This is a genomic window from Paraflavitalea sp. CAU 1676, from assembly GCF_029223285.1.
Taxonomy (GTDB): domain Bacteria; phylum Bacteroidota; class Bacteroidia; order Chitinophagales; family Chitinophagaceae; genus Paraflavitalea.
The window spans coordinates 749,730-807,400 of the sequence record NZ_JARHUJ010000001.1 but is presented as its reverse complement, the minus strand read 5'-3'; the positions used below and the strand labels follow the sequence as shown (position 1 = coordinate 807,400).

Below are 57,671 nucleotides of genomic sequence, written 5' to 3'. Positions count from 1 at the left end.
GCTGGGAGCCAAGCTCGCCGAAAAATATGGTGAGAACCCCGCCGTAGTGAACGCCATCGGCGCCCACCACGACGAAATGGAAATGCAATACGTGATCTCCCCCATCGTACAGGCCTGCGATGCCATCAGCGGCGCCCGTCCCGGTGCCCGTCGTGAGATCATGCAACAATACTTACAGCGTATCAAGGACCTCGAGAACCTGGCGTTGTCGTACAATGGAGTTGAAAAAGCCTACGCTATCCAGGCAGGTCGCGAACTGCGTGTAATTGTTGAAGCTGAAAAGGTTACCGATTCAGATTCCGATAAACTGTCGTTCGAGATTGCCCAGAAGATACAGACCGAAATGACATTTCCCGGCCAGATTAAGGTAACCGTGATCCGGGAAAAACGCTCTGTAAACGTGGCCAGATAAATAAATTCGGTAGAAATAGCCGAAAATTGAAATAAACAGTTACCTTTGCCCTCCTTAAAATTTGAAGATCATGAACGCAGCAGTTCAATTCGTACACGAGCAACTGACCGGTAGTAAAGAGTTCCCGAAGTTTAAAGCGGGTGACAACATTACCGTAAACTATAAGATTATTGAAGGTGGTAAAGAGCGTATCCAGGGTTTCCGTGGTGATGTAATCAAGCGTCAGGGTACTGGTGGTACTGCTACTTTCACCGTTCGCAAGATTTCTGACGGAGTAGGTGTTGAAAGGACTTTCCCCTTCTTCTCTCCCAACATCGAGTCTATTGAACTGAACAAGGTAGGTCGTGTTCGTCGCGCCAAGCTGTTCTTCCAACGTAAGCGTAGCGGTAAAAGCGCTCGTATCAAGGAAAAACGTATGGCTGTCGCTGCACAAGGCTAAACTTCAGCTCGTTACAAGATATACGGAGCGGAACCTTCGGGTTCCGCTTTTTTATGCCCCTGCTGGCCCTAATCGGCTCCGGCAGCTCGTAGTTATCATATTATAAGGCAGGCCATCCCTGCCCCCCCCTTCTGTGTGTACCCGGCCATATGCCTGATTACCCACGATCCCGGTGCCTGGCCCTGTAGAGCTCCATCGCTCGCACGCCTGGCTTTCGCCGCCTTCTCTGGCGCTCCTTACCATTCTCCGGGCCTACCTGCCCCGCTCCCCTTCGTCTTCCAAAAACCTCGCCCCCCCCACCACACCTTCCCTCCTGTAAATCGGTCCGCAAACACTGCCCCATGCTTCCCCCGTTCGCTCCCCGGCCTTTTTCCATCGCCAACCCTGCTACCCCCAGCCCCTTTTTCTTCGCCTTTCATTATGTCCTTCTTCGCTCCTTCTTCGGTATTCTTTTAGGAAAGTGCGCTTTAACACCGAATCAAACACGAACAAATCCCGACCGAGGACCCTATCAGTCCCGGTCCAGGAAAGTTCATGGTAAAGCGCAGCACCAGATGATTCCATTGCGTGTGGCTGGGCTCCCTATACCCCACCAGCACCTGCTCACATTTCTCCAGGACTGCGGCTATATATTATAAAAAGGTGAGCAATCATTCTCCGTGCAACCGTTTGTTCTTCCGGTCATTACAACAGATTCGCCGGAATGCCCCTACCCACTTATGTTCTACGCCTCCCCTACTTTGTTAACCGCAAGTGAAATACCTTATTTGGGTAGTAATTGCAGGTAATTTGTGCTGTGCATTATGCGTTTTACCTATGAAAAGATGTAATTTCGTACTTCATTCAAAAATTAAAGAGTACCATGCTTGTAGCTAACAATTTACTGATGATCTCGATGCCTGGTGGTATGGAGTGGGTGCTGATCGTTCTGGCTGTACTGATCCTGTTCGGTGGCCGTAAGATCCCTGAATTCATGAGGGGTATCGGTAAAGGTATCCGCGAATTCAACGATGCCAAGAGCAATGTGAAGAAAGAGATTGAAGACGGCATGAACGAGAAGGACAAAAAAGCGCCTACTACTCCCGCTCAATAATTCATCTTCCATAAAGGGGATACCAAACCGATTTGTTCTCTCAAAGCCGGCACGAGGATTTGTTTACCTACCAGTCAATAACCCATTACCATGCTGATCTGCTTTCTGGCGCTACCACTTGCGTAGCCGCAGTACAGCATTATTTGAAAAATATTGATCAGAAACGCCATCTGAATGCATACCTCCAGGTCTACGACGTGGAGGCTTTGCAGTTGGCAGCTAAACTGGATGCACAACGTGCAGCCGGCAAGCCGTTGGGTAAACTCCATGGAGTAGTGATCGCCCTCAAGGATGTGATCTGCTACAAAGACCATCCCGTCTCTGCCGCTTCGAAGATCCTCGGCAACTTCACCTCGATCTATAGTGCAACCGCCGTAGAACGTCTCCTCGCCGAAGAGGCCATTATAATAGGTAATACCAACTGCGATGAGTTTGCGATGGGTTCCACCAACGAAAACTCTGCACACGGTAGCGTACTCAACGCCATCGACGAAAGCCGGGTACCCGGTGGTTCATCCGGTGGCGCCGCCGTTGCTGTACAAGCCGCCCTTTGTATGGTGAGCCTGGGCAGCGATACTGGTGGATCGGTACGCCAGCCGGCCGACTTTTGTGGTATAGTGGGCCTCAAACCCACCTATGGCCGCATCTCCCGGTTTGGCCTCATTGCCTATGCCTCCTCCTTCGACCAGATCGGTATTTTCGCCAACAACGTGCCCGACGTGGCCCGCACACTCGAAACAATCGCCGGTCCCGACGAATTCGACAGCACCGTGGCAACTGAAGAAGTACCGGCCTACTCTGCTGCAATCGATTCAAAACCAACGTCTTTACGGATCGCTTATTTCAAAGAAGCCCTGGAAAGCCCGGCACTCGATGAAGAAATAAGGACCAATATCTTCGGTCTGATCGATAAGCTCCGCGCCGACGGACATACCGTAGAAGCAGTCGATTTTGAGTATTTAGACTACATCGTACCCACCTATTACGTCCTGACCACCGCCGAAGCTTCCTCCAACTTATCGCGCTTCGATGGGGTAAAATATGGCTACCGGACACCCGATGTGGAAAAAAAAGACCTCTCCTTAACAGATTTTTATAAGACCAGCCGATCTGACGGGTTTGGCTGGGAAGTCAAGCGCCGGATCATGCTTGGCACCTTCGTACTGAGCGCGGGGTATTACGATGCCTATTTTACGAAGGCCCAGCAAGTAAGACAACTATTGGTCGAAAAGACGAATATGGTATTCAACCAGTTCGACGCGCTCATCCTGCCCACCGCTCCCACCACCGCCTTCCAGCTGGGCGAAAAAATGGACGATCCCATCGCCATGTACCTGGCTGACATTTTTACAGTTTTTTCCAACCTGACCGGCATTCCCGGTATCTCAATCCCGCTTTTTTGGCACAGTAATGGCATGCCTTATGGTCTGCAGATTATGACGAACCGATTCCGCGAATTATATTTGCTCCAGCTATCCCAACAGTGGATGCTGCAGTACAGGTTCGCCGGATAACATGAAAGGCCCAAATCTCGACTCCCCGGCGTCATCTTCTGCTCAACCTTTTTCTTCTATCCTATCAAAGACGATCCTTTACCTATTTAAAACATCATCCGTTTAATCCATACCTGAGAGTCGGCATTGTTGTGCTAAAAAAACGATGATGAAAAGAAAGCTATTTTATGCCAGCGTTTTAAGTCTGGTGTGGTTACTCATGGCGTTTGATACCGGAGGAAAGAAAAAAACCTCTAACCAAAAGCCTGCAGCCAAATCAACACAAGCCCGTAAACTAAAGGCAACCATCGTGTTGAATGACACGATTCAGTCTCCCGCTAAGTCAGATTCTCTGGCCGATCCGGGTTTTACCTCACTGTTCGAAGCTAATTCGACTGTAAGGCTGAACCCACGCGCCATCAGTTTCGTACAGGACTATATGGAGAAGAACACAGAAGACCTGATGGAGATCAAGGATTGGGGTCGCCCGTACTTTACCATGATGGAGAACATCCTGGGTCAGTATGGCCTTCCCACCGAGCTGAAATACCTGGCCGTAATTGAATCCAGACTTAAACGTTCAGCTGTTTCCTGGGCAGGCGCCGTAGGCCCCTGGCAGTTGATGCCGGCTACCGCCCGCATCCTGGGTCTTAAAGTAAACCGTACCTACGACGAGCGTAAGGACTATTACAAGAGTACGCACGCCGCCGCCAAGTACCTGAAAGATCTGTATACCGAGTTTGGTGACTGGTTACTGGTCATCGCTGCCTACAACGGTGGCCCCGGCAACGTATACAGTGCTATCCGCAAAAGCGGAAGCCGCAACTTCTGGAACCTGCAGTATTACCTGCCGGCCGAATCCAGGACGCACGTAAAGAAGTTCATTGGAACGCATTATATCTTTGAAGGTCAGGGAAGTGTAACCACACTCACCAAGGCCGAAGCCAAAGAACAAATGGGTGTTACCGCCACGTACCTGCTCCGCAGGGACCTGAGCGCATCTGAACTTACCAATACAAAGAGTGTAACCGTATCCGGTAAGTACCATTCAGCGGTGATCGCCCGTCACATTTCTATGGATCAAAATACCTTCAACAGGTATAATCCCGACTTCGACAAGAAAATGGCCAGTGCCGATAATGCCTACGAACTCAAGCTTCCTTCCGATAAGATGGAAGTGTTCCAGGCCAATAAGTACGCTATCCTGAACGAATCAGTTCAAATGTTGCTCAGCGGTGCAACCGTAGCAGCCAAAGAAGTAAAGTAAACAGCTTCAGTATATGGGGTGGGCTATTTCTGAGAAAGTAGCCCACCCTTTTCATGTCAGAGAGTTAAAAGCTGGCGCCAGCAGCAGTTACCCACCCAGCACCCGCCGGATAGCGGCCGCCTTCAGCAGGCACTCTTCATATTCGCCCACCGGGTCGCTATAAAAAGTGATCCCAGAACCTACCTGGTAAGAAAGATATTGAGTTGCAGAATTATAGAGAATACTGCGGATCACCACATTGAAGTCGAAATTGCCTTCGGGCGTAATGTACCCCACCGAACCAGAAAACAGTCCCCGCCGGGTACGTTCATACTGCTCGATCAATTCCATTACCCTTCGTTTAGGTGCCCCGGTCATAGACCCCATCGGGAAAGTATCCCTGATGGCATCGATAAAATGCACATCCGGTCGCAGCATACCACTTACGGTAGAGATCATCTGATGCACCTGCGGAAAACTATAGATACCAAACAACTCGTCCACCTGCACACTCCCCTCTTCACATACCTTCGACAAGTCGTTGCGCACCAGGTCTACCACCATCACATTCTCCGAACGGTCTTTGGCACTATGAAACAACTGCTCCTTGTTCTCCTGATCAGATACCTGATTGGTAATGTCCCGCTGCCAGGTACCCTTGATCGGTTGCGAGAACAGACGCTGCCCCTGCTTATTGAGGTAACGCTCGGGGCTAGCACACATTAAATATTGATCACCCGATCTGTAAAAGGCTGCAAATGGATTGGGCGAAGCCTCGCACAAGGCATGATATACCTGCCAGGGATCGATGACCGCTGTTGCATAAAACTCCTGACAAAAATTGATCTCATAGCAATCACCACGGAGAATATGCTGCTGCAGATCTTTGATCACCTGTAGGTATTCATCGCGCGTAAACCGCGGCTGAACAGAGAAACCTCCGCCCTTTTTAACCTGGTCTTCCGCTGGCATCTCCATGATGGCCTCGAAAATACTTTCGGCATCGTCCTGCAACGTACCGATCATCAACTCAGTTTCTCCGAGTTGCAGGATCACTGCTGGCACATAAAAGAACAGGTCGGGAAAGCCAATACCATCGGGGTGATTACTGGTCAAAGGCTCCAGCTCATTCTTGAGGTCATAAGCAAGGTGACCAAAGAGCCAATCTTTGTGGAGCTCATAGAAACTACGTAGAAGGGAGAAAGCATTGTCGCCGGTTGTTGCCTGTAACGTGTGTGTCGCGCCGGCTGCCAGCAAACATTCATAACGATGGAGAGCGGAAGGATAATGCTGGTTATCTAAGAAACAACAAATGTTGAACCGGTTGCACCAGTTCAACATTTGCAATTTTGTTTGCTGAAAATCTTTTATCGGGAATGATGTAAAACCTCTGCTCACTATTGCAGTAGCGCCTCATCAACGCGTTGATTAAAAATCATCCTCCTCATCGTCAAAACCACGATCGTTGAAGAGATCCATGTCTTTGAATTCATCATCGATGCCAAGATCGTCATCATCTTTGGCACTTTTCTTACCTGCACCAGTACTACCACCGCCTGAACCAGCTTTCTTGGTCTTCGACTTAGGTAAATCAAATTCTTCGAAGTCAGGATCCCACTCCTCGTCTTCCTCTACCTTATCCCAATCATCTACTTCGTCGTCTTCGACGTCGTCATCATCATCGTCATCCTCCTCGTCTCCTTTCTTGGAAGCAGTCTTACTTCCTTTCTTGGAGGCTTTGGGTGTTGTTTCGGTATCATCATCCTCAAGGTCTTCATCATCCTCATCCTCTTCTTTCTTAGATTTTGGCGAGGCTTTTTTAGGAGTTTCCTTAGAAGACTTTGGTGCAGGACTGCCGCCGGTCTTTTTTTCTTTGTCAGATTTTGCTGCCATTGTCTGGTAAGATTATGCTGTAAATTTCAGCGAAGTTTTCAATTCGCCAAACTTTTTTATTAAAAAAATTTACTCGTAAAAACAGCCCACTGAGCACTCATAATAAAACCATAATTTTTAATCTCCGCAAGGGGCTGCAACTACGATCGGGCACCGGTTCTATTGGATATTCAGTAAGATACATTCCCTTCCGAAAGAAACAAATATTTCAACAGAAATACTATATTTCTATCAATTGATCCCGGCCTGGTCCATTGGAAATATAGGCCACGTTCACACCGAGATATTCATTGATGAAGGCAACATACTGCTTCATTACCTCAGGCAGTTCAGCAGCTGTTTTCAGCTTGGAAGTATCCTGCTTCCAGCCTTTGAAGGCCTTCAGCTCTGGCTCGATATTCACTTTGGTCATCTGGAATGGAACCTGCCTGGTCTTTTGTCCATTAACTACGTAGGAAGTACACACCTGCAGGTCTTCAAAGGCATCCAATACATCGGCCTTTGTCATTACCAGCTTGGTTACACCGTTTACCATGCAGGCAAAGTTCAGGGCCACCAGGTCGATCCAGCCACAACGGCGGGGACGTCCTGTGGTAGCGCCAAATTCGTTACCGATCTTACGCAGCTCTTCGCCGGTAGCGTCGTGCAGTTCGGTAGGGAACGGGCCACTGCCCACGCGGGTACAGTATGCCTTCGTTACACCGATCACGTCGCGGATCTTCTGTGGTGCTACACCCAAACCGGTACAAACACCAGCAGAAATGGTATTGGAAGAAGTTACAAAGGGGAAGGTGCCGAAATCAACATCCAGCATACTGCCCTGTGCACCTTCAGCCAGCACTTTTTTGCCCTGGCTTATCTTGTCATTTATAAAGTATTCGCCATTAACGATCTTGAACTGGCGCATGAATTCGATGGCATCAAAGAACTCTTCTTCCCAGGCCGAAATATCCTCATGGAAGTTCATGCTGTCGAGCAGCTTCTGGTGCTTCAAACGCAGCTTGATATACTGTGTAGTAAAGCTCTTATCGAGCAGGTCTCCCACACGCAGACCATTACGGCCGGTTTTATCCATATAGGCAGGTCCGATCCCTTTCAGGGTAGATCCGATCTTCTCATTGCCTTTCTGCAGTTCAGAAGCCTTGTCCAGCGCTCTGTGCGTAGGAAGGATCAGGTGCGTTCTTTCGGAAATATAGAGATTCTTGCGAAAGTCAACGCCAAAAGATTGCACGATATCGCACTCCCTCCGTAAGGTCACCGCATCCAGCACCACACCATTACCGATGAGGTTGGTGGTATTCTCATGGAATATGCCGGAAGGGATTTGATGCAGAACTACTTTCTTGTCGTTAACATACAGGGTATGACCTGCATTTGGACCTCCCTGGAACCGGGCTATAACATCGTAGGAAGGAGCAAAATAATCCACAATTTTCCCTTTGCCTTCGTCGCCCCATTGAAGACCTAATAAAACATCAACCATCTATCTGAGTATTTGTATGATTTGCTGAATCCGCTAAGAAACGGGAGGGCAAAAATAGGCGAATGTGGCAAAAACGGGAAATAAAAAACCTGACAGGTTATTGCCGGTTTTTGCTTATCTGCGTGTACCGGCAATCCTGTCAGGCGTTTAATTACCAATAAATTACATTTCCGTTAAAGGCAGCGGGAATTTCTCCCACACATCATCCCCTGCCCTGTCGAGCGGCAACTGGTTCAAGCGGTTGTAACGACGCATGTCCACCCAGCGATGCCCTTCAAAGAACAGCGAAAACCGGCGCTGGTTCAGCATTTCCGTGGTCAGGGCAGCCAGCGTTATACCACCGGCATAAGGTGGCAGGTTATGCCCCGTCCGGATACGGTTCAGCGCAACAATACCATCGGGAAATTGAGTTAGGTTGATCTTTGCCTCCGCATAGATCAGGATCAACTCTTCATTACGGATGATTGGCATGGACGCCGTACTGGACGTATATACCCACACATCGCGGTTACTGGTGAGATTATCCAGAGACGCAGCCGACGTCCTCAAAGTAGCTTTTGCGATCCGGTCGTCGCCCGGGGTAATATCAATTGAATAAGAGGGATGCGCCAGCCTGATCTCCCCATTTTGATTCTGTGGAAAGAACGTCAGATTCAGCTGATCATTGGGCCCCGTGGAATAGATATGATCCGCTCCTGCATTGAAAGGCCCATTCAGGTTGAAAAACGATTCGTTGAGTGCTGTCAATGCCGCCGCCCATTGCTGCCGGTACACTGCCACCCTGGCTGCCAGAGCGCGGTTAAATTTGATAAATCCTGCCGGTTCATTGAAGCCCAGGGTAGTCTTGAACGCAAACACGGAACCAGTGAGGTCGGTTTTTGCCTCATCCAATAAACCCGCAATGGTAGTGAGCGCTTCCGGATACAACACCACCGGCCCAAGACTATCGGGATTTGCCACCTCGATGCGGATCCCGTTGTTTTGGGTCAGGTTCAGGTTAAGCAATAGCTCATACGCTTTGATAGTCTTGGCAAAACCCAGGTAACCCTTCTTTTCTTCCGGTTTCACCAGGGAAGAATTATTGGTAGCCTGGATCAATATATTACAATTCTTCACCACCCTGTAACGAGAATTCCAGGAATTGGTCAGGTAAAACGTATTGTTATTCAACGTAGCGCTGCCACCGCCAAGCAGGTCGGTAGTATAACGGGGCTCCGAACCGGCAAACCGGTACATCTCCCGTCCGATCATGCCCACCGCATCCAGGTAGAAATCGAGCGAATTGCGCATCCCCGATTCTGTACCCGTTACCACGTTGTTCAACTGAAATTTAGTCGCGTTCGACGAAAGCTCTTCGATCGTAGAACCATTCAGGCTCCCGATCTCCTTCTTGCAGGACGACATGATAGTCAACACTACAAGCAGACCCGATATATAACTAATGAAGTTCTTCTTCATGATAATTGTTTTTTGATGTTAGAAGTCAACCAGCAAATGGAAAGTGGCGCGTTTAGAGGAAGGGAAAGGCATAACGTCAACACCTGTCGAGAATCCCGTACCGAAGTTCGATACCTCAGGATCGTAATTCTTGTAGTTGGTGCTGGTGAAATAATTGTTGGCCGACACCCCTACCCGAAGTCCCTTTACAAAATTCACCGGCAACTTCGGGAACGTATAGTACAATGCAACCTCACGCAACCTCAGGTATCCCGCATCCTGCACAAACTGCCGGGCCGACACACCCACATTGGCAATGCGCGCAGGTCCGCTCGCCTTACCGTCTTTGTTGAGGTCATCGTAATCCGGACTGGTACTACCCAGGTCGGTAAGCAGTTCGCTCAGGTTGATCACATCGCCTTTTTCCTTCCAATGGAACAACCACCGCAGGCTGAAACCTTTCAGGAAGGTGAGCTCATTGAACCAGTTCATCTGGAAGCGGGGCTCAGCATCGCCCAGCTGAACAACACCGGCAGCCCCATCTATACCCACGATCTGTGTGGCTGGTTTGCCCTCCTCGATCTTGAAAGTACCCAGCGTATTGCCAAATACGCCCAATACAACAGGATCAATGTTTAGTTTCGTGATCTTTGACCGGTTCAGCCAGAAGTTCAGGTTGGTATTCCAACGTACATTCTTATTAACGATCGGCTGTGCATTAACACCGATTTCAATACCCCGGTTTCTCAGGTCACCCGCATTGACCCACTCTGTCGAAAACCCCGTAGAACCTGCAACAGGACGTTGCAATAAGAAGTCCTTGATGCGCTTTTCGTAGAAGCTGATCTCAAAATTGACCCTGCTTTTCAACACGCTGAAATCTACGCCGGCTTCCATCTCGGAAGTACGCTCTGGTTGAATATTAGGCGATCCGCGAAGGGTGCTAACCAGCAAACCCGTAGTTCCTCCGATATTGAATATATTCATCAGGGTGAACTTACTTCCAAAGGCAGGGAAATTACCTGCCTGTCCGTAAGCTGCTCTCACTTTCAGGTTATCAAAAAAACTGTTCTCGATCACTGAATTGGTGAGGTTCCAGGAAAAAGCCGCTTTCGGATAAGCATAATATTTGTTCGGGTCACCATTGTTGGTCGACTTATCAAAGCGCACGCCCGCAGTCAGCGTGATCGCATCGATGATCCCCACCTCTTCCTGAACAAAGATGCCATTGTCCTGGTACTTGTTTCTCAGCTGCTGGGCTGTTAAAGCACTTCCCTGGTCAACATTCGTTTGGTTGGCAACCGTCTTAGTCGCCACATTGATCAGGTTGTTATAGTCTCCCTGCTCCTGGGTAATACCCGCAGAGGTCGTAAAATTCAGACTGGGAGAGGCTATAAAATTGTTCACCAGCGAAACGATGTAGTTGGCATTCAGACTCCTGGTAAAACCTTGCACATTCGTTCCTTCAGCTACCTGTTGAAACTGCAGCGAACTGGGAAACAAAGCCGTTGTCTTCAGACTATAAAAATCAATACCACCACGGCCAATGAACCGGGTAGTAGATTTGGCCGATTTCTGGAAGATCGCATCCACATTAACGCCCGTAACAAATCTGTCTACAGCTTCATTATTGGTGACCTGGTCACGTGTCTCTATCGGATTAGAAGCGCTGTATTTATTGCGCGGGTAGTTACCGAACTGATCGGGATGCAGTTCGGTGAAACTGGGAGTAGATGACAGTGCAACCCCCAGCGTAACTGAATTATTATCATTATTGGTGAGCGCACGGTCTGCAGACGAATTGATATAATTGGCGGTTACTCCGATCTTTACGTTGTCGCTCAATCGATGATCTATATTAAGCCTGAGGCCGCTATTGCGATAACCGGTTCGCTGCACGATGCCCTCTTCATCTTTCTGGAATGCGGAGAAATAAAAAGAAGTTCTTTCACCACCACCACTTACGCTCAGCGCGCTATTACGGGTAAAGCCTTTTTCCCCATACATTTCTTGCTCATAGTCGTATATCTTTCCTGCGGCTTGCGCATCGAGAAACTCCTGCTTGCGGGCTGCCCGGGTGGCAGCATCACTACCGCCCAAAGCTTCAGCACGTTCGGCCGTCCAGGTACGTGCACCCAGGAACTTGCGGATCTTCACAAAACCAAGATCCTGGGCAAAAGAGACTTTTGTTTGTCCTGGCTTACCGCGCCTGGTAGTGATCAGTACAACCCCTGCTGCCGCTTTGGAACCATATATCGCAGCAGCCGAAGCGCCTTTCAGTATCTCGATGTTCTCGATATCTTCTGCACGCAGGTCGGCAATACGGCTCGATGGGTTGTCCTGGTTGGAGGAACTACCGCCACGGGCAGCAGCCGTTACCGTGTTCAAGCCGGCAGGAGTGGCGGTATTGTCGACAAATACACCATCCACCACAAAAAGCGGTTGTGTATTGCCGAATACAGAAGTAACACCCCTCAGTTTGATAGAAATACCACCACCCGGCGCACCGGAGTTGGCATTGATATAGGCGCCGGTGATCTTTCCGTTCATGGCGGCATCCAGGGTTTGTGCCGGCGCACCTCCGGTCAGTTCCTTATTGGAGATGGTGGCCACAGCGTTGGCCAGGTTCCTTCTCTTAACACTGGTGGCCAAACCGGTTACGATCACTTCATCGAGCTTACCCACGTCTTCCACCAATTGGATCGATAAGCCGGCACTAGCGGCACTTACCTCTATCGTTTGTGATTTAAAACTGATGGCTGAAATTTCAAGGGTACCTCCTTTGCCGGGAACAGTGAATGAAAATTTCCCGTTGGCATCCGTAGAGGTACCAAGATTGGAATTTTTTACACGGATCGATGCCCCCGGCACTGGTTTGCCGGATGCATCGGTAATAGTACCCGATACAGGTACCTGCGCCCAGAGCAGTGCTGGTAGCGCAGCGATCATGAATACAAGCAGGGCTTGTTTCAACATTTGTCTCATGCTGGTGTAGCTTTTTGTTTTTGAATATGTGTTATAAAGAACCGGGTACAGGCATAGCAGTATCCTGCTGCACCGGTTTGAGCACGAACCTGGTACGGGCTTTAGGGAAAAGGGTCAACAGGGAGAGTTGCTGGGGTAACCGCACAAGTGGCATCTTCGGTAGGGGCAAAGCAAGGCTTGCCCATAACCTGTTGCCGGCACGGATGCGGTACGGAAGATCTTAAGATTCGAAAGTAGGTTGGAGAATTATCACGTCTATTCAGGAGAGGAAACTGGTAACTAGGTCACCATATTAGGCTTCTTTCTCATGTTGGTTCAATTTTGGTTGACTAATGTGTTTTTCGTAAAAAGGGATCTAAGCTCAAGACAGTTGAGGGCAGTCTTAAGCTGCATAGCAATACGGATTACAAAAGGGTAATAAAGGTGTGCTTGTATAACTATAACCGTAATACTAAGATAGGGGAAAAATACATTCAATCATAATGCATTAGGCTTCTGCATCATACCTGTCGACCGTTTCAATACCGGGCAATCTTTTCAGCCTGTCTACCAGGTCGTCCAGCTCATCCTTATCATGAACATAGACCTTCACATTGCCATAGAACAAACCATCCTTTGCTTCGATGGTCATAGCGCTGATGTTGATCTTCATTTCGCCCGATATCAGGTTGGTGATCTTGTGGATAACACCCACATCGTCGATGCCTACGATCTTTAAACCGGTAAGGAAGGAAATCTCTTTATTTCTGGCCCACTTGGTCTTCACTACGCGGTGCCCGTAATTGGAAAGTAACTTGGTAGCATTGGGACAATTGGTGCGGTGAATGGTAAGCCCCTTTCCGGTGGTCACGAAACCAAATACATCATCGCCCGGGATAGGCTTACAACAATTGGCCAGCGTGTATACGATCTTATCGCTGCTTTCACCAAAGATGATCAGTTCAGCATCTTTTTTAGGAATACCTGCATGTTCCGTCTTGATCTCCACCACCGGCTTTACGGGCTTAGGTGGCTCCAGCTTATCGCCCAGCACCTGGAACTCCTTCAGTTCTTTAAGATCCAGCGCTTTGACAGAAATCTGGTAATACAGGTCGAGGGGCGATTGCAACTTATAGAAGGCAGTGAGCACATCAACATTATGCTGGTTGAAAGCTGCCCCCATACCCTCCACCCTGCGCTGCAAGGTGTATTTGCCTTCGTCGGCCACCTTGCGCTTTTCTTCCTTCAGCGCATCTTTGATCTTGCTTTTCGCCTTGGCGGTAACGACGATATTGATCCAGTCCTCCGAAGGTTTCTGCTTGGCAGAAGTAATGATCTCCACCTGGTCGCCGCTGCGCAGCTTATGGCTAATGGGCACTAGTTTGTGGTTCACCTTGGCGCCGATACACTGAGAGCCCACCGCACTGTGGATGGAGAACGCAAAGTCCAGTGCCGTGGAACCGACCGGTAACATTTTCACATCTCCCTTTGGCGTATAGACATAGATCTCCTCTGCCAGGAAGCTGGTCTTGAAGTCCTGGAGGAAGTCGATGGAATCATTATCAGGATTATTGAGCACTTCGCGGATCTGCTGGAACCATTTATCGAAACGGCTCTCATCGTTGGTGCCTTCTTTGTATTTCCAGTGGGCAGCCAAACCTTTCTCAGCAATCTCATTCATCCGCTTGGTGCGTATCTGCACTTCCACCCACTTACCCTGAGGGCCCATTACGGTAGTGTGCAAGGCTTCATAACCATTCGATTTGGGATTACTGAGCCAGTCGCGCAAACGTTCGGGAGAAGGCGTGTACTCGTCGGTAATGATGGAATACACCTTCCAACAGGCTTCTTTTTCTTTATCCGGTGTGGTATTGAGGATCACCCGGATGGCGAAGAGGTCATATACCTCTTCAAACGACACGCCCTTTTTCTTCATCTTATTCCAAATGGAATGGATGCTCTTGGGGCGGCCATATATTTCGAACTCGAAATTGATCTTTTCCAGCTTTTCCCGGATCGGGCGGATAAACTCATTGATATACCTCGAGCGCTCGCGCTTGGTCTCTGCCAGCTTACGGGCAATTTCGCGGTAAGCCTCCGGTTCAAGGTACTTCATGGAAAGGTCTTCCATTTCCGTTTTGATATTGTACAAACCCATCCGGTGAGCCAGGGGGCCGTACACATACACGGTTTCGGAAGCGATCTTAAGTTGCTTTTCCCGTTTCATGCTGTCGAGCGTGCGCATATTGTGCAGCCGGTCGCTCAGCTTAATGAGGATAACCCGGGGGTCATCGGTTAGGGTCAGCAATATCTTTTTGAAGTTCTCTGCCTGTTGAGAGGCATTGACGTCGATAACGTTGGCGATCTTGGTAAGTCCGTCTACAATACGGGCGATCTCCGAACCAAACTCCCTTTCAATATCTTCCAGGGTGATATCAGTATCTTCTACGGTGTCGTGCAGCAGGGCGCATATGGACGAGCGCACACCAAGTCCGATCTCCTCCACCCCGATACGGGCAACCGCCAGCGGGTGTAGGATATAGGGTTCACCGCTCTTGCGACGCATTGTTTTATGCGCATCGGCAGCCATTTCAAAGGCATGACGCAACAATTCCTTATCGCCGGGCTTTAATTTAGGCTTCAGAGAGCGTAACAAGGCACGGTATTCACGAAGTATCAGCTTCTTCTCCTGCTCCTCGTTCAAATTGTATTTCGGTATCGCAGCTACAGTATCCATATTCTATACCAACGAATTTACATTAAAAGAAAGTGTTTTTCTGTTTTTGACTAAAACTCATACTTTTGCACTCCTTTTCAACTTAGCTTTGAGTAGAAAGGGACGCCAGGTTACCTGCGGATGTGGCGAAACTGGCAGACGCACCAGACTTAGGATCTGGTTCCGCGAGGAGTGCAGGTTCGATTCCTGTCATCCGCACAGCTTAATTTAAGAAAAGTCTGTAAATCAATATTTACAGACTTTTTTAATTGTAGTATGTCACCCAAAACCTATGCCGGAAGCAATTTTGTCAGACGGCGTGCTGATACACGGCGAAAATCTTCCAGAAAGTCCGGGCATGCTTGAAATCGAATCGCTGTTTCTTAAAGTCATTTAACACCAGGTCGAGCACCGCCCCTTTCATGTCGAACTGGCCGAGCATGATCTCCCGCTCTGCCGTGAAAAGGCCAGTTTTCTTGTCGCATAGATGGATATTTTGCTGGGTCACTTCTTCAAACACCAACACATCGTGCATTTGCCAGGCGGGTGTAGCTGCATGGTGGGGGATATTCTGGTTGAAAGTAAGCGCCACCAGGTTGTGGTTGTTCGTTTCCGGGAGCACCAGCCGCGGAAAAGCTGCCCATTCATTGAAAGCAAGCTCCCGGTAGCAGCATTTCATATAAATATTATCGTTGATAAAGGGAACCTCCCGCAATTGCAGGTTAATGATATGGTTCTCCTCCCCGATCAGCTTGTCGCCATTAAACTTCAATATTTCGTTGATTGTCAGGTTTTGACCCACAAATTGCTCTAACGGTATGCCAAAATAATTTGCAACCTTGACCAGGGTTTCGATCCGCGGCTCGGCCCTGTTTTCTTCGTACGAGGAAATATTCCCCCTGGTAAGCTCAAATAGGTCGGCAAAAGCCTGCTGACTAAGGCCTTTGGTGGTCCTGATCTTCTTGATATTGACTCCTATTTTCGACATCCTTACAAATATAGTTGTAATTATTTTTATCCTAAGTGCTAATATTTTTTGCACTCAAGCGACAGATGTTTTAGATTTGTTTACGTAGCTCCCAAAAGAAACCAGATGAATTACATCGACACCATAGAAGGATTTGCTAAACGACTCCAGTGCAGGATCCTGTATAAGCATGAACCTACGGGCATCCTGAAGATCGACAACCAACCCGATGGCATTCATAACCTGATCATTGGCATCGCCCCACCCATCCTGATCATGGAGCAGTTCCTGTTTTCTTTTAAAGACGACCATGGCGGCATGTTCAAAAAGCTGCTGCAAAAGAACCGGGATACCATCCACGGGGCTTTCGTCATCAACGAAGAAGGCAATAAGGTGCTTTTCAGGTATACCATGCAACTGGAAAACATCGATTTCAATGAGTTCGAGGGAGCGCTTAACTCCCTCGGCCTGTTGCTGAGCGAATACAGCCAGCAGATCATAGACTTTTCAAAATTGTGACGCCACAAAACCTGTCATACTAACATCTAAAAATATTCTATCATGAACATCTTCAAACGACTTTTCAGGATAGGCCAGGCCGAAATACATGCTGCCGTTGACAAAATGGAAGACCCCGTCAAAATGACGGAACAGGGCCTGCGGGAATTACGGCAAGACCTCACCGAAGCCACCGAGGCCTACGCCAAGGTAAAGGCCCTGGCTATACGCACTGAAAATGAACAGCAACAATGTCAGAAAGAATCGCTGGTTTATGCAGAAAAAGCGATCTTGATCATGCAAAAAGCACAGGCAGGCCAGGTCGAAATTGGCAAGGCCGAAGAACTGGCTAAAGAAGCCCTTTCCCTGCGCCGGAAATTTTATGCAGAATCCGAAGATTTAGGCCTGCAGGTTATTACCTTGCAGCAGTCGTCGAGGGAAATGCTGAAGAACACGGAGATATTGAAAGACAACCTGGAGAAATGGGAAAAAGAATTGCGTACGCTGAAGGCCAGGGTAAAAGTGAGCAAGGCAACCGAGCAGGTCAATAAACAACTGGCCCAGCTCGATAATAACGGCACCATCGCCATGCTCGAGCGCATGAAGAATAAAGTGGAAGACCAGGAGGCATTGGCCCAGGCGTATGGAGAAATAGCCAGGGATAAAAATAGCCTGAAAGACGAATTGAATAAATTAGTGAAAGATGATACCCTGTCGATCGAAAAGGATCTTAAAGCGATCAAGGATAAACTGGGTATACCCGACAATCCACAGTAAACTATGACCGGACTATTCGACCTGTTGTTCCATCCACTGAGTAATGCGATCATGACGGTGCTAACCGGCATAACAGCCCTCTATTGGATATTTACCTTTATAGCCGGCGACTTTTTCGGCGATGGCGGTGTCGAAACCGACCTCGATTTCGATGGCGCCGACCTGGATACCGATGTGGATTCAGATGCTGAGGTGGGTGACGCTGTAGAAGACAAGCCTTTTTACCAAAAAGCTTTGGAGTTTGTGAACATCGGCAAGGTGCCTTTTATGGTAGTTTACTCCACCTTCAAATTCATAGCGTGGATCGTAACCCTCGTAAGCTCGGTTACACTGGGGCTTGCCAGTTGGGGTTGGAAGTCTGTTTTCATCTTGCTCCCGGCATTCCTGGTGGCCTTCCTCATCACCCGGTTTGCCACCAAACCATTGGTCAAAATCTACAAAGCCATGGGCTATAACGGAGAAGAACCAACTGAACTGTTAGGCAGAATCGCCCGTATGCGTTCTACCATATCCGGCGATACCATCGGCGCGGCCGAACTGAAGGTTCAAAGCGATGTGATCCGCGTCAATGTAAAGAGCAAGACCGGCGAAACCATCGCCTACGATGCCGAAGTAATGATCGCCGACGAATCGGCCGATAAAAAATATTACCTGGTTGTACCAGAGATCAACCTTTCTAACGTTGTATAGCACAATTTTACATACCCTGACAAATAAACTGTTTAAACCCTTAAAATAACTACACATTATGGGAGCCTTAGGAGGAATCAGCCTGCTGCTTATCGGAGGAATCGTATTTCTGATCTTTATCTTACTGTTTGCATTCGCCACTTTTTATAAAAAGATACCGCAGGGCAAGGCCATCGTGCGTACTGGTGTGGGAGGCGGCAAAGTAGCCTTCAACAGAGGTATGTATGTGATCCCCATCCTCCACAAGATGGAGATCATGGATATATCCGTCAAAAAACTGCAGATCGACCGGATGGAAAACGATGGCCTGATCTGTAAAGACAATATCCGGGCCGATATCAAGGTCGCCTTCTTTGTACGGGTTAACAAGAACATCGACGATGTACTCAATGTTGCCCAGATCATCGGCACCGACCGCGCCAGTGATGTCGACACCCTCCGCAACCTCTTCGAAGCCAAATTCTCCGAAGCCCTCAAAACGGTAGGTAAGAAATTCGACTTCATAGAACTGTATGAAGCCCGCCGCGAATTCAGGACCGAGATCCTGAACATCATCGGCACCGACCTCAATGGTTATATCCTCGACGACTGCGCCATCGACTACCTCGAACAAACCGAGATCAAGTTCCTGAGCGCGCAGAACATCCTCGATTCCCAGGGTATCAAAAAGATCACAGAACTCACCGCCGAGCAAAATATCAAAGCCAACCTCATCAAGCGTGAAGAAGAAAAGGTGATCAAGAAGCAGGATGTGGAAGCCCGTGAAGCGATCCTCGAACTCGACCGCCAGATGGCAGAGAAAGAAGAGAAACAAAAAAGAGAGATCGACAATATCCGCGCCCGCGAAAATGCAGAGATCATCAAGGTGCGCGAAGAAGAACGCCTGAAAGCGCAAACCGTCAAGATCAGGACCGATGAGTCGCTGGCCGTACAGGAAGAGAACAAACTGCGCCAGATCATCATCGCCGAAAAGAACAAGCAAAGGACCGACGCCGTAGAAACGGAAAGAGTTGAGAAAGACCGCGCCCTCGAAGCCACTGAGCGTGAAAAGATCGTCACCCTCGCACAGATCGAGAAGGAAAAAACAGTGGAAGTAGAACGCAAGAACATCCAGGACGTGATCCGCGAACGCGTACGCCTCGAGAAAGGAGTGGTGGAGGAACAACAGGGAGTAAAAGACCTCGAAGCATTCCGCGCCGTAGAGCGGGAGAAAACGGTCGGCATCACGCAAGCCAGCCGCCAGGCAGAAGAAAAGCTGATCTATACGGTAAAAGCCGCTGAAGCTGATAAGAAAGCCGCAGAAGAAAAAGCCAAGCAGTTGATCATCGACGCCGAAGCGAAAAAAGAAGCAGCCGTTAAACAGGCAGAAGCCCGTAAAATACTGGCCGAAGCACAGGCCCGTGAAGAAGCGACCCTTGGATTGTCAGAAGCAGAGGTAATGATGGCGAAAGCGGAAGCTGCCGAAAGACAGGGTACCGTAGACGCTACCGTGATTGAAAAACTCGCCGATGCAAAACGAAAAGAAGGATTGACCCAGGCCGAAGTGACAAAGGAAAAAGCCCTTGCGGAAGCAGCCGGTATCCAGGAAAAGGCAGAAGCCATGAAGAAGCTGGACGCTGTGGGCAAAGACCACGAAGAGTTCAAGCTACTCCTGCAGAAAGAAAAAGACATCGCACTGGCACAGATCAACATACAAAAGGATATTGCCAACGCGCAGGCTGATGTACTGGCCGAGGCCCTGAAATCGGCCAGGATCGATATCGTTGGCGGCGAAACCATGTTCTTCCAGAACATCATCAACCAGATATCCAATGCGAAAGGATTCGATCGATTGGTGAACGAAAGCGAAAACGCCACACAGATCAAGAATGCTTTGCTGGGCGATGGCGCCAATGGCGGCGGCGATCTGCTGGCACGCATCAAGGAATTTGCTGAGAAATACAATATTTCTACCAACGACATCAAGAATCTTACGATATCCAGTCTGATCCTGAAGATGCAGCAACAGAGCACCGAAGGCGATCGTTCCTCCCTGCTCAGCCTGGCCAACCTGGCCAGCAGCCTGGGCTTATCGAATAAAAAGCTGCAATAAACTCAAGGAAATAACCTGATCACATCGCCGGCAGTCATTGTAAAAGCTGCCGGCGCTTACATAGAACTCATATCTTATTGAACGCATGGCAGGCACTGAGAACAACATGACAGCGGTACTGGATTCGGGCACGTATGAAATTATCCGTAACCGGTTAAACGATCAGCGGCTCGATCTGGCACAGCGGTTGGCCAAACTGAATACAGCCCGCAAGGAAATATTCAATTCCTCCGGCTTTCAGTTGATCGCCAACCAACGCATCACTACCGAAAACAACGGAGTGGCGCGCGGCATCATGGCCTTTGGCGACCTCACCATCTTTGCCTACAACGTACATTTCGGCCTGCGCGAGGATATTAAGCTCAGTGACGTATTCAGTATCTACAAGTTCACCGGCAACCATTTTGAGTCGCAGCCGCTCACGCTGATCGAAGACGCCAACTTCGTAACCGACTTCACCAACCTGTACCGGTACTACCGGGATTCGATATTTGCGCGGTTCACCAAAACGGAAAATCATTTGTTTATGATTTTCCAAACGAGTAAGAACCCCGACGACCGCAAAGCATTCAAATGGCTCATCAAGAACGACCGGCTCATCTATATCGATGACCGCAGTGTACATGAGGTCCGTAAATCACCCCAGCACGATTTCCAATGGATCAAGACCGACCTCAGCCACCGCCGCCTGGGCCTGCATCCGCATATCTCGGTATTGAATAAAGTATTTATTGAAGCCCTGCATGGCGATATTACCTTCAAGATCGAGAACAATACCGATACGGGTAAAGGCATATACGCCGAGCCCGTGCTCAACAAAGACCAGCAACTCGATGATGCGGAGTATCATTATGCCGACCTGGGCAACCTGATCCCCATCAAAATAAAACCCTACCAGGAAACATTCAGGTCCTACATCTTCAACGTACGCACCAAACAGGTAATCCCCATTCCCAACCTGCTCGATGCCGGGATATTACTGCCCGATAACCAGGGCGTCATTTTTCCCAATGGTTATTACCTGCAAAACGGTGAGTACAAGATCTTCGAATCTGATATTACTGAACTGGAGTTTGTACGCAGCATAGCTTCTCCCAATGGAGAGGACTTTCTGTACATCTTCTACCAGAAAACGACCAATACCTATGTGTTGATGTCGTATAATATGATCGCGCAACAGGTAGAAACGCCGATCATTTGTAACGGATTCACCGTATTCAACGACGGTACGCTGGTCTATTTCCGCTCAGAGATCGAAGCGGTGAGGCATCACCAGGTGCAGATATGGCAGACGCCCTACACGCTCACCCTGAAGGAAAATACCGCCATGAGCAACAATGTCCTGTACAAGATCGGCAACAAGGATATTGTGAGCGCCATGAGCGAAAGCCAGGAAGTGATACAGTTACTGCAAAAGGAAGACAGCTACGAAGACCTCTATGAGGACATCCATAAAAGGTCCAACGACATCATCGACGCTTACTTCTGGCTAAAAGATGCCGCTACTTTCGACATAGCCACCCCTTTATCGCAGATCCGCGATATTGCCAATACAGCCATCGATGAATTTGCCAAGGTGCAGGCACAACGACAGCATGCCAAAGACGCTTTGCTGGCCATGCAGAAGAAGGTGGAGCAACTGGTCATTGACGTCAAGAATGCATCCATCACGTCCTTGCAGCAGTTGGTCGACCTCCTGGCCGCCACCCGCAGCATGCAGGGCGCCGTTATCGATCTGCTGAATGTAAAGTACATCGATACCCAGGCAGTCAACGGATTCAAAGAAACCCTGCAGCAATACAACGCATCCCTTTCGCAGGACACCATCCAGTTCCTGTTGAAGGAAGATGCCCTGACGCCCTACGAAACAAGGGTAACAGAACAGAAGAAAGCAGTAAGCGGTATCTCGAAAGTAATAGACGCACAACCGGTAGAAGAAGCGGTAAAAGATATTGCGGAAGAACTGGAAATGCTCATCGACATCCTCAACAGCCTCAAGATCGAGGATACCACCCAAACTACCAGGATCGTAGAAAAGATATCGTTGATCTTCTCATCGCTGAACGAAGTGAAGGCCGACCTCGTACGGACCATCACGGCGTTGCGGTCGAAGGAATCAACCGGCGAATTTTATGCACAGATAACCTTGCTCGACCAGAGCATTGTCAACTTCCTAAACCTCTCCAGCTCGCCAGAAAAATGCGAAGACTATTTCACGAAGATCAGCATACAGATAGAGGAGCTCGAAAGTAAGTTTGCCGACTTTGAAGAGTTCGTCAATAAGATCGCCGATAAGCGCGATGAAGTGATCAAGGCCTTCAACGGCAAAAAGGAAATGCTGATTGCCCAGATCAACAAGCGCACCGCTTCGCTGGAACAGATTGGCCTGAGGGTATTGAAGAATGTAGAGAACAAAGCACAGTCGTTTGATAATAAGGAAAGCATCTACGCCTTTTTCTCGACCGACCTCATGATCGACAAACTGCGCGGTCTTAGTCAGGAGCTGAGCGACCTGGGCGATGTGGCCAAAGCAGAGAATCTCGAGAACCTCGTAAAAGTAGCCCAGGAGAACGCCCTGCGCAACCTCAAGGATAAAACCGATCTATTTGTAGACGGTCAAAATATTATTAGCCTCGGCACCTACAAGTTTGTGGTGAACAAGCAGGTACTCGACCTCACCATCGTGCGCCGCAACGAGCGTCTCTTCTATCACCTCATCGGCACCAGCTTTTACAAAGAGGTTACCGCCGCCGAGCTCTACCAGCACCGGGCCATCTGGGAGCAGGAGATCATCTCCGAGAACGGAACCGTTTACCGGTCAGAGTACCTGGCCTACAAAACCTTTCTGGAGAGCCTGTCGCAACCACCCGGTTGGGATGCGGAAGGATTCCTGAACGATCAAACGGAACGCGATTACGCAGCCTCCTACCTGAAGGGCGTTCACAATACGGATGCCAGCATCATCTACCAGGGTCTTAAGAAAATCCAGGAAGAACTGGGTATACTGCAACATGCCCCTGCTGTGCGGGTAGCCGCACAATTGTTCTGGTTTCAGCTGGAAGAACCAGTACGCACCAAGCTGCAACACTTTATCACGGCCACCCACGCCATCCAGGATAGTTTTCCCAATAGCCGGCAAACAGCCTTTGTGGAAAAGGAGATCGCTGCACGCTACGAGCAGGCAGGTATCGTTTATGATACAGTAATACCCGGCGCCGTAGCGCATTATCTGTATGTGGAGCTGTCCACCACCCGCAATTTTACAGCCAGTCAACAGGCACTTCATTTGCGTAAAACATTCAAAGAATACCTTCAATCAAAAAAGCGGGCCGAGATATTTCAACAGGAAGTCACCAATACCGCCTTTAGTGTAATGGATCGCTTTTACATCATCCAAAGCTGGCTGCAGGCTTTCCTGCAAACACAACCCGTAGAGGCCGACCAGCAATATGTGGATGAAACCGTATGCCTGTTGCTGTTTAAAGATCACCCTTATAAAGAAAGGGCCGCAGCTGACCAATTACGACTGGAAGGATTAAAAGGCACACACCCTGTAATAGAAGACACGCGCTACAACCTCAGCTTTCACCGGTTCATGGCCCGGCTGCAGCAGTATTTCTCGCAGACCGTGCCGGCCTTTAGTGCCTTCAACCAGCTCAGGGAACAACTGGCCGCCACTTACCGGCAACAACTCAAGATAAGCGAGTTTGAACCGAAGGTGCTGAGCTCCTTCGTGCGCAACCGCCTCATCAATGAGGTCTATTTCCCCTTGATCGGGGCCAATATGGCCAAGCAGATCGGCGCAGCCGGAAATGACAAACGCACAGCCAGGATGGGCATGCTGCTCCTGGTTTCTCCACCGGGCTACGGTAAAACAACCCTCATGGAGTACCTGGCAAAAACCATGGGACTTCATTTTGTGAAGATCAACGGTCCTACCATTGGTCATCGCATTACTTCCATCGACCCGCAGGAAGCCACTACCTCCGGTGCAAGGGAAGAATTGAAGAAGATCAACCTGGCATTCGAAATGGCCGATAACGTCATGTTATACATTGACGATATTCAGCACTGCAGCGCCGAGTTCCTGCAAAAATTCATATCCCTGGCCGATGGTCAGCGTAAAATGGATGGCATATTCGAAGGAGACAGCAAAACCTACGATCTGCGGGGTAAAAGGTTCTGTGTAGTAATGGCGGGTAACCCCTACACGGAGAGCGGCGAACAATTCAAAATACCGGACATGCTCGCCAACCGGGCAGATGTATACAACCTGGGCGATGTGATCGGCGGGTCGGATCAGCTATTTAAACTGAGCCTTATCGAAAATGCCATGGCGGAGAACAGTTACCTCCAGCGCATTGCCAATCGTAGTTTCGAGGACCTGTACAAACTGATCAACCACCTCGAAACAGCCAGCGAGATGCTGCCGGAACTGGAAGGCAATTACAATCGGCAGGAGATCGATGACGCCATCGCCGTATTGAAGAATGTACTGCGGATACGGGAAGTAGTCATTAAGGTAAACCAGCAATACATCGCCAGCGCGGCCATGAAAGATGCCTATCGCATGGAGCCCTCTTTTAAACTGCAGGGTTCGTACCGCAATATGAACAAGATGGTGGGGAAGGTAGTGCCGTTGATGAACCCCGAAGAGATCAACACGCTCATCCGGTCGCACTACGAAGGGGAGTCGCAAACCCTCACCTCCGATGCTGAAGCCAACCTCCTTAAACTAAAAGAGATAGCAGACTTTTTGCCGGAGACAGAAGCCGAACGGTGGAATCACATCAAAGAAACCTTCCGGAAGAACAACAAGTTCGCAGGCATGGAGGCCAACGACACCACGGGACAAATGCTGGTTCAACTGAACTCATTCAACGAACACCTTGAGGCCATTGCCAACGCGATCAGGAAGAACGATTAAGCTATTCCAGGCGCCGGTTTCGTATATACAATGATCGGTTTCGTATAAAAAATACAGACTCGCAAGCTCTATTGCCGCCACTGCACCAATAGTTTCTTACCTTGATGCCACCATCAGCAGGTAATCAATGAAATATCTGGTACCATCAAACCGGCGTTTTGCCTTTCGGACTGTGTTGGGCACAGTGGCCATCACCTACGCCATACTGATCGTATTGGTCATAGCCTCCCTGTACCTGTTTCCCACTAAAGACCGGTCACGCGAATTCTCGCTATTGTTCTCGACCTACTACTACATCAAAGTGGTAGTCAATACGATATTCTTTGCCGGCTTTTATTATTACGCCCTTAATTTCTTCTATCACCTCATTGGCCAGCGCAAAGGATTCTTTTACTACCTGGCAACAACGCTCCTGCTAACCACGGTATATTTTGTATACATGTCCGTGAGTGATCGCATGCGCCCCGGAACCATCGAAGGGGTCTGGTCGCCCGGAGCGATGATCGTCTTTTTCGTGATGTGCCTGTTCCTGTCGGCCGCACCAGCCCTGTTGATTGCATTCATCGTCTATACGATCGATGAAAAAAAACATCGCAAGTTGTTGGAAGCGCAAAAAGGGCAGCTTGAGATAGAGAAAGCTCATGCCAACCTCAACTTCCTGAAGGCACAGATCAATCCCCACTTTCTCCACAACACCCTCAATTTCCTTTATGCCAGGTCCCTGCCCTACTCGCCCGAATTGGCGGAAGGGATACTCACTTTGAGCGAGATCATGCGCTATGCCCTTACCGATCCTAACCTCACCAACGGCAAGGCCGCCCTCAAAGACGAAATAGAGCACTTGCGCAATGTGATCAGGATACACCAGCTACGATTCAACAACGACCTGCAGGTGCAATTTGAAGTGAATGGCGTAGTAAATGGTGTACATATCATACCCTTCGTGTTGATCACGCTCGTGGAGAATGCTTTTAAACACGGCGACCTGAAAAGTACTGGGCACCCGATTACGATCCGCCTGTCGCTAAACGGCACCAGCCTGCAGTTCTACTGCAGCAACAAAAAGAAGCAGGGTCCCAAAGAAATGTCTACAGGTATTGGTCTGGATAATATCAAAAAGCGGCTGGAACTCGCTTACCAGGATCGATACAGTCTGGATATAAAAGATGAACAACATATCTATACCACCCAATTAACCATCCACGCGCTATGATACGTTGCCTGATAGTCGATGATGAACAGCCTGCACTGGATATATTGAAATACTATATCGGGCAAACGCCCTTGCTGCAACTGGCGGCATCCACTACCAACCCGCTCGAAGCACTAAGCATCCTGACTGCTCAAAAGATCGACCTGGTCTTCCTCGACATACAAATGCCCGAACTGTCGGGCATAGACCTTGCCCGTGCCCTCCAGGGAAAAACCAGGGTGATCCTCACTACGGCATACAGCGAATTTGCCATGGATGGATACGAGCTCGACGTAGTTGACTATCTACTTAAACCGATCCGTCTGCCACGCTTCCTCACGGCAGTACAAAAAGCAGCAGCCATATTGCAGTCGTCGGCACCAGCCACCGATCTGGAACAGCCGGGAGAAGACTACCTCTTTGTAAAGACCGAATCGAAAGGGAAGCTGATCAGGATAACCCTGGCAGAGATCGATTATATCGAAGGCAGAAAGAACTATGTGGCATTTCACACAGGCGGCAGAAAAATACTCGTATACGCCAGTATGAAAGAAATAGAGGACCGCCTGCCCTCCAGCAGGTTCCTGCGCATCCACAAATCGTTTATAATTGCTTTGGATCGCATCTCGGGAATAGAAGGAAATCGTGTATTGCTGAAAGGCATAACGGCCGAAATTGTTACCGGCGACAATTACCGGCAGGAACTGATGAAAATTGTAAAGGACAAAATGATCTGACAATCACGAGCTGGGCAATTAGATACCCAATCCGGTTTGTCGCCAGCCCCAACCATGGCCGGCGCACTTACACCCGCTCCACATTCGCGCTGTCGAGCCGTTTTTTCCTTATTGAAGCACTACAAACCAGCTAGCCCAGCCGCCATTCCGACACGGCCTGGCTTTACCTCCCCACTTCTTGCCCGTCTGCAGTATTGCTCCCACTGAGGTTCCCCGGTTTTCCGGCCACCTGTCTGTCTACCCCCCTTTCTATCTACCTACTTTTCCGATCAGTTAGTGGGCCGCCTGCCACATTTCGCCATATTACACCGCGCCAGGCTTCTGGCGCTGCATCACACCTGCCAGCCTGGTATTCTTTTTTTGTAGCGCCTAACCCCAACAACCTTTGGTAACTTTATACAAACCATCCATTATGCAAACGATCCTCGTTCCCGTCGACTTTTCACCAGTTTCCCGCAATGCCTCCGTGTACGCCGCCGAGCTGGCCAGGATATTCAACAGCCGGCTGCTCCTGTTCCATGCGTATATGTTGCCCACGCCGGTAAGTGAAGTGCCCTATGTGATGGTTACCGCCGATGAAATGCAGAAGGAAAACGAGGCATTTTTGAAGAAGGAGGCCGATCAGCTGCAAGCCACCTACGGCGTGCAGGTAGAATACCTGGTGAGGATCGGCATTGCGTCGGACGAGATCCGCGAACTGATAGCCGAACAATCGGCCGACCTGGTCGTGATGGGCATGAAAGGAGCCGGCGGCATCGATAAGATCATTGGCAGCACCACCACCAACGTCATCCGGAAAGTGAAGATCCCCGTGTTGATCATACCGCACGATGCGGGCTACAAACTCATACAGCATATTACCTATGCCAGCGACTTCAGTTATAAAACCAATATCAACCTGTTTACCCCACTGCTGAAAATAGCCAAAACGCTGGGCGCACGCATTCATATCCTGAACGTCCAGAAGAATGTGGTGAAGGCAGAAGAGCTGGCAGGCCGTACCAGTACGGAAAAGGTCTTTAATGGTTACGACCATGAATTTGTAAACATCGTCGATCAGTCGGTAACCCACGGCATCAGCGAGTATCTCCAGCAACAGGATAGTCAGGTCCTGGTCATGGTAGCCCATGCACACACTTTCTTCGAGCGGATCTTTTCGAAAAGCACCACAACAGCCATGGCCTATGAAACTAAGATACCCCTGCTGGTATTACAGGACAAAGGGTAAAAGCTGGCAGATATCCCTGCGCCAGAGTCATGAACCCATTCCTGCATAAGTCATTCATAATCTGCATAATAGAAAACATTTTGCCTAATACCCGTAACCGGGCATAGTTTACCGTTTTAGCCTATTGAGATTTTCCCGTACTTTTGCACCCCAATTTATAAAAAAAGCAATATGGCAACAGTTACCAGAGAGAATATAGGCCTGCTGAACGACAAGATCACTGTTAAAGTGGCCAAAGAAGACTATCTGCCTTCTTTCGAGAAAGCACTCAAAACTTATAGTAAAACTGCCAATATACCTGGTTTCAGGAAAGGAATGGTTCCTGCCGGCATGATCAAGAAAATGCACGGACAGTCTGTTTTCACCGACGAAGTACTGAGAACGGTGGAGAAACAACTGACAGATTACATGCAGAACGAAAAGCTGGAGATCTTTGCCCAGCCGCTCCCCCTGCCCGAGAATGATGCCCGTCAGTTGAATTTTAATGAACCTACCGAATACGCTTTTGCATTCGAAGTAGGTCTGAAGCCTGATTTCAAAGTGGCCGACCTCGCCAAGGAAAAAACTACCCGTTATGCAGTTACGATCACAGATGAGATGATCAACGAAGAAGTTGACCGTCTGCGTCTGCGTCACGGTAAAATGTCCGACCCCGAAACAGTAACCGGTGATGACAATGTGCTGAACGTTACATTCACCGAAGCTGATGAAGAAGGTAATGTAGTAGAAGGTGGCATCAAGAAAGATAACTCACTCCTGGTAAAATACTTTGCAGAAAACTTCCGCAACACCCTGCACGGCCGTAAGAAGGACGATGCAATACTGGTTCAGCTGAACAAGGCATTCGACGAAAAGGAAAGAGAATGGGTTCTCGGCGACCTCGGCCTGGACAAGCACGATGCTGCAGCAGCCGGCAAGTTCTTCAACATGCTGATCACGAAGGTAGGCCTGGTAGAAAAAGCTGATCTCAATGAAACCTTCTTCGAAGCAGCCTTCCCCGGCAAGAACATTAAGACCGAAGAAGAGTTCCGCAATACGGTAAAAGAAGAGAGCGCATCCTACTGGAACAAACAAAGCAGCAACCACCTGCAACACGAACTGTACCACGTACTGCTCGACCACACCAAGATCGAGTTCCCCGAAACGTTCCTGAAGCGTTGGATCCAGCAAGGTGGCGAAGCGCCCAAGACTGCTGAGCAGGCTGAAGCTGAATTCCCCACATTCGCCAACCAACTTAAGTGGACGTTGATCATCGATCAGCTGGTGCGCGAAAACAACATCGAAGTGAAGCCCGAAGACCTGCAGGCGTTCGCCCGCAATCAGTTGTTCAGCTACATGGGCATGCCCGGTGGCGGCGAAGAACAACCCTGGGTTGCCGACTACATCAACCGTATGATGCAGGACAGGAAGTTTGTAGAAGATGCCTACCACCGCATTCAAACGGAGAAAGTGTTTGGCTGGGCCGAAACACAAGTAAAGGCAACCGATAAGCCTGTAACAGTAGAAGAATTCACCAAAGAACTGGAAAAACACCAGCACCACCACCATTAATCGGTGACCGCTGTAAAAGATAAAAGCCATCCGCCCGCCGGATGGCTTTTTTGTTGACCCAGCCTGTTACGGCTCCGCCTCATCTGCCAAATTCGTCCTCTATTTGGGCAATGCCATGACGACCAAACCGTTATTTCTGGCAAAATGTCCGATTTTTTATATAGCACGGTAATTGATTTGCCAAATGACTTAAATTGCTCACTAAATCAATAGGAAAATCTTATGAACCTCAGCCAAGAATTTGAAAAATATGCGGTGAAGCACAGGGGTATTTCCAGCAATACGTTGAATGATTACCATAAATATCAGGTAACCAATCTTACGCCCAATATCATTGAAGAGCGTCCCATGAATGTCGCCGTAATGGATGTGTACAGTCGCCTGATGATGGACCGGATCATCTTCCTCGGTTACCCCATCAATGACGAAGTAGCCAACATCGTAACGGCCCAGCTATTGTTCCTCGAAAGCACCGACCGTACCCGCGATATCCAGATGTACATCAACTCCCCCGGCGGTAGCGTATACTCCGGCTTGGGCATCTATGATACCATGCAATACATCACTCCCGATGTATCGACCATCTGTATCGGTATGGCTGCCTCTATGTCTGCCGTACTGCTCTGCGCAGGTACCAAGGGTAAAAGAACAGCCCTCAGGCACAGCCGCGTCATGTTGCACCAGCCTAGTGGCGCCATCGGTGGCCAGGCCAGCGATATCGAGATCACGGTGAACGAGATCAGGAAGATCAAGAAGAACCTGTACGACGTTATCTCTACCCACACCGGCAAAACAAACAAGCAGGTTGAAAAAGACTGCGAACGCGACTACTGGCTCACTTCTACCGAAGCCAAAGAATATGGCCTGGTAGATGAAGTGCTGCTCGTCAATCCAAGGAAAGAGAAAAAAGAAGACTAACCACAAACAACAGATTATCATATGAACTACTCAAAATATTTATCGAAGCCTTATCGCATGGATGATGAAGACGACGAAAAAGAAGAGGCGCCCAAATCGGATCTGATGATCTTCAGCAAAAAGCTGGAGCAGTACTTCTTCGAAACCCGCAGTGTTCACCTGTGGGGAGTAGTTGACGATAAATCGGCCCGCGACGTAACAGCCAAATTGCTGCTGCTCGACGCGGACAAGCCCGGTACAGAGATCAAGTTCTATATCAATAGCCCCGGTGGCATCGTAACCAGCGGTATGGTGATCTATGATACCATGCGCATGCTGAAAAGCCCCGTAAGCACCATCTGTATGGGTCTGGCAGCCTCTATGGGCTCCATCCTCCTCAGTGGTGGAACCAAAGGCAGCCGCTATATCTACCCCCACGGAGAAGTAATGATCCACCAGCCCAGCCTCGGTGGTCATATCCAGGGAGTTAGCGCCGACCTCGAGATCCAGGCCAAACAAACCAAGCGCGTAAAAGAGATCAGCGCAAAGATCCTGGCCGAGAATTGTGGCAAAAAGCCCGAACAGATCATGAAAGACTTCGACCGCGATTACTGGATGGATGCTAAGGAAGCCATCGAATACGGAATCGTCGATAAGGTCTTCGAAAAACTATAACGCATTAAAGCTCAACGGATAACCCGTTGAGCTTTTTTAACTTACCCAATGCCCCGGACGAGGGCTATTTAATTGGATTTAGCGATCCCTTTGAATACCTTTGTAGCCGGAGAAGAAAAAAACCAATGGCAAAAACAACCTTACATTGTTCTTTTTGTGGACGCAGCCGGGATGAGGTGAAGATCCTGATCGCCGGCCAGGAAGGACATATCTGCGAGAACTGTGTAGAACATGCCCGCGAGATCATCGAGCAGGAGCTCATGATCCGCAGCGAAACGCCTGCCGCCTCCCCTTCTTTCAAACTCAATGTAAAGAAGCCGGTAGAGGTAAAACGTTTCCTCGATGAATACGTGATCGGGCAGGACGAAGCTAAGAAGGTATTGGCTGTAGCAGTATACAATCACTACAAACGCCTTCAGCACAAAAGTGCCGAAGGAGAAGTGGATATCGAAAAGAGCAATATCATCATGGTGGGAGAAACCGGTACGGGTAAAACCCTGCTGGCAAAAACCATCGCCAAATTGCTCAACGTTCCATTCGCGATCGTAGACGCAACTGTATTCACAGAAGCCGGCTACGTTGGTGAAGATGTCGAAAGTATCCTTACCCGTCTGCTGCAGGTGTGCAATTATGACGTGCCTGCTGCCGAAAGAGGTATCGTGTACATCGACGAGATCGATAAGATCGCCCGCAAAGGGGATAACCCTTCCATCACCCGCGATGTGAGCGGTGAAGGCGTACAACAGGGCCTCCTGAAACTCCTGGAAGGTACCGATGTATTGGTTCCGCCTCAAGGAGGTCGTAAACACCCCGAACAAAAACTCATCAAGATCAACACCCAGAACATCCTGTTCATTTGCGGTGGCGCTTTCGATGGCATCGACAGGGTGATTGCCCGCCGGGTAAATACCAACGCGATCGGCTTTAATGTCAACAAGGATCTGCAGGAGCACATGAAGAAAAACCTGCTGCAGTACATCAACGCCACCGACCTCAAGTCGTTTGGCCTGATCCCCGAATTGCTCGGCCGTCTGCCGGTGGTAACCCACCTCAATCCGCTCGACAAGTCGACCCTGCGCTCAATTCTTACAGAACCCAAGAACGCACTCATCAAGCAATACAAACGCCTCTTTGAACTGGAAAACATTCAGCTCAATGTGGATGAAGATGTGCTCGACTTCATGGTCGATAAAGCACTCGAATACAAACTCGGCGCCCGTGGCTTGCGCAGCATTTGCGAAAGCATACTCATCGATGCCATGTTCGAAATGCCCACCTCCAAACAGCAGGTATTCCACCTCACCCTGGAGTATGCACAGAAGAAGTTCGACAAGACCAAGATGAGCATGCTGAAAGTAGCATAAGAATTAAGAACATCTTTTTATATTTACAGAGGCACGCAACCCGTACCTCTGTTTTTTTGTACTCACTATTAAATCTTACAGGTATGGACGAACTGATCAAAAAACTCATGGCCGAAGGACTCAGTGAACAACAAGCCTACAAGGCAGTGGAGATCGTGAAGAACTTTGCCAAAGAAAAGTTCCCCATCTTCGGCGGTGCGATCGACAAAGTGTTTGATAAATATGCTAAGAAGAGTGATGACGACGATTTTATGCCCTAACCGGCAATAACAGTCTACATACCGATGTAGAGTAGAATATTGTCGATCTCTTCGTCGGTCAGGCTGGGAAATACGCTCATAGAAACCTTCCCATATTTCTCGTAAAGCCCCTGGAAATAGGGATTACCGGCTTTCAGTACGGCAGGGCTATTCCTGATCCAGTCGTGCAGTAGTTTTTTGTCTTTAACGCGATCTTGGATACCGCGCAAGGCAGGCCCTGTAAGCTCCTTGTCTACACCATGGCACGTGGCGCATTTTTCATCAAACAAAGCTTTTCCTTTCGCCGAATTGCCCGTTAACTGTACCACTGCTTTCTTTTCCGTTTTGGCAACCTCAGCGTCAGCCTGCTCGTCAATTGATGCCCCGATATTCCCCAGCACCTGCACCACCCACATGCCTATAATAACTACAACTACCAGGAAGGTACCCTCCCATACATAACCAAGTTCCTTATTCATAATAAATGGTATTAAGCAAAGTCGTGACAGGCAGCATTGTCGAGAGGCAATGCCGCACAGATGGCGGGGTTGGATCAATTACTTGCGGCGCTGTCGCAGGTATTCCAGCATGGCATCGATATCCTGGTCGCTCAGGTTGGGAAAAGCGGTCATCGCGGTCTTGTTCCACCTTTCATACAAGGCGTTGAAATACTTGTTGCCACTTTTTAAGACCGAATCATTGTTGCGTATCCAACCATACAGCAACGCTTTATCAGTAATTCTTTCTTCGACATACGGCAACCTGAGCATGTCGCCATCATCTTTATCTAACTTGTGACAGGTGCTGCAATGCGTATCAAACAAAGCCCTCCCACGCGCATTATAAACACGCGGTGCTCCATGGTCATCAGTAATGGTAATATAAGTGGGCGCAGTGTCCTCCGCAGTAGGCGGGCGCCCGGTAGAAGAGAGAAAACGAACAATCCCAAGGCCGGCTAAAACCACCAGCATCAGTAAGAAGCCCCGTCCTATATAACCGACTTCTTTGTTCATACCCAAAGTTACATCGGCAACATTTGCTGCACAAGAAAATTGAAGAACTTTTCTAACGCATACCAACAGCCCAACACATATAAAAAGTTCGCAATAAAACAGGCTATATCAAAACCGCACCAATAAAAAAAGGTCCCGCAACCAACGGGACCTTTTGACGTGACAAGCAACCTTTCGTAACCTTAGGCTTTCAAAACTTCTCTGGATATAACCAGCTTCTGAATTTCAGAGGTACCTTCACCGATAGTACATAACTTACTATCGCGATAATATTTTTCAACCGGGAAATCCTTGGTATAACCATATCCCCCGAAAATTTGTACTGCATCATTGGCCACCTTCACCGCTACTTCACTCGCATAATACTTGGCCATCGCCGCCTCTTTTGTCATGGGCTGCTTACGCATCTTCAGATCACAGGCCTGCAGGGTCAGCAGTTCGGCTGCCATGATCTCCGTAGCCATATCCGCCAGCTTAAAGGAAATGCCCTGAAAATTGGAAATAGGCTGGTCAAACTGATGCCGCTCTTTTGAATACTGCACGGAGGCTTCGTAAGCACCTTTAGCAATGCCCAGCGATAGGGCTGCAATAGAGATACGACCACCGTCCAGCACTTTCAACGACTGCTTGAAACCCGATCCAACTTCACCCAGGCGATTGCTATCCGGAATACGGCAGTTATCAAAGATCATTTCTGCCGTTTCACTGGCACGCATGCCCAGCTTGTTTTCCTTTTTACCGCCCGAAAACCCAGGCGTGCCGCGCTCAACCAAAAAAGCCGTGGCATTATCCTTCGATCTCGGCTCGCCCGTTCGCGCAATCACTACCGCTACATCGCCACTTTTACCGTGGGTGATCCAGCATTTCGTGCCATTCAGCACCCAGTGATCGCCATCGCGCACCGCCGTTGTTTTCATATTGCCGGCATCACTGCCGGTATTCGGCTCCGTAAGTCCCCAGGCGCCCAGCCACTGGCCGGTAGCCAGTTTGGGCAGGAACTTTTGCTTTTGCTCTTCGTTACCAAAAGCGAGGATATGTCCCGTACAGAGCGAATTGTGGGCAGCGACACTCAAACCGATGGAGCCGCAAACTTTTCCTATTTCCTGTAGCACCGCTACATACTCGAGGTAACCAAGTCCGGCACCTTCATACTTCTCGGGTACTAAAACCCCCATCAATCCCAGCTTCCCCATTTCCCGGAAAACCTCCAGTGGAAACTCCTGGCTTTCATCCCATGTCATCACATGAGGCTTGATATGCTGTTGCGCAAAGTCCCGGGCAGTCTGAGCTACCTGCTGTGTTAATTCAGAAGTCTCGAAATTCATAAGATAATTAATACGTTGGCAAGAAATCCCTTAGAGGTCAGTGCAAGATAGTACTATTTCTGAAAAACTAACAATTGTTAGCTCCTTTTTAAGAGAAATATTTGCCAACTCATCTGACCGATAGGTAGGGCCTTATTTTATCCAGCCCCTCCGGCGAAAGGATGGTGATCTGTAACAATTGATCCACAGATTGATAAGGGCCGTGTTGCTCACGGTAGCGCACAATAGCGCCTGCCTGTTGCCGGCTTATATAGGGGTGAGCATCTAAAGCCTCGAAACTTGCATTATTGATATCGATCGTGCGAAGAACTGGCGATATACATTGCAGATAAGGCGTGATGGATATAAAAGTAGAGTCTGGCAAACCATAGGTCTCTCCCACCTGCTCCATGCGGTGAAATCCACCCAGTTTTTCCCGGAAGCGCACGATCCTGCCGGCCAGTGCCGGGCCAATGCCCCTTAGGGCGATAAAGGCTGTCGTATCGGCAGTGTTGATGTCGATTACTGGCGTGCCGGAAGGCTTCGTGTACCGGCCATAGCTCAAATCCTGCCCACTGCCACGTCCATCCCGGAAAGCTCCCCGCCCGCCCGTGCCTGAAGTTCCCCGATTCCCCTCACCCCGGGTTTTGCCAGCCGGCAACCCCGCAACCATTTCACTGCCGGCAAAGCGGTCCATATTGGTCCCGACGGGTATCCGCACGTAAGGCACCAACCGATCAGCCTCTTCTTTCTTCAAACCATATATCTTATAAATATCAGTAACTGCCCGGAACCGACCTCCCTTTGCGAGGTATCGCTGAATGGTTGCTGCCGTACGGGCACGCACCCCCAACTGAATCCATCCTTCCACCGCAAGCGTATTGGGATCAAAAGGGAACAACCTGCCTCCACTCCTGGCAGCCGATGCCGGCTCCTCATGGTGGCCTGCCAGTCCCTCGCGGGATTTCGAAGTCTCATCCTGGGGGGAATTGTCGGATTCCAGTTTGGCCAACTGAGCCCGTAATTTTTCAAAAGCGGCTTTATCGGCCTCCATCACGGGAGGCGGTACCAGCGAAGGAATAGTGATCGTAGCAATGATCAACCCCACGAGCACAAAAATGCCAGTACGTTCTTTTTTGGAGTAGCTGAGGAAATGCTTCCGGTAATTTTTCATAGTATAAGAGATCGGGCAGCCTTATGAACCGCCAACATGCTTATACATACGAATAATTCAGATTATAGATTTATGACCAGGCCGTCATACGCCAGCAGGATGCCGGCTGGAAGCTCCTGCCCCACATCGGCATGTTTACCCATCTGGTGACTCAAATGCGTGAAATAGGTTTGCGGCACCTGTAGTTCCTGGGCTACCGCGATCCCTTCCGAAAGGCTATAATGGGAAATATGCTGCTCTTTTCGCAGGGTGTTCAACACCAGCACCTCGCTACCCCAGATCTTCTGCTTCTCCGATTCATCGATATTATTGGCATCGGTGATATAGGTAAACTTCCCGAACCGGAAGCCTAATACGGGCATTTTCAAATGCCATACCTGCACCGGAGTCACTTCAATATCGCCTACCGTGAAAGGTTTGAGATCGATCGTATTGAGGTGGATCTCCGGCACACCCGGGTACCTCGTTTCATAAAAAGCATAGGGAAATTCCCGGATCACCACTTCCTGCGTCATTTCATTGGCAAAAACCTTCATAGGCTGCTGCTGAAAGAAGTTGAAAGCCCGCACGTCGTCGAGCCCTGCAATATGGTCTTTGTGGGGATGGGTAAAAAGGATCGCATCGAGGTGCTTTACATTGGCCCTTAACATCTGGTAACGAAAATCCGGACCGGTGTCCACCACCAGCGTCGTATGCTCCGACTGTACCAGAATGCTGGCACGCAGCCTTTTGTCTTTGGTATCGGGCGATTGACAAACCGGGCATTCGCAGGCGATCATGGGCACCCCGCTACTCGTTCCGGTTCCTAAAAAAGTGATCTTTAATGAAGGATAACTCACGCGATAAAAATACGGAGTTTGAAGTTATTTCTCGGCTGCTGCTGCCGCATGCCGGATCAGCACGTCTTCATACGTCTTTCGCACATCGGAAGAAAGTATGTCCGGATCGATATTCAGTTGAGGAATAAGATCGATCAGGGTATTGATACGCCCTTCGAGCTGGAGAAACTTATTCAGCACTACTACCCTTCTATCTTCGAGGATACAGTAGCCGCTTTGGAAATTGCCCCGCTCGTAACGCACCACATATTCCAACTCGTCGAGGATACGTTCAATTTTATCTAATGTGTTCTGGGTATATTTCATAGTCGTACTACCAAATTCACTAACAAAATTAGCCAAATGTCTGCCCTGCAGCGTTTACAGGCTATTAATGTTTTCCACACGTGGTGGACAGAAAATCAACCACTTTTATACAATAATGATCCCAAATACCCTGCCATAAGAAGACGCCTTCGGCCCCATCAGGGTTGCTTTGGCAACAGATGCGGTGTCTTTCCTGGCTTAAAACTCATCAAAGCCGGTTCCTAAGTAGCTCCTTTGCGCCTACTTCGTAGTCATCTTGATCACCGGCACGATCATCTCTTCCAGGCTAATACCGCCATGCTGGAAGGTGTTCCGGTAATAGTTCACGTAGTAGTTGTAATTGTTGGGATAACAAAGGAACAGGTCTTCCTTCGCGAATATGTACGATGAATTCACCGTTGGTACCGGCAGCCCCGCCTCCTTGGGATCCCGGAAAGCCAGCACTTCCTTGGGCTCATAATTGAGGTTGCGCCCATGTTTATAACGCAGATTGGTAGTCGTTTGCTTATCGCCGATCACCTTGGCCGGCGTTTTTACCCGCACACTGCCATGGTCTGTAGCCAGCACGATATTGATCTTTTTGTCCGCAATCTTTTTCAGCGCCTGGTGCAGCGGCGAATGCTCGAACCAGCTGCGGGTCACCGAACGATAGCTGGTTTCATCACCGGCCAGTTCTTTCAACACCTCCATCTCTGTACGCGCATGGCTTAGCATGTCCACAAAATTGTAAACGATGATATTGAGGTCATTGACCAGCAGGTTATGGATATTGTTTACCAGATCCTGCCCCGCCTGGTTATTGAGGATCTTCGTATAGGAAAACCGCACATCATCCCGCTTCATCCTTTTCAATTGGGCACGGAAGAATTCCTCTTCATAAAGATTCTTTCCTCCCTCTTCATCGTCATTTTTCCATTGCTGCGGGAAGTTCTTCTCGATATCCATCGGCATCAGTCCGCTGAAGATCGCGTTGCGCGCATACTGAGTAGCGGTGGGTAAGATCGCGTAAAAGCTCTCCTCTTCAAGGATGCGGAAGCTTTCTGCAAAAATGGGTTGAATGGCCTTCCACTGGTCAAACCGCAGGTTATCGATCAACAGGAAAAAAGTAGGCGTACCCTTTTCCACATGCGGCATCACCTTGTATTTGAAAAGTGTGTGCGACATCACCGGGCCTTCGACCGATTTAGGCCCAATCCACTTGGCATAATTCTTCGACACAAACTTGAAGAACTCATTATTGGCCTCACTCTTCTGGGTTTGGAAAACTTCCTGCATCTCCGGACTATCACTCTTCTCCATTTCCAGCTCCCAGTACACCAGTTTTTTGTACAGTTCCATCCATTCGTTGTAATCCGGGCTGCTGTTCAGCGCCATGAACAGGTTGCGGAACTGCTGCTGGTAAGCCGTAGTGGTTTTTTCCGCCACCAGGCGCTTATTATCGATGATCTTTTTAAGGCTCAGCAACACCTGGTTGGGGTTTACCGGCTTGATCAGGTAATCGGATATCTGGCTGCCGATGGCCTCATCCATCAGGTTTTCCGTCTCGTTCTTGGTGATCATCACGATCGGGATCTGCTGATTCACTTCTTTTATCTTGGCAATCGTTTCCAAACCGGTAATCCCGGGCATGGTTTCATCGAGCAACACAACATCCACATAATTCTCTCGCACAAAATCAACGGCATCGAAGCCATTGGTAAGCGCACTTACCTCATACCCTTTGTTTTGCAGGAACAGGATTTGCGATTGTAAACTTTCAATTTCATCGTCGACCCAGAGTATCTTTCCTAATGCCATGTAAATGTTTTAATAATCACCCTAAAATACATTATTCCGCGTGCAATCAGTTAATATGTATTTTTGCCAACTCCTTTTGGCAGCAATTTTAACAAAACAGCAAGCAGCGAAATGGCATCAGGCATCAGAAAGATCATTAACGACCCTGTTTACGGCTTCATCACCATCGATCATCCGCTTGTTTTTAAGGTGATCGCGCATCCCTGGTACCAGCGTTTGCGCCGCATTCACCAGATGGCATTTGCACAGCTCGTATATCCCGGTGCCGTGCACACCCGCCTGCACCACTCGCTGGGAGCCTACCACCTCATGTGCAATGCCCTGCACGAACTCAAGAACAAGGGAGTAGAGATCACCCCCGAAGAAGAAGTGGCAGCCAAGATCGCCATCCTGCTCCACGATATCGGCCATGGCCCCTATTCACACGCGCTCGAGAACAAACTATTCAAAGGCATTCACCACGAAACCATCTCCATCAAGATCATGGAGATCCTCAACCAGGAACTAAATGGAGCGCTCACCCTCGCCATTGATATATTCACGAATAAATACCATAAACCCTTTCTTCATCAACTGATCTCCGGACAGCTCGATGTAGACCGGATGGACTACCTCACCCGCGACAGCTTCTTTACCGGAGTATCGGAAGGCGTGATCGGCTACGACCGCATCCTGAAAATGCTCGCCGTACGTGATGGAGAATTGATGGTAGAAGAAAAAGGGGTTTATTCCATTGAGAAATTCCTGGTATCCCGCCGTCTCATGTACTGGCAGGTATACCTGCACAAGACCGTGCTGGGCGCCGAAAAATTACTGGTCAAGGTCATCGAACGGGCACAGGAGCTCATTACCCGGGGCATTGCCGTTAGCTCAACCTCACCCGTATTCGATTTCTTCCTCCAGCACCACGACCAGGTAACTTCCATCGAAGATCACCTGGAGCGATTCTGCCTGCTCGACGATTACGATGTACTGAGCACCATCAAGAACTGGATGTTCCATCAGGATAAGGTGCTGTCCAAACTCTGCCATTGCCTCGTAACCCGCCGTTTATTAAAAGTTAAAATATCCGCCACGCCCCCCGATGAGGCCTGGATGGAAGAACAACGGAACAGGATTTGCCGCTCATTGGAGATCGAATCGCGCGATTGTCACTACTTCCTGTTCAGCGGGATAGCCGAAAATACGACCTACGATCCACGGGAAGAAAAGATCAATATCCTGTTCAAAGATGGTACCGCAAGGGATATTTCCAGGGTCGACAACGCTTTGATCCATCAAACCCTCGCCAGCCCTGTGAAAAAATATTACATTTGTTATCTGAATTTATAAAATACAACCATGCAATTTACGGCAGCACAGATAGCCATGCTTATTAACGGAACCGTCGAAGGCGATGCCAACGCCGCGGTGGGTTCGTTTGGAAAGATTGAAGAAGCCCAGGCCGGACAACTCGCATTCCTGGCCAATCCTAAATACGAAGATTACCTGTACACTACGAGCGCTTCCATCGTGATCATCAATACCTCGCTGGAGCTCAAACAACCGGTAAAAGCTACTCTCTTGCGCGTAGCCGATGCCTATACCGCCTTTGCTACCCTGTTGGCAAAGTACCAGGAAGTGATGACCCAGCAAATGACCGGCATCCAGGAACCCAGCTATATAGCCAAAACAGCTAAACTTGGTCAAAACATCTTTATCGGCGCCTTCAGCTATATCGGCGAAAACGTAAGTCTGGGCAACAACGTAAAAATATTCCCCAATACCTTCATTGGCGACAATGTAAAGATTGGCGATAACAGCATCCTTCACCCTGGCGTAAAAGTATACCACGACTGCGTAGTGGGTAAAAATGTAACCATCCACGCCGGTACCGTACTGGGCAGCGATGGATTCGGATTTGCTCCCCAGGCCGATGGCAGCTTTAAGAAAGTACCGCAGATCGGTAATGTAGTAGTAGAAGATTTCGTGGAAATTGGCGCCAATGCCACCATCGACCGGGCAACCATGGGCTCCACCCTGATCAAATCGGGCGCCAAGCTCGACAACCTGATCCAGATCGCTCACAACGTAGAAGTGGGCAACAATACCGTGATCGCAGCACAGGCCGGCGTAAGCGGAAGTACCAAACTGGGTAACAATGTATTGATCGGCGGACAGGCAGGCATCGTAGGCCACCTTTCCATCGCCGATGGCGCCCGGATCAATGCCCAAAGCGGCGTCAGCAAATCGATCAAAACGCCCAATACAGCCGTAACAGGCTCACCGGCATTCGATTATACAAGCACCCTGCGCAGCCAGGCCCTCAGCCGTAACCTTCCCGATATGGAACGGCGCATCAAGGAACTGGAAAAACTCGTGCAGCAGCTGCTGGCAGAAAAGGTCAATCTCTAAGCGCCACCAGGACACCCTTATCGAGACCTTACCGAGACCTTTTCGAGACCTTATCGAGACATTATCGAGACCCGGACCCGGGTCAGCGCCGAACCGAACAGGCTGCTGACCCGGGTTTGGCTTATATATCACCTGTCCATCAGGCATCCCCCATAATTGCTTCGGGCCGCCGTATAGGCTTCCCTCCTTATTTATAGCGACTTTTTATCATATTGCCGGCCGGTATAACCTCGCAATCCCCCCGCACACCTCCCCTTTTTGCACCAACCTACTTCATTAACAATCGATTATAGTAAACAACCCGACAAAAGGAAGTCCGCAATTAAACTTTCTGTTATCTTTGCGCGATCCTTTAAAAAACTCGAATGGACGCTACTTTCAATCCGGATAAACAACACACATTAGGTTCAGCAGTAAGTATATCAGGTACCGGCCTGCATACCGGTATAAAGGTCGATATGACCCTCAAGCCCGCCAATGCAGGATTTGGATACCAGTTCCAACGTATCGATCTGCCCGGTCAACCAGTCATAAAGGCTGATTGTGAACTCGTTACCGATACATCCAGGGGAACTACCCTTGAAGACAACGGAGCGAAAGTGAGTACCGTAGAGCATATACTCGCCGCCCTGGTGGGTATGGGCGTCGACAACTGCCTCATTGAACTCAATGGACCCGAGATCCCCATTATGGACGGCAGTTCCTCGCCTTTTGTGGAGATCATTGAAGAAGTGGGCGTGATAGAACAGGAAGCCACCAAGATCTGGTACACCATCGATACCAACATCACCCATTACGACGAAAAGAAAAGGGTGGAAATGACAGCCCTCCCTGCAACGGAATACAAGATCACAACACTCATAGATTTCAACAGCCCCGTACTGGGAACACAACATGCCGGTTTGAAATCCATGCAGGAGTTCAAATCTGAGATATCTTCCTCCCGCACATTTGTATTCCTGCACGAGCTGGAAATGCTGCTGGATCACAACCTGATCAAAGGGGGAGACATCAACAACGCGATCGTCGTGGTCGACAAACCAGTCACAGAGTCCGAAATGGACCGACTGGCAAAAGCTTTTGGGCGCAAGAACATGGAGGTAAAAAGTGAAGGCTACCTGAATAACCTTGAATTGCGTTATTCAAATGAACCAGCCCGGCACAAACTGCTGGATGTTGTGGGCGACCTCGCTTTGATCGGCTATCCCATCAAGGCACATATCATCGCCAACCGTCCCGGTCATAGCACCAATGTCGATTTTGCGCGTATGATCAAGTCATACATTAAGAAGAATAAGCACGTAAAAGATATTCCTGTATACGATGCAAACCAACCCCCGGTTTATACGTTACAGCAAATAGAAAAAACGTTGCCGCATCGTTTTCCATTCCTGCTGGTCGATAAGATCATCGAACTGAGCGATCGTCACATCGTAGGTATCAAGAATGTAACCTTCAATGAACCCTTCTTTCAGGGGCATTTTCCCGGAAATCCGGTTATGCCTGGTGTATTGCAGGTAGAAGCATTGGCGCAAACAGGTGGCATTCTTTGTATCAACGCCATGCCTCCCGGCGAGTACGACACTTACTTTATCAAGATCGATAATGTTAAGTTCAAGCAAAAAGTAGTACCCGGTGATACCATGATTTTGAAAATGGAGTTATTAGCTCCAATACGTCGTGGGATCTGTGAAATGCGTGGTAAAGTGTACATCGGCAATAAGATAGCTACCGAAGGCGATTTGATGGCCCAGTTGGTAAAACGCGGCTAAAGAATCGGTTAGGAGCATTTGAAAGCCCCTATCTCAATAAATTATATTTGATTATAGGGGTGAATTGCATGACTTTTGTCTATTTTAGTACAATCTCATTATATCAAACATCAATCAATCCATAAGTATACGCCAGGCGAAGAACAGCCGGATTCCCAGGGGGAAAAGCTGTCCGTCACTTCAAAGGGCTCTTTCCAGGCTACACTCAAGAATGTCAATACAATGATCCATCCTCACACGTATATCCATCCTAACGCCAAGCTGGCCACCAACGTTAAGATCGACCCTTTCACAGTGATTCATCAGAACGTAGAAATCGGTGAAGGAACCTGGATCGGCAGTAATGTAACCATCATGGAAGGCGCTCGCATCGGCAAAAACTGCCGCATATTCCCGGGCGCTGTTATCGCTGCCATTCCACAGGATCTTAAGTTCGAAGGAGAAGATACACTCGTTGAGGTAGGTGACAATACAACTATCCGCGAATTCGTAACCATCAACCGCGGAACCAAAGACCGTGGTAAAACAAAGGTGGGTAAGAATTGCCTCATCATGGCTTATAGCCACCTGGCGCACGATTGCTGGATCGGCGACAACTGTATCATGAGCAACAATACCCAAATTGCCGGTCACGTCGAATTGGGCGACTGGTCAATTCTCGGAGGTATGTGTGCCGTGCATCAGTTCGTGAAGATCGGTCAGCACGCATTCGTAAGCGGTGGTTCACTCGTAGGTAAAGATGTTCCTCCTTATATCAAGGCCGGACGCCAGCCCCTGAGTTACTCAGGTGTAAACTCCGTAGGCCTTAAACGCAGGGGATTCACGGTCGATAAGATCAATCACCTGCTCGAGATCTACCGCGTTATCTACAACAAAGGCATGAATACCAGCCAGGCACTCGAATACCTGGAAGAAGAATTCCCCGCCACCGACGAACGCGATGAGATCGTAACATTCATCCGCGAAAGTGGTCGTGGTATCATTAAACGCTATTCAAAAGGTAGTGTGGATGAAGATATCGCTGACTAAAGCCGGTAAACGCTTCAACCGCGATTGGATATTCCGTAACGTTACTTACGACTTTACAGCAGGCAACGCCTATGCGATTACCGGCCCCAACGGCTCGGGCAAATCCACCTTGCTGCAAGTGCTCGGCGGCGCCCTCATGATGAGTGAAGGCACCCTCGATTACGAGGTCGTTAACACCGATCAACCCGGCCAAGGCAACGCAACAACTGCTAGGCCTGCTACACCGGCTGGCGCACCTGCCCGCAACGGCGTACGATCAAATCCCGACCTGCTGTTCCGCCACATATCCATCGCCGCCCCTTATCTCGAGTTGATCGAAGAGATGAGCGTTAGCGAATTCCTCCACTTTCACATTCAGTTCAAACCCCTGCTGGCTGCTATCACTATTCAGGAAGCTATTAAAGTAGTCGGACTGGAAAAAGCAGCCCACAAACAGATCAGGTTTTATAGCAGTGGTATGAAACAACGGGTCAAGCTGGCCCAGGCCATCTTCAGCGATGTGCCTTGCGTGCTGCTCGATGAGCCCTGCACCAACCTCGATGCCGAAGGCATCGCCCTCTACCAGCAATTGATCAATGATTATTGCAGCCGCCGCCTCGTGATCGTGAGCAGCAACGACCCCCAGGAATATGGGTTCTGTAAAGAGAAGATCAATATACTCGATTACAAACAGGCTAAGCCAGTCGCCTGACCGTAGCCCCAGCTAACGACTTACCCCCTACACAAAAGCACCAGACTCCGACAAGTACAATCGACCAATCGGGAATTTATTTCCGGGCCACTCTTTCACATTTACCGCTGACTCGCGATCAACAAATTCAGATCGGTGTATTTGAGGTCAAACCGCTGACTAAGATGGAAGTTCGTCAACGCCCCTTTAAAGAGATAGATGCCGCTGCGCAGGTGCACCTTGTGCCATACAAGGGTTTCAAAGCCACCCTCCTCGCCTGCTTCCAGCAGCAAAGGCATCAACACGTTACTGATGGCCTGGGAGGCCGTCCGTGCAAAGCCTGATGGGATATTGGGTACACAATAGTGTATTACTCCATACTTCATAAAAATAGGCCGTTCATGGCTGGTGATCTCCGAGGTCTCGAAACAACCGCCACGGTCGATGCTTACATCGATGATCACACTGCCCGGGCGCATATTGCTCACCATTTCTTCCGTCACCACCACCGGTGTTCTGCCACTCGAAGAAGCCAGGGCGCCTACCGCCACTTCGCAGGTCTTTAACTGCTTGGCCAGAATGCGCGGCTCCATCACGGAAGTCCACATCCGCTGACCAATATTGTTCTGCAACCGTTTCAAACGGTATACGCTATTATCAAACACTTTAACCGAAGCACCCAGCGCCAGGGCTGCCCGTGCCGCAAACTCACCCACAATGCCGGCACCCAGGATGATCACCTTGGTAGGTGGGATACCCGAAATACCTCCCAGCAACACCCCTTTGCCATGGTTGGCCGAGCTCAGGTACTGCGCCGCGATCAACATCACCGCACTACCGGCTATTTCACTCATACTGCGAACGATGGGTAAACTATCGCTGTCGTCCTTGAGGTTTTCGAAAGAGATGGCCGTAATACGCTTGTCCATCATCTTTTGCAACAATTCGGCTTTCATAGCCGACAGGTGGATGGGAGAGATCACCACCTGGTTATATTGTAAATAAGGAAGATCTTCTTCAACTACCGGAGCGCTCTTCACCAGGATGGGCGATTTGTACACCTCGGCTTTGTCATAAACAATGCGTGCCCCCGCCTCGCTGTAGTCGCGATCGCGGTAATGGGCCGCCTCACCGGCATTGTGTTCCAGCACTACTTCATGACCATTGCTGATCAGCACACCGACCGCCTCCGGCGTCAGCGCGATCCGGTTCTCCTGGAAAGCCCTTTCCTTCGGGATACCGATATGTAACTGAGCCCCTTTGGGTTTTATATCAAGCTTTTCTTCAAGCGTTTCGTAACTGAAAGAGGTGCTGATGATCGGTTTTTGCTGAGACATGAAGCGATTTTCAGTTTTCTGGTTGCTGTTGTTTATAATGTCAGGGAGCCGTCAAATATACTTATTTCTCCCCGATCCTCAGAACACGGGTTTGAGGATCAATGGCATTGATGTAAACCGTTATCGTATCCTCGGGGAAAATACCGGCCGCCCGCCCGGGCCATTCCACAAAGCAGATATTGCCCGAATACAGGCAGTCCTCTACCCCGGCCTGCATGGCCTCTTCCTCATCTTTAAGCCGGTACAGGTCTATATGGAACATCTTGCCACCGGGCCAGGCATACTCGTTTATAATAGAAAAAGTAGGGCTGCCAATGGTGCTGGTGACCCCTTTCGCCTCACACAAGGCATGAATAAAGGTCGTTTTGCCCGCTCCCATGTCGCCATGAAAGGCAAAAACCCTGGCCCCGTTGGCCGCCAGCCAGAACTGCTGCGCCGCCTCCCCGATACCATCCAGCGTAAACCGTATTTCCATAGCCCGCAAAGATACGGGCAGGTTGATTTGCTGCAGATTTTGCCGGCAGGATTTTGCAACCGCGTAATGATATTATCCGTAGATTGCCACCGTGCACCCGCCCTAACGCGGTAAATTTGCAGTAACCCCGATGCAAGTCCCCCCATAGAGAACGATTCTATGAATTGCCAGCCAACTTTGAATACCCAATAACTATGAACTGTACGATCGGGGATGATCCTGCAGTATTATCATAGAGAGATCAAAACCCGGCAAGTAAATGAAAACAGTGAATTGGAAAGTTGAAGGCATGACCTGCTCTAACTGCGCGTTGACCATCCACAAATACCTTGAAAAAGAAGGTATGAAGGATGTAAAAGTGAGCCTGGCCAGCGGAGATGTTAGTTTCGAGCTCAACGGCAAACAGGGGTCCAGCCAACAGATCGTCAAAGGCATAGAGTCCTTAGGTTATACCGTTCATGACGAAGAAGGAACGATCGCTCCGGCCAGGAGCAAAAAGTTCCTGTCGAATCATAAACAGCGCTTCCTTTTCTGCCTGCTGTTTACGGCCCCGCTTATGCTGCATATGGTCGACAATTGGGTGCATATTCACTGGCTCATGAACCCCTGGATACAGCTAACACTTTGCCTCCCCGTTTACATCGTGGGCATGGACTTTTTCGGCCGCAGCGCTATCAAAAGCATCCGCAACGGCATGCCCAATATGAATGTGCTGGTCGCCATTGGTTCTACCGCCGCGTTTCTCTACAGCCTCATCGGCACCCTCTTTAACCTCGGCGAAGGGTTCCTGTTTTACGAAACCGCCGCCTCCGTCATTACCCTCGTATTCCTGGGCAACTTCCTCGAAGACGCTTCCATACAATCCACCCAGCGAGCCCTCAACAAACTGGCCAAATCGCAGAAAGTGATGGCCAATATGATCGCCTATACCGATGGAGAAGAACATGTGTTCCCCGTTGAAAACACCTCTCTGCGCGCCGGCGACCTCATTCTCATCAAGAACGGAGAACAGGTACCGGCCGACTGTAAAATACTATCCGGCGATGCCACCGTGAACGAATCGATCCTCACCGGCGAAAGCATGCCCCTCCATAAAAAGTCGAAAGACACACTGATCGGCGGCAGCCTCATCGTAGATGGCACCATCCGTGCGCAGGTAACCACCGAAGCCAAGGACTCCGTACTCGCCAATATCATCAACCTCGTAAAACGCGCCCAGGGCGAAAAACCGCCCGTACAGCAAATGGCCGACAAGATCAGCGCCATCTTTGTACCCATCGTGCTCGGCATAGCTGCGGTAACCTTTATCGTCAACTTTATCATACTGCACAATTTTACCGCTTCGCTGATGCGCAGTATTGCGGTACTGGTGATCGCCTGCCCCTGCGCCATGGGCCTGGCCACGCCGGCCGCCATCGCTGTAGGGCTCGGAAGGGCAGCACGCAACGGCATCCTTTTCCGTAATTCCAAAAGCCTCGAGCTGTTCCGCAGCATCAAACAAGTGGTATTCGACAAAACCGGCACCCTAACCACGGGTAAATTTGTAGTGGCCGGCTATAAACTCATCGATGAAAAACTCACCGTCGACGAGTTCAAAAAGATCACCACCTCCCTTGAAAAATATTCCAACCACCCCATCGCACAAAGCATCGCCACCGCCTGGAAACACCCCGAAAATATCCGCTGGCAGAAGATAGAAGAGATCAAAGGACAGGGCATGAAAGGCATTGCCATGAATGGCGATGTGTACCAGGCTGGCTCTTACCAGGTAGCTATGGCCCACACCCGCGACGACAGCCACAATGTTTATATCATGAAGAATGATGAACTGCTGGGCTGGATCGACGTAAAAGATGAGATACGTCCCGAAGCCATCCAGGTAGTGCAATACCTGCGGCATAAAAATATCCGCACCATCCTGCTCAGCGGCGACCGGTACAACAAATGCCACCAACTCGCCAATTTCCTCGGCATCGATGAAGTGATCGCCGAAAAGTCACCCGAAGAAAAACTGACGGTGGTGGAAGACCTCACGCTGCAAGGTCCCACCGCGATGGTTGGTGACGGCATCAACGATGCCCCGGCACTCGCCAAAGCAACGATCGGCATTTCCCTCAGCGAAGCATCACAAATAGCTGTACAAACAGCCGACGTAGTGCTGATGAACAAAGGCATCAAAAGCCTGCCCCTATCGCTGGGCCTGGGCCGCCACACCTTCCTAACCATCAAACAAAACCTCTTCTGGGCATTCTTCTATAACATCATCGCCATACCGGTTGCAGCATTCGGATTGCTGACGCCTACCTTTGGCGCACTCGTCATGGGACTTAGTGATGTTGTATTAGCACTTAATTCAGTACGTTTGTTCGTTAAAAAAGTAACCTGATAAAGAGCCGGCAACAGGCAACTTGTGCCAAAAACAGCACACGAAGCCCTGCCGACCATCCGGCCCCGGTACATGCCCAACATCCATTCCATACTAAAAGAATACTGGGGATACCCATCATTCCGTCCGCTGCAGGAAGATATAATACAATCGATCCTCAGCGGAAAAGATACCCTGGCCCTGCTGCCTACCGGCGGCGGCAAATCCATTTGCTTCCAGGTACCTGCCATGGCACAGGAAGGATTATGCCTCGTGGTCAGTCCGCTGATCGCACTCATGAAAGACCAGGTCAGCAACCTGCGCCGCAAAGGCATCACGGCCTACGCCATCTACTCGGGTATGAGCCGCCGCGATGTTATGAACGCGCTCAAAGTAGCAACCGACAGCAACTGCAAATTCTTATACGTATCGCCCGAACGCCTGGAAACGAACCTCTTCAAAGAGTATCTCCCTGCACTCGATATAAGCCTTATCGCCATCGATGAAGCGCACTGTATATCGCAATGGGGCTACGATTTCCGGCCACCATACCTGCGCATCGCCGCCCTGCGCGAGGAGCTGCCCGGCGTGCCTGTACTGGCACTTACCGCATCGGCAACACCGATGGTGCAGCAGGATATTTGCGAAAAGCTGGGCTTTAAACAAAGCAATGTATTTCGACAATCTTTCGAGCGGCCCAACCTGTCCTATAGCATCTTCGAAGAAGATACCCGCATCACCAAGATCGCAGAGATATTACTGAAAGTGCCCGGCAGCAGCATCGTGTATTGCAAAAGCCGTAAACGCACCCAAACCATCAGCGAGCAACTGAATATACAAGGCATACAGTCCGATTTCTACCATGCCGGCCTGCCGCAGGACGAGCGCAACAAAAGGCAGGAAGCCTGGATCAAAGACAATACCAGGGTGATCGTTTGTACCAATGCCTTTGGCATGGGCATCGACAAACCCAATGTGCGCACCGTGATCCATGCCGATGTACCGGATTGCATCGAGAACTATTACCAGGAAGCCGGGCGTGCAGGTCGCGACGGACAGAAAGCTTATGCCGTGTTGCTGCACGACAAAAAGATATTGGGCGAATTGAGTGCCCTGCCCGATTTCCGATTTCCTTCGATCGAAGACATCCGCACCATCTACCAGGCCATTGTTCATTACCTGCAAATACCAACCGGCTCAGGCGAAGGCGTGTATTACAATTTCGACCTTACCGACTTCACTACCAAGTTCAAGGTAGATGCCTGGATCACCACCTATGCCATCAAGGCATTGGAACAGGATGGCTGGCTTAGTTTCAACGAACAGGTGTTCCTGCCTTCGAGGATACAGTTCGTCACCAACAAGGACTGGCTGTATGAGTTCGAGAAGAGCGCGCCGGTACTGGAACCGTTGATACATGCCCTGTTGCGCACCTATGAAGGCATCTTCGATATGCCGGTGAGCATTCATGAGAAAACACTGGCCTGGCTGTTGAAGCGCGAGCAGGAAGACATTGTGAAGCAGTTGAAGATACTCGATGCCAATGCCATCATCGAATACACCCCGCAGAAAGATAAGCCCCAGTTGTATTTCCTGAAAGGCAGGGTAAAAACGGAAGACCTCTACATCAACATGGCCGACTATGCCAAACGTAAGCAGCAGTTCCAGGAACGGATCGCGGCCATGGTAGGTTATATTATAGAAAGGGAGCAATGCCGCAGCCAGTACATCGCCAGCTATTTCGGTGATGAAACGACACCACCCTGCGGCATCTGCGATAATTGCCGCAACAAACAACAGCAGCCACTCACCCCCGAAGAAGTGAGCCAGATACACCAGCGCATTACCACCATCATCGGCAACCGGTCCATCACTGCTGAAGCGCTGTTTAGCGCGCTCAACGGCATTAAAAAAGAAAAGGCCTGGCAGGTGATTCATTTCCTCCAGGCCGAACAAAAATTATCAGTTGATGAGAAAGGGTTGATCAGGCTTGCTTAAAACCAGCATTGAGGTGCTCAATCATCTCAACATCACCTACTCTATTCAGCAGTAAACTTGCTCCGGGGAGCTTGCCGCCTTTCGCCTGCATCAAAACCAGCTGCTGCTTTTCTTCTTGCTGCTTTTACCACCCAGACCAAGCGCCCCCAGCAAACTGCGGGTGATCACATTGGCTGCTGTACGGCCAATCTGGCGGGTAACCGAATTATCCAGCACCTTCTCCAGGGTCGATTTCTCTTCTTTCGCCCTGCCGGTTGTCTTCTTAGCGGCTTTCTCCTCCTGTTCTTCCTCACTGCGCTTAGCCGCTTCTTCCAGCTTATCGTTCAGAATCTCGTAGGCACTTTCCGCGTCGGCCACTTCCGCATATTTCTTCACCAGTTTCGACTTGCCGATCAAGGCATCGATCTCTCCCTCAGTCAAAACATCCATCCGTGAGCGGGGCGATACCAGCATCGTGTGCACGAGTGGGGTTGGAATACCTTTTTCATTGAGCATAGTAACCAGTGCTTCACCAATACCCAGTTCGGTAAGTAATTCTTCCGTTTTGTAGAACTCCGTTTCAGGATAGTTCTCTGCGGCCTGCCTGATCGTTTTACGATCGGCCGCCGTAAAGGCGCGCAGGGCGTGCTGTACCTTCAGCCCCAATTGGCTCAACACACTGGCTGGTACGTCCTGCGGATTCTGTGTGCAGAAGAAGATGCCTACCCCTTTGGAGCGGATCAGTTTGATGACCGTTTCTATCTGTTGCAGTAAAGCATCGGTAGCTTCCTGGAACACCAGGTGGGCCTCATCGATGAACATCACCAGCTTGGGTTTATCGAGATCGCCCGCTTCGGGCAGGGAAGCATACAGCTCAGCCAGCAGCTGCAACATGAAAGTAGAGAACAGCTTTGGCCTGTTCTGCATATCGGTCACGCGCAACACGTTGATCATACCACGACCATCATCACTGATCCGCATCAGATCATCGACCTCAAAAGATGGTTCACCGAAGAACACGTCGGCGCCCTGCTGCTGCAGTTCGATCACTTTACGCAGGATGGTACCTGTACTCGTAGAAGCGATCTTACCATATTGTTTCTCTATTTCGGCCTTGCCTTCATTGCTCACGAACTGCAGTACTTTGATAAAGTCCTTCAAGTCGAGCAAAGGCAGTTTGTTGTCATCGCAGTATTTGAAGATCATGGCCACCAGTCCCTGCTGGGTGTCATTGAGGTCAAGGATCTTCGACAATAGGATGGGGCCAAATTCGCTGACAGTAGCCCTTAACCGAACGCCCTGCTCATTACTCAAACTCATCAGTTCAACCGGGAAACCGGTGGGCTTGTAAGCCTCCCCGATAACGGTCATGCGTTCTTTGATCTTCTCGTTCTCTACACCTGCAGCAGCGATGCCACTGAGGTCGCCTTTGATATCCATCAGCAATACCGGCACACTGGCGTCGCTCAGTGCTTCGGCGATCACCTGCAGGGTCTTGGTTTTACCGGTACCGGTAGCACCGGCAATGAGCCCGTGGCGGTTCATCGTTTTGAGCGGCAGTTTTACCTGCGCGCCGGGCACAGCCGCTTTGTCCAGCATACCAACGCCCAATACAGCAAATTCTCCTTTAAAAGCATATCCAGCCTGCACCGATTGCAGGAATGATTCCGTGTTTGGCATAAGGGATTATTATTAAGGGAAAGATACTACATATCTTCTTCACGTTCCAGCATCAGGATGGCGCTTTGGGGAACGATATAGTACTTTTCATTTTCATACAGAACCTCAGTAGCACCGCTCAGCAGAAATACGGCCAGATCGCCTTCTTTCGCCTGTAATGGAATATATTTCACCTGCTCGTCCTTCCCTTTCCAGGACTCATCTTCCATGGGCATCGGGATGGCATATCCCGGCCCGGTCTTGATCACATAGCCTTGCTGCACTTTTTCTTTCTCCTGTACGCCGGGCGGCAGGTACAGTCCGCTGTCGGTACGTTCATTCGCTTTCGAGGGGCGGATCAGCACACGGTCGCCGATCACAATCAGTTTCTTGAAGGTATTATCATTCGTCAATCGCATATCGAAAATTGTAAACCACAAAATTAACGTATTGCCGTGTATCTGTCGCGCAGATTGGATCGACCACGGCCCATCCCTTACCCCGCGAATTAACCGAAGCATAGCTATTGTCTTGTAAGCCAGTAGCAGGCTGGTGAACCAATGAGAAACGGCTAACCAGCCCGCAACACGGTAGTGAAGCCAACTGCCGGCGTTTCATACGCAACCATCCCCGGCAAGCGGCTGGCGCCAATTTCGCAAGTAACCATTCCCCGCCAACCGCCTGGCGCCCACAGCCGCCAGGCCGCAGAGTGCATTTATTAACAAAATATTACACGCGGCTTGTCGGATATAGCAAATGATTTAATTTTATTTACACTATCGAACTAAATCTACCTAATAATGGAAGGAAAGAAACCGAAAATTCTATTGTGTGAAGACGATCAGAACCTGGGCAGTGTACTTAAGAATTATCTCGAGTTAAATGATTTTGATGTGATCCTGGAGCGCGATGGCCGTCTCGGTCTCGCAGCATTCCAACGTGAAAAATTCGACCTCTGCCTGCTGGACATCATGATGCCGCACATGGACGGATTTACAGTAGCCGGAGAGATCCGCGATATAGATCCGGATATTCCTTTGTTCTTCCTCAGCGCCAAGACCATGAAAGAGGACATCATTCAGGGTTATCGCCTTGGCGCCGATGATTATATCACCAAGCCATTCGACAGCGAAGTGCTGTTGCTGAAGATCAAAGCCATCCTGAAGCGGAATGAAGAAACAACCCGCGAGCAGGAGAACAAGGAGTTCGATCTGGGCAGTTATCACTTCAATCCGAAATTGCGCGAACTGAGCCATGCCGGCAAAATGCAGACCCTTTCTCCCAAAGAGAATGAACTGCTGAAGATGCTGGCTGAGCATATGAATGATCTGTTGCCTCGTGAGCAGGCCTTAAAGAAGATCTGGGGTAGCGACACGTACTTCAACGGTCGTAGTATGGACGTGTACATCGCCAAGCTGCGCAAGTACCTGAAGGAAGATGATAAGATCGAGATCGTGAACATCCACGGCAATGGCTTCCGCCTGGTAGTTCCTGTAGCCTAGTTTCATTTGTACGGACCAAAATAGACAAAGTCCTGCCGCAAGGCGGGACTTTCTTATTTACGCTCAACCTGAGGCACTCACACATCAATTCGTCAACACCGCCCCGGCAAACGGCTCCACAAAACATAGCCACTATCTCCCGGACTGCTCAACGCACGATTTCACTCACCACTTCACCCGCTTCGTACGTCCAATAGACATGCTGAGCTTGAAGCGCCCCCTTCGCCTACCACTTCACCCGCTTCGTACGTCCGATGGACATACTCAACTTGAACTGGATCGTGAAGTAAGAGTCGTTGTTGTTGGGATTGCCACGAATACTGCCATCGACGGTAACGGAAGAAGGATCGAGCTCATTCCTTCTGTCGGCCATTTGCGCCGCCAGCTCGGCTTGCCCGTGCGGCAGGTTCTCAATAAAGCGCGCGGGATCTATATAGGTAGTGCTTACGTCGTCCAGGTAATCGGTCTTTAACACGCGGTGCATGATCTCAAAGCGCGCATTCATAAAAGCCGATACTTCATACTTAACGCCTATGCCCAGTGGAAAATTAACCTGTGTAAGTTTGTAGGGCCGGCGCGTAGGATATTCCGGAAAGCCTTGCCCTTCGGTACGCAGCGGCTGCAGATCAACCCACCGGTAGCCATTAAAGCCTTGCGGATTGAAATGAAAGAGACCAACACCGCCAACAATATAAGGAGAGAAAAAAGAAGGTTCTTTAGCCATAGACTGGAAAAGTGGCAGTGGATGAAATTCCGCCAGCAGCGCGGCTTCTGTGATCTTGCTTTGGAAACTGAGGTTGCGCATGTACCGTCCCTTCGCTTCACCCATTTCGCCTTCCAGTACATTGTCCGACCCGCTCACCCTTCCAAAAGTAAGGTCCAGCCGGCCGCCGATCGTTTGGTGGTATAAAGCGCCTACATAAAAGCCTCCCGCAAAATTGTAATGCTGACCATTCAGGTCTTTGATCCCACCCTTGCCAAGTCCTTTCTTACCACCGAGATCGGTAAGTGCATTCATAGCGCCTACAGAAATACCTGCCTCCCATAATACATTGGGTTCGAGATGTTCGTTATCATAGAAATAGTACTGACCTGATACCTTATGGGCGCACAGAGCTATTACCCATAGCATCACGATGGATCTCAATAATCTCATAAGAATTAAAATAAAATAGGCTTACAACCAGGAAGGGGTGTAGTGCAGCTACCAAACAGGCTTAACGAGTAATCAAAAAGAATACCATTTACGGGAAATTCACTGAATTGGTTTCAGGAATCCCGCATAAATAGGCAACTATTTTTGGGCAGAAGGTCGGCAATGACTCAAACCCGCTGTCACAAAGACTTTACAGCGATTCGAAAAGCCGATAGCAATGAGGTGGATGCTTAAAACAAGAGGTTGCCACTGTTCGCACCGCCAGGTGTGCGACCAAGATGCTCGTAGGCTTTCGCGGTCACTTCGCGGCCACGTGGCGTACGTTTGATGAACCCTTCCTGTATCAAAAATGGCTCATACACTTCTTCCAGTGTACCGGTTTCTTCGCCAACAGCTGTGGCGATGGTGGTAATACCTACCGGGCCGCCCTTGAATTTATCGATGATGGTAAGCAGGATGCGATTGTCCATTTCGTCGAGCCCATATTCATCCACATTCAGCGCACGGAGCGCATGCTGCGTGATACCAAGTTCGATAACTCCGTTACTAAGTACCTGAGCAAAGTCGCGCACGCGGCGCAGGAGGCCATTGCCGATACGCGGAGTACCCCGGCTGCGCCGCGCTATTTCATGCGCCGCATCGGAAGTGATCTTAACGTTGAGGATATTGGCCGCACGCGTCACGATCTTTTGCAACGTTTCGGAATTATAGTACTCCAGTCTCGATTTGATGGCGAAACGGGATAGTAAGGGAGCTGTAAGTAATCCGCTCCGGGTAGTGGCGCCTACCAGCGTAAAGGGATTGAGGGTGATCTGGATGCTGCGCGCATTGGGACCGCTATCGATCATGATATCTAGGCGGTAATCTTCCATGGCTGCGTAGAGATATTCTTCCACTACCGTACTGAGGCGGTGTATTTCATCGATGAACAATACATCGTGCGGCTCCAGGTTGGTGAGCAGGCCAGCCAGGTCGCCGGGCTTTTCGATCACCGGCCCGGATGTTTCTTTGATATTGACACCCATTTCATTCGCAACGATGCGACTGAGCGTGGTTTTACCCAAACCGGGAGGGCCATGAAAAAGCACATGATCCAAAGCCTCACCGCGTAGCTTGGCAGCTTTGATAAAGATCTTGAGATTCTCGATGATCTGGCCCTGCCCTGCAAAGTCTTCGATCTCTTTGGGCCTGATGTTGTTCTCGAACTCTTTATCAGCCGCGGATAAGGTCCCTTTTTCAGTATTTAAGTTTGGATTCGCCATGCTTTTCGGTCAACTTTGTAAATCTACACAAATGTAAGGCAGTAATCCTATGCGCATTCATTTTATACAGCACGTACACTTTGAAACACCCGGATACCTGTGGGAGTGGGCCATCAGTCAGCAACACACTACTACATTTACGAAGATCTATGAAGCAGTAAAATTTCCTGCCATCAACACGATCGATCTGCTTGTGGTAATGGGCGGCCCCATGGGCGTCTATGAAGAAGAAAAGCATCCGTGGCTTAAGGAAGAGAAAGCATTTATTCGCAGCGCCATCGATGCCGGCGTAAAAGTGTTAGGCATTTGTTTGGGCGCACAACTGATCGCCGAGGTGGCCGGTGCGCGCGTGTATCCCAACAAAGAAAAAGAGATCGGCTGGTGGCCGGTGCGCAAGGTCACGAACGATAAAACCCTTTCCATGCTGGCTTCCTTTCCGGATGAGTTCGTCACCTTTCACTGGCATGGCGACACCTTCGACCTGCCCGCCGGCGCCAAACACCTGTTTGCCACCGAAATTTGCCCCAACCAGGGCTTCCTGATCAACGACCGCGTAGCAGGCCTGCAATTCCATTTTGAGGCCACTCCTGCCCTCGTGGATCAAATGGTAACCCACGGCGCCGATGAGCT

Annotated in this window: 47 protein-coding genes and 1 tRNA gene (2 of these 48 cut by a window edge); 28 read left to right on the top strand and 20 right to left on the bottom strand. The window is 49.6% G+C overall.

The genetic code is table 11. The features are described 5' to 3' along the window. The 5 genes from rny to P2H89_RS03265 form a co-directional block, all read left to right on the top strand. Positions 1-412 carry the final stretch of a ribonuclease Y gene (rny, locus tag P2H89_RS03285; RefSeq protein WP_275825068.1) on the top strand. It extends 1,154 nt beyond the left edge of the window, so only the last 412 of its 1,566 coding nucleotides appear in the window; its start codon lies beyond the left edge, outside the window; the stop codon is at positions 410-412. 70 nt (positions 413-482) lie between these two features. Further along, the gene (gene rplS / locus P2H89_RS03280; RefSeq protein ID WP_275825067.1) at positions 483-851 is read left to right on the top strand and encodes a 50S ribosomal protein L19; all 369 of its coding nucleotides are present in this window, start codon (positions 483-485) and stop codon (positions 849-851) included. 862 nt (positions 852-1,713) lie between these two features. Further along, a complete protein-coding gene (locus P2H89_RS03275; RefSeq protein ID WP_275825066.1) occupies positions 1,714-1,944 on the top strand; it encodes a twin-arginine translocase TatA/TatE family subunit in 231 nt (76 codons plus the stop codon). Between the two features lie 32 nt (positions 1,945-1,976). Continuing rightward, the gene (gene gatA, locus P2H89_RS03270) at positions 1,977-3,458 is read left to right on the top strand and encodes an Asp-tRNA(Asn)/Glu-tRNA(Gln) amidotransferase subunit GatA (RefSeq protein WP_345799357.1); all 1,482 of its coding nucleotides are present in this window, start codon (positions 1,977-1,979) and stop codon (positions 3,456-3,458) included. A 148-nt stretch (positions 3,459-3,606) separates the two neighbouring features. Next, on the top strand, positions 3,607-4,704 hold the full coding sequence (locus tag P2H89_RS03265; protein WP_275825064.1) for a lytic transglycosylase domain-containing protein: 1,098 nt from the start codon (positions 3,607-3,609) through the stop codon (positions 4,702-4,704). A gap of 87 nt (positions 4,705-4,791) precedes the next feature. On the opposite strand, the gene P2H89_RS03260 is transcribed toward P2H89_RS03265, so the two are convergent. The 6 genes from P2H89_RS03260 to P2H89_RS03235 form a co-directional block, all read right to left on the bottom strand. Further along, positions 4,792-6,024: an anthranilate synthase component I family protein gene (locus tag P2H89_RS03260; RefSeq protein ID WP_275825063.1), complete on the bottom strand. Its 1,233-nt coding sequence runs from the start codon at positions 6,022-6,024 to the stop codon at positions 4,792-4,794. An 87-nt stretch (positions 6,025-6,111) separates the two neighbouring features. Continuing rightward, positions 6,112-6,576 (bottom strand): hypothetical protein, encoded by a 465-nt coding sequence (locus P2H89_RS03255; RefSeq protein WP_275825062.1) that lies wholly within the window; start codon positions 6,574-6,576, stop codon positions 6,112-6,114. A 220-nt stretch (positions 6,577-6,796) separates the two neighbouring features. Continuing rightward, complete coding sequence (locus P2H89_RS03250) at positions 6,797-8,059, bottom strand: adenylosuccinate synthase (RefSeq protein ID WP_275825061.1); 1,263 nt, start codon at positions 8,057-8,059, stop codon at positions 6,797-6,799. 162 nt (positions 8,060-8,221) lie between these two features. After that, complete coding sequence (locus P2H89_RS03245; RefSeq protein WP_275825060.1) at positions 8,222-9,517, bottom strand: RagB/SusD family nutrient uptake outer membrane protein; 1,296 nt, start codon at positions 9,515-9,517, stop codon at positions 8,222-8,224. An 18-nt stretch (positions 9,518-9,535) separates the two neighbouring features. Then, on the bottom strand, positions 9,536-12,481 hold the full coding sequence (locus tag P2H89_RS03240; RefSeq protein WP_275825059.1) for a SusC/RagA family TonB-linked outer membrane protein: 2,946 nt from the start codon (positions 12,479-12,481) through the stop codon (positions 9,536-9,538). Between the two features lie 487 nt (positions 12,482-12,968). Next, positions 12,969-15,197, bottom strand: a complete 2,229-nt coding sequence (locus P2H89_RS03235; protein ID WP_275825058.1) for a bifunctional (p)ppGpp synthetase/guanosine-3',5'-bis(diphosphate) 3'-pyrophosphohydrolase — start codon at positions 15,195-15,197, stop codon at positions 12,969-12,971. Positions 15,198-15,313: 116 nt separating this feature from the next. Between P2H89_RS03235 and P2H89_RS03230 the strand changes: the two genes are divergently transcribed. Then, a tRNA-Leu gene (locus P2H89_RS03230) sits at positions 15,314-15,395 on the top strand. Positions 15,396-15,486: 91 nt separating this feature from the next. On the opposite strand, the gene P2H89_RS03225 is transcribed toward P2H89_RS03230, so the two are convergent. Beyond that, complete coding sequence (locus P2H89_RS03225) at positions 15,487-16,164, bottom strand: helix-turn-helix transcriptional regulator (protein WP_275825057.1); 678 nt, start codon at positions 16,162-16,164, stop codon at positions 15,487-15,489. Between the two features lie 105 nt (positions 16,165-16,269). On the opposite strand from P2H89_RS03225, the gene P2H89_RS03220 reads away from it, so the two are divergent. The 13 genes from P2H89_RS03220 (at position 16,270) to P2H89_RS03160 (ending at position 33,031) form a co-directional block, all read left to right on the top strand. After that, positions 16,270-16,662 (top strand): YbjN domain-containing protein, encoded by a 393-nt coding sequence (locus tag P2H89_RS03220; protein ID WP_275825056.1) that lies wholly within the window; start codon positions 16,270-16,272, stop codon positions 16,660-16,662. A 42-nt stretch (positions 16,663-16,704) separates the two neighbouring features. Next, positions 16,705-17,418, top strand: coding sequence for a PspA/IM30 family protein (locus tag P2H89_RS03215; RefSeq protein WP_275825055.1), 714 nt, complete (start codon positions 16,705-16,707; stop codon positions 17,416-17,418). A 3-nt stretch (positions 17,419-17,421) separates the two neighbouring features. Beyond that, positions 17,422-18,108 carry an OB-fold-containig protein gene (locus tag P2H89_RS03210; RefSeq protein ID WP_275825054.1) on the top strand — a complete coding sequence of 229 codons (687 nt, stop codon included), beginning with the start codon at positions 17,422-17,424 and terminating at the stop codon, positions 18,106-18,108. 58 nt (positions 18,109-18,166) lie between these two features. Beyond that, positions 18,167-20,200, top strand: coding sequence for a hypothetical protein (locus tag P2H89_RS03205; protein ID WP_275825053.1), 2,034 nt, complete (start codon positions 18,167-18,169; stop codon positions 20,198-20,200). 85 nt (positions 20,201-20,285) lie between these two features. After that, entirely contained in the window at positions 20,286-25,127 is a 4,842-nt protein-coding gene (locus P2H89_RS03200) for a DNA repair ATPase (RefSeq protein WP_275825052.1), read from the top strand. Between the two features lie 127 nt (positions 25,128-25,254). Next, complete coding sequence (locus P2H89_RS03195; protein WP_275825051.1) at positions 25,255-26,340, top strand: histidine kinase; 1,086 nt, start codon at positions 25,255-25,257, stop codon at positions 26,338-26,340. Continuing rightward, a complete protein-coding gene (locus P2H89_RS03190; protein WP_275825050.1) occupies positions 26,337-27,056 on the top strand; it encodes a LytTR family DNA-binding domain-containing protein in 720 nt (239 codons plus the stop codon). The genes P2H89_RS03195 and P2H89_RS03190 overlap by 4 nt, the downstream gene beginning before the upstream one ends. Positions 27,057-27,468: 412 nt before the next feature. Further along, positions 27,469-28,284 (top strand): universal stress protein, encoded by an 816-nt coding sequence (locus tag P2H89_RS03185; protein ID WP_275825049.1) that lies wholly within the window; start codon positions 27,469-27,471, stop codon positions 28,282-28,284. A gap of 171 nt (positions 28,285-28,455) precedes the next feature. Next, positions 28,456-29,835 (top strand): trigger factor, encoded by a 1,380-nt coding sequence (gene tig / locus P2H89_RS03180; protein WP_275825048.1) that lies wholly within the window; start codon positions 28,456-28,458, stop codon positions 29,833-29,835. Between the two features lie 222 nt (positions 29,836-30,057). Then, positions 30,058-30,753 carry an ATP-dependent Clp protease proteolytic subunit gene (locus tag P2H89_RS03175; protein WP_275825047.1) on the top strand — a complete coding sequence of 232 codons (696 nt, stop codon included), beginning with the start codon at positions 30,058-30,060 and terminating at the stop codon, positions 30,751-30,753. Between the two features lie 21 nt (positions 30,754-30,774). Beyond that, positions 30,775-31,407: an ATP-dependent Clp protease proteolytic subunit gene (locus P2H89_RS03170; RefSeq protein ID WP_275825046.1), complete on the top strand. Its 633-nt coding sequence runs from the start codon at positions 30,775-30,777 to the stop codon at positions 31,405-31,407. 125 nt (positions 31,408-31,532) lie between these two features. Next, positions 31,533-32,771: an ATP-dependent Clp protease ATP-binding subunit ClpX gene (clpX, locus tag P2H89_RS03165; RefSeq protein ID WP_275825045.1), complete on the top strand. Its 1,239-nt coding sequence runs from the start codon at positions 31,533-31,535 to the stop codon at positions 32,769-32,771. 83 nt (positions 32,772-32,854) lie between these two features. Next, the gene (locus tag P2H89_RS03160) at positions 32,855-33,031 is read left to right on the top strand and encodes a hypothetical protein (protein WP_275825044.1); all 177 of its coding nucleotides are present in this window, start codon (positions 32,855-32,857) and stop codon (positions 33,029-33,031) included. Positions 33,032-33,045: 14 nt separating this feature from the next. On the opposite strand, the gene P2H89_RS03155 is transcribed toward P2H89_RS03160, so the two are convergent. The 7 genes from P2H89_RS03155 to P2H89_RS03125 form a co-directional block, all read right to left on the bottom strand. After that, the gene (locus P2H89_RS03155) at positions 33,046-33,489 is read right to left on the bottom strand and encodes a c-type cytochrome (RefSeq protein WP_275825043.1); all 444 of its coding nucleotides are present in this window, start codon (positions 33,487-33,489) and stop codon (positions 33,046-33,048) included. 78 nt (positions 33,490-33,567) lie between these two features. Continuing rightward, complete coding sequence (locus P2H89_RS03150) at positions 33,568-34,023, bottom strand: cytochrome c (protein WP_275825042.1); 456 nt, start codon at positions 34,021-34,023, stop codon at positions 33,568-33,570. 182 nt (positions 34,024-34,205) lie between these two features. Then, entirely contained in the window at positions 34,206-35,348 is a 1,143-nt protein-coding gene (locus tag P2H89_RS03145; RefSeq protein WP_275825041.1) for an acyl-CoA dehydrogenase, read from the bottom strand. A gap of 109 nt (positions 35,349-35,457) precedes the next feature. Then, positions 35,458-36,501 carry a helix-hairpin-helix domain-containing protein gene (locus tag P2H89_RS03140; RefSeq protein WP_275825040.1) on the bottom strand — a complete coding sequence of 348 codons (1,044 nt, stop codon included), beginning with the start codon at positions 36,499-36,501 and terminating at the stop codon, positions 35,458-35,460. Positions 36,502-36,563: 62 nt separating this feature from the next. Beyond that, positions 36,564-37,340 carry an MBL fold metallo-hydrolase gene (locus P2H89_RS03135; protein ID WP_275825039.1) on the bottom strand — a complete coding sequence of 259 codons (777 nt, stop codon included), beginning with the start codon at positions 37,338-37,340 and terminating at the stop codon, positions 36,564-36,566. A 24-nt stretch (positions 37,341-37,364) separates the two neighbouring features. After that, positions 37,365-37,646 carry a hypothetical protein gene (locus P2H89_RS03130; RefSeq protein WP_275825038.1) on the bottom strand — a complete coding sequence of 94 codons (282 nt, stop codon included), beginning with the start codon at positions 37,644-37,646 and terminating at the stop codon, positions 37,365-37,367. Between the two features lie 240 nt (positions 37,647-37,886). Then, positions 37,887-39,443, bottom strand: coding sequence for a response regulator (locus P2H89_RS03125; protein ID WP_275825037.1), 1,557 nt, complete (start codon positions 39,441-39,443; stop codon positions 37,887-37,889). 111 nt (positions 39,444-39,554) lie between these two features. Between P2H89_RS03125 and P2H89_RS03120 the strand changes: the two genes are divergently transcribed. The 5 genes from P2H89_RS03120 (at position 39,555) to P2H89_RS03100 (ending at position 45,329) form a co-directional block, all read left to right on the top strand. Beyond that, the gene (locus P2H89_RS03120; protein ID WP_275825036.1) at positions 39,555-40,775 is read left to right on the top strand and encodes an HD domain-containing protein; all 1,221 of its coding nucleotides are present in this window, start codon (positions 39,555-39,557) and stop codon (positions 40,773-40,775) included. A 9-nt stretch (positions 40,776-40,784) separates the two neighbouring features. Continuing rightward, a complete protein-coding gene (lpxD, locus tag P2H89_RS03115; protein WP_275825035.1) occupies positions 40,785-41,837 on the top strand; it encodes a UDP-3-O-(3-hydroxymyristoyl)glucosamine N-acyltransferase in 1,053 nt (350 codons plus the stop codon). Positions 41,838-42,202: 365 nt separating this feature from the next. Next, entirely contained in the window at positions 42,203-43,609 is a 1,407-nt protein-coding gene (locus tag P2H89_RS03110; protein ID WP_275825034.1) for a bifunctional UDP-3-O-[3-hydroxymyristoyl] N-acetylglucosamine deacetylase/3-hydroxyacyl-ACP dehydratase, read from the top strand. Between the two features lie 75 nt (positions 43,610-43,684). After that, entirely contained in the window at positions 43,685-44,638 is a 954-nt protein-coding gene (gene lpxA / locus P2H89_RS03105) for an acyl-ACP--UDP-N-acetylglucosamine O-acyltransferase (protein ID WP_275825033.1), read from the top strand. Further along, a complete protein-coding gene (locus P2H89_RS03100) occupies positions 44,619-45,329 on the top strand; it encodes an ATP-binding cassette domain-containing protein (RefSeq protein WP_275825031.1) in 711 nt (236 codons plus the stop codon). Before lpxA ends, P2H89_RS03100 begins: the two co-directional genes overlap by 20 nt. A gap of 101 nt (positions 45,330-45,430) precedes the next feature. On the opposite strand, the gene P2H89_RS03095 is transcribed toward P2H89_RS03100, so the two are convergent. Beyond that, positions 45,431-46,645 carry an alanine dehydrogenase gene (locus tag P2H89_RS03095; RefSeq protein WP_275825030.1) on the bottom strand — a complete coding sequence of 405 codons (1,215 nt, stop codon included), beginning with the start codon at positions 46,643-46,645 and terminating at the stop codon, positions 45,431-45,433. Positions 46,646-46,706: 61 nt separating this feature from the next. Next, positions 46,707-47,120, bottom strand: coding sequence for a tRNA (adenosine(37)-N6)-threonylcarbamoyltransferase complex ATPase subunit type 1 TsaE (gene tsaE, locus P2H89_RS03090; protein ID WP_275825029.1), 414 nt, complete (start codon positions 47,118-47,120; stop codon positions 46,707-46,709). Between the two features lie 259 nt (positions 47,121-47,379). Here tsaE and P2H89_RS03085 point away from each other — a divergent pair, with 259 nt between their 5' ends. After that, the gene (locus P2H89_RS03085) at positions 47,380-49,506 is read left to right on the top strand and encodes a cation-translocating P-type ATPase (RefSeq protein WP_275825028.1); all 2,127 of its coding nucleotides are present in this window, start codon (positions 47,380-47,382) and stop codon (positions 49,504-49,506) included. Between the two features lie 24 nt (positions 49,507-49,530). Next, positions 49,531-51,483 carry an ATP-dependent DNA helicase RecQ gene (locus P2H89_RS03080; RefSeq protein WP_275825026.1) on the top strand — a complete coding sequence of 651 codons (1,953 nt, stop codon included), beginning with the start codon at positions 49,531-49,533 and terminating at the stop codon, positions 51,481-51,483. Positions 51,484-51,573: 90 nt separating this feature from the next. On the opposite strand, the gene P2H89_RS03075 is transcribed toward P2H89_RS03080, so the two are convergent. Then, the gene (locus P2H89_RS03075) at positions 51,574-53,142 is read right to left on the bottom strand and encodes a helicase HerA-like domain-containing protein (RefSeq protein ID WP_275825025.1); all 1,569 of its coding nucleotides are present in this window, start codon (positions 53,140-53,142) and stop codon (positions 51,574-51,576) included. Between the two features lie 26 nt (positions 53,143-53,168). Beyond that, a complete protein-coding gene (locus P2H89_RS03070; protein WP_275825024.1) occupies positions 53,169-53,540 on the bottom strand; it encodes a co-chaperone GroES family protein in 372 nt (123 codons plus the stop codon). Between the two features lie 381 nt (positions 53,541-53,921). Here P2H89_RS03070 and P2H89_RS03065 point away from each other — a divergent pair, with 381 nt between their 5' ends. Continuing rightward, positions 53,922-54,623: a response regulator transcription factor gene (locus P2H89_RS03065; protein WP_275825023.1), complete on the top strand. Its 702-nt coding sequence runs from the start codon at positions 53,922-53,924 to the stop codon at positions 54,621-54,623. Positions 54,624-54,849: 226 nt separating this feature from the next. On the opposite strand, the gene P2H89_RS03060 is transcribed toward P2H89_RS03065, so the two are convergent. Both P2H89_RS03060 and ruvB read right to left on the bottom strand, forming a co-directional pair. Continuing rightward, positions 54,850-55,779 carry a hypothetical protein gene (locus P2H89_RS03060; protein WP_275825022.1) on the bottom strand — a complete coding sequence of 310 codons (930 nt, stop codon included), beginning with the start codon at positions 55,777-55,779 and terminating at the stop codon, positions 54,850-54,852. 230 nt (positions 55,780-56,009) lie between these two features. Next, positions 56,010-57,041, bottom strand: a complete 1,032-nt coding sequence (gene ruvB, locus P2H89_RS03055) for a Holliday junction branch migration DNA helicase RuvB (protein WP_275825021.1) — start codon at positions 57,039-57,041, stop codon at positions 56,010-56,012. Between the two features lie 49 nt (positions 57,042-57,090). Here ruvB and P2H89_RS03050 point away from each other — a divergent pair, with 49 nt between their 5' ends. Further along, on the top strand, positions 57,091-57,671 hold the 5' portion of the coding sequence (locus P2H89_RS03050) for a type 1 glutamine amidotransferase (protein ID WP_275825020.1). The gene runs 115 nt beyond the window's last position; 581 of the gene's 696 nt are visible here — the first part of the coding sequence; the start codon lies at positions 57,091-57,093; the stop codon falls past the right edge of the window.

Coding starts and splice junctions, on each gene's coding strand:
- P2H89_RS03200 (WP_275825052.1), top strand. CDS start 20,286: ATGGCAGGCACTGAGAACAACATGACAGCGGTACTGGATTCGGGCACG.
- P2H89_RS03275 (WP_275825066.1), top strand. CDS start 1,714: ATGCTTGTAGCTAACAATTTACTGATGATCTCGATGCCTGGTGGTATG.
- P2H89_RS03185 (WP_275825049.1), top strand. CDS start 27,469: ATGCAAACGATCCTCGTTCCCGTCGACTTTTCACCAGTTTCCCGCAAT.
- P2H89_RS03155 (WP_275825043.1), bottom strand. CDS start 33,489: ATGAATAAGGAACTTGGTTATGTATGGGAGGGTACCTTCCTGGTAGTT.
- P2H89_RS03255 (WP_275825062.1), bottom strand. CDS start 6,576: ATGGCAGCAAAATCTGACAAAGAAAAAAAGACCGGCGGCAGTCCTGCA.
- P2H89_RS03265 (WP_275825064.1), top strand. CDS start 3,607: ATGAAAAGAAAGCTATTTTATGCCAGCGTTTTAAGTCTGGTGTGGTTA.
- P2H89_RS03205 (WP_275825053.1), top strand. CDS start 18,167: ATGGGAGCCTTAGGAGGAATCAGCCTGCTGCTTATCGGAGGAATCGTA.
- P2H89_RS03225 (WP_275825057.1), bottom strand. CDS start 16,164: ATGTCGAAAATAGGAGTCAATATCAAGAAGATCAGGACCACCAAAGGC.
- rplS (WP_275825067.1), top strand. CDS start 483: ATGAACGCAGCAGTTCAATTCGTACACGAGCAACTGACCGGTAGTAAA.
- P2H89_RS03245 (WP_275825060.1), bottom strand. CDS start 9,517: ATGAAGAAGAACTTCATTAGTTATATATCGGGTCTGCTTGTAGTGTTG.
- P2H89_RS03150 (WP_275825042.1), bottom strand. CDS start 34,023: ATGAACAAAGAAGTCGGTTATATAGGACGGGGCTTCTTACTGATGCTG.
- P2H89_RS03170 (WP_275825046.1), top strand. CDS start 30,775: ATGAACTACTCAAAATATTTATCGAAGCCTTATCGCATGGATGATGAA.
- P2H89_RS03160 (WP_275825044.1), top strand. CDS start 32,855: ATGGACGAACTGATCAAAAAACTCATGGCCGAAGGACTCAGTGAACAA.
- P2H89_RS03215 (WP_275825055.1), top strand. CDS start 16,705: ATGAACATCTTCAAACGACTTTTCAGGATAGGCCAGGCCGAAATACAT.
- P2H89_RS03070 (WP_275825024.1), bottom strand. CDS start 53,540: ATGCGATTGACGAATGATAATACCTTCAAGAAACTGATTGTGATCGGC.
- P2H89_RS03145 (WP_275825041.1), bottom strand. CDS start 35,348: ATGAATTTCGAGACTTCTGAATTAACACAGCAGGTAGCTCAGACTGCC.
- clpX (WP_275825045.1), top strand. CDS start 31,533: ATGGCAAAAACAACCTTACATTGTTCTTTTTGTGGACGCAGCCGGGAT.
- P2H89_RS03085 (WP_275825028.1), top strand. CDS start 47,380: ATGAAAACAGTGAATTGGAAAGTTGAAGGCATGACCTGCTCTAACTGC.
- P2H89_RS03100 (WP_275825031.1), top strand. CDS start 44,619: ATGAAGATATCGCTGACTAAAGCCGGTAAACGCTTCAACCGCGATTGG.
- P2H89_RS03220 (WP_275825056.1), top strand. CDS start 16,270: ATGAATTACATCGACACCATAGAAGGATTTGCTAAACGACTCCAGTGC.
- P2H89_RS03210 (WP_275825054.1), top strand. CDS start 17,422: ATGACCGGACTATTCGACCTGTTGTTCCATCCACTGAGTAATGCGATC.
- P2H89_RS03190 (WP_275825050.1), top strand. CDS start 26,337: ATGATACGTTGCCTGATAGTCGATGATGAACAGCCTGCACTGGATATA.
- P2H89_RS03260 (WP_275825063.1), bottom strand. CDS start 6,024: ATGTTGAACTGGTGCAACCGGTTCAACATTTGTTGTTTCTTAGATAAC.
- P2H89_RS03130 (WP_275825038.1), bottom strand. CDS start 37,646: ATGAAATATACCCAGAACACATTAGATAAAATTGAACGTATCCTCGAC.
- lpxD (WP_275825035.1), top strand. CDS start 40,785: ATGCAATTTACGGCAGCACAGATAGCCATGCTTATTAACGGAACCGTC.
- P2H89_RS03120 (WP_275825036.1), top strand. CDS start 39,555: ATGGCATCAGGCATCAGAAAGATCATTAACGACCCTGTTTACGGCTTC.
- P2H89_RS03175 (WP_275825047.1), top strand. CDS start 30,058: ATGAACCTCAGCCAAGAATTTGAAAAATATGCGGTGAAGCACAGGGGT.
- P2H89_RS03095 (WP_275825030.1), bottom strand. CDS start 46,645: ATGTCTCAGCAAAAACCGATCATCAGCACCTCTTTCAGTTACGAAACG.
- tsaE (WP_275825029.1), bottom strand. CDS start 47,120: ATGGAAATACGGTTTACGCTGGATGGTATCGGGGAGGCGGCGCAGCAG.
- P2H89_RS03110 (WP_275825034.1), top strand. CDS start 42,203: ATGGACGCTACTTTCAATCCGGATAAACAACACACATTAGGTTCAGCA.
- P2H89_RS03065 (WP_275825023.1), top strand. CDS start 53,922: ATGGAAGGAAAGAAACCGAAAATTCTATTGTGTGAAGACGATCAGAAC.
- ruvB (WP_275825021.1), bottom strand. CDS start 57,041: ATGGCGAATCCAAACTTAAATACTGAAAAAGGGACCTTATCCGCGGCT.
- P2H89_RS03060 (WP_275825022.1), bottom strand. CDS start 55,779: ATGAGATTATTGAGATCCATCGTGATGCTATGGGTAATAGCTCTGTGC.
- P2H89_RS03140 (WP_275825040.1), bottom strand. CDS start 36,501: ATGAAAAATTACCGGAAGCATTTCCTCAGCTACTCCAAAAAAGAACGT.
- P2H89_RS03195 (WP_275825051.1), top strand. CDS start 25,255: ATGAAATATCTGGTACCATCAAACCGGCGTTTTGCCTTTCGGACTGTG.
- P2H89_RS03250 (WP_275825061.1), bottom strand. CDS start 8,059: ATGGTTGATGTTTTATTAGGTCTTCAATGGGGCGACGAAGGCAAAGGG.
- tig (WP_275825048.1), top strand. CDS start 28,456: ATGGCAACAGTTACCAGAGAGAATATAGGCCTGCTGAACGACAAGATC.
- P2H89_RS03075 (WP_275825025.1), bottom strand. CDS start 53,142: ATGCCAAACACGGAATCATTCCTGCAATCGGTGCAGGCTGGATATGCT.
- P2H89_RS03240 (WP_275825059.1), bottom strand. CDS start 12,481: ATGAGACAAATGTTGAAACAAGCCCTGCTTGTATTCATGATCGCTGCG.
- P2H89_RS03125 (WP_275825037.1), bottom strand. CDS start 39,443: ATGGCATTAGGAAAGATACTCTGGGTCGACGATGAAATTGAAAGTTTA.
- P2H89_RS03235 (WP_275825058.1), bottom strand. CDS start 15,197: ATGGATACTGTAGCTGCGATACCGAAATACAATTTGAACGAGGAGCAG.